Genomic DNA, 57,671 nt, shown 5'->3' with positions numbered 1-57,671 from the left:
TCTGATCGGCGTCGCGCTGGCAACGATCGGCGTCGATGCTGTGGGTGGCGACACGCGTTTCACGTTTAATACAAATAGTCTCGCACTGGGATTCGATCTCGTTCCGGTAACGTTGGGTCTTTACGGGCTGAGCGAGCTCTTTCATGTCGTCGCCTCCAACAAGGGATTTCCGCGTGCCGAAACCGTACGCTTGCGTGACATGATTCCAACGCGCGCCGAATGGTCGCGCGCATGGCCCGCCATCGTGCGCGGCTCGGGCATCGGATTCCTGATTGGTCTACTACCAGGACCGGGATCGCTGACCTCGACATTCGCGTCCTACGGAGTCGAGAAGGCGATCGCGCGAAAGCATCGAGATGAATTTGGCCAAGGAGCCATCGAGGGATTTGCCGGGCCTGAGGCCGCCAACAATGCCGTTGCGACTTCGGCTCTCGTGCCGGTGCTGAGCCTTGGCATTCCATTCACGCCCAACGTCGCATTAATGCTCGGAGCTTTGATCGTTCAGGGCATCCAGCCAGGACCTTTGCTGCTCTCGCAGCATCCGGACGTGGTGTGGGGACTGCTTGCTTCGATGTATATCGGAAATATCGCGCTGCTCGCATTGAACCTGCCGCTCGTGGGCATCTGGGTCCGCCTGCTACGGGTGCCGCAATATGCCCTGATCGGATTCATCTTCGCTATCAGCTTCATCGGCGTCTACACGATGCGTAGCAGCTACTGGGATCTTTGCGTTCTGGTCGGCTTCGGTGCAGTCGGCGCCGTCCTACGCCAGATCGGTTTCGATCTCGCTCCGCTGGTCCTTGGGATTGTCATCGGTCCGATTTTCGAGAAATCGATGCGCGAAACGCTGTTTCTCAGTGGGGGTGACCTGTCGATTTTCGTCACCCGACCGATCAGCGCCACGTTGTCCGTCCTCTGCGTCGTAGCGGTCGTCGGACCATCAATTGCAGCGATCATCAAGCGAAACGTCAGTCCCGCAAAGCCAGCATAACAAACAGTTCCGATCCATCACGGCTGTGGCTCACGCCGCATCCGTGCGGCGCTGCATGGAGGAAATTGGATGCAATATCCAGGCGAGAAACATTACCCGGAGGGCGTGCGGTGGAACGAGCCCATCAAGGCGTGCCTCGTGTCCGACCTGCTTGAAACGTCAGCACGAACGTTCGCAGATCGTCCTGCGATCGAATTTCGCGATCGGCAGATCACCTATTTCGAGCTGAATGCCAGAGTGGCCGAAGCCGCGACAGCGTATCTGCGCGATGGTCTCGCGCAGAACACCACGATCGGACTGTTTCTCGGAAATACGCCAGATCACCCGATTAATTTTTTCGGCGCGTTGAAGGCGGGTGCGCGTATCGTGCACCTCAGCCCGCTGGACGGCGAGATCACGTTGAAGCACAAACTGTCCGACAGTGGTGCGCGCGTCGTTGTCACCAGCAACCTGTCATCCATCCTCCCGCGGGCGCTCCAGTTTCTAGAGGCGGGTGTCATCGATCGCATCATCGTTTGCGAAGACGAAGCCTGGGGCGAGACGAAGAACACGCTGGCATCCTACGACCAGCGGGCGCAGATCGTTACCTACCGGGAGTTCGTTGCTGGAGCCCAGCAGCCTGCGCACTGGCCAGTCATCGAGCTCGATGACGTCGCACTGCTTCAATATACCGGAGGAACGACCGGCTTGCCCAAAGGCGCGATGCTCTCGCATCGCAATCTGACTGCTGCGGTGTCGATCCGGGAAGTCTGGACGCGATCCTTCCGGAGAAAGCGGAACGCCGCGGAGCGGGTGATCTGCGCCCTGCCTCTGTTTCACATCTATGCGTTGACTCTCATCCTCATGAAGCGGCTGCGTTACGGTGATCTCATCTCATTGCATCAGCGTTTCGATCTCGACGAGGTTATGCGCGATATCGAGGTCAAGCGCGCGACGGTATTTCCCGGCGTGCCGACCATGTGGATCGCCATCACCGGTCTGCGAGATCTGGACCGCCGCGATCTCTCGTCATTGGCCTATTGCAGTTCCGGCGGTGCGCCGCTTCCGGTGGAGGTCGCTGCGATCTTCGAGTGTAAGACCGGTATCCGCTTGCGTAGCGGTTGGGGCATGACGGAAACATGCTCGCCGGGCACGACGCATCCATCAAGCGGTCCGGACAGGCCGGGCTCGATCGGCCTGATGCTGCCGGGCATCGAAATCGACATCGTTGCGCATGACGATCCGTATCGCGTTCTGCCCGTCGGGGAGGTTGGCGAATTGCGTATCCGCGGACCAAACGTCACGAATGGCTACTGGAAGCGTGACGAGGATCGGTCCGAATGGTTCATCGGCGATCGCTTCCTGACCGGAGACATCGGCTACATGGACGCAGATGGCTGGTTCTATCTGGTCGATCGCAAGAAGGATCTCATCATCTCAGGCGGCTTCAATGTGTATCCGCAGCTGATTGAACAGGCGATCTACACCCATCCTGACGTCAAGGAAGTCCTGGTCATCGGCATTCCGGATGAATATCGCGGAGAAGCTGCCAAAGCCTACGTCACGCTACGGCCCGGAGCTGCGCGCTTCGGCATCGACGACCTGCGCGCCTTCCTAACCGGCAAAATCGGCAAGCACGAATTGCCAGCAGCAGTCGATTTCATCGACGAGCTGCCGCGCACCAATGTCGGCAAGCTGTCCCGGCAGGCGCTCCGCGATCAACTCTCGTCCCGTTCTGCTTAAAATGGAAGTTATCCTATGACTGATGCCGTTATCGTATCGACTGCGCGTACGCCGATTGGAAAGGCCTATCGCGGCGCGCTGAACAACACCGATGGTGCCACGCTGCTGGGCGAAGCGATCAAGGCGGCAGTGATGCGCGCCCAGGTCGATCCGGGCGACATCGAGGACGTGGTCATGGGCGCCGCCATGCAGCAGGGCACGACGGGCGGCAACATCGCCCGCAAGGCGTTGCTCCGCGCGGGCCTTCCAGTGTCCGTGTCGGGTACGACAGTCGATCGCCTGTGCGCATCGGGACTGCAGGCCATCGCCATCGCCGCACGCTCGGTGATCCATGACGGCGTGCAGATTGCGGTCGGCGGTGGCGGCCAGTCGATCAGCCTGGTGCAGAACGAACATGCCAACACATATCGCGCCGTCGATTCCGTATTGATGGAGATGAAGCCGGACATCTATATGCCGATGCTCGACACCGCCGAGGTGGTCGCCAGTCGCTATGCGATCTCGCGAGACCGCCAGGACGAGTATTCCTTCGACAGCCAGATGCGCACTGCGTCGGCCCAGGCCAGCGGAAAATTCGACGACGAGATCGTGCCACTGTCGACCACGATGTCGGTGGCGAACAAGGAGACGAAGGAAACTAGCCTGAAAGACGTCGCGTTCTCGCAGGACGAGGGACCGCGTCCGGATACGACGCAGGACGGGCTCGCCAAGCTGAAGCCGGTGCGCGAGGGCGGCAGCATCACGGCCGGCAATGCCAGCCAGTTGTCAGACGGCGCAAGCGCCATGGTGATCATGAGCGACCAGGAAGCGGCGCGGCGTGGTCTGAAGCCGCTCGGCATTTTCCGCGGCTTCGTGTCGGCAGGCTGCGAGCCGGACGAAATGGGTATCGGCCCCGTCTACGCCGTCCCGCGCCTCCTCGCGCGTCACGGCCTTGGCATCGATGATATCGACCTGTGGGAGCTCAACGAAGCCTTTGCGGTTCAGGTGCTCTACTGCCGAGACAAGCTCGGCATTGACCCTGCGAAACTGAACGTCAATGGCGGAGCCATTTCCATGGGGCATCCCTATGGGATGAGCGGCGCGCGCCTGGCGGGTCATCTCCTGATCGAAGGCCGCCGCCGCAAAGCCAAATACGGCGTCGCCACCATGTGCGTGGGCGGCGGCATGGGAACCGCCGGCTTGTTCGAGATCGTCCACTGATCCGAGCCCCTGTTAAAGCATTGCGCAGCGATGTGGGGCCGACTGGGCCGGACAGTGCTGCGCGCAAAACTAATATAGTCCTGATCGGAGAATTAAATTGAGCGAACTCGTCAAGCTCGCGGTGGTCGATCGTTGCGCGGTGATTACCATCGACGCGCCGCCGGTGAATGCGTTGAGCGCGGCCGTTCGCCGCGGCATCCTCGATAACGTCAAAGCCGCAGATGCGGACGCTGCGGTCGATGCCATTGTGATCGCCTGTGCCGGACGCACATTCGTCGCCGGCGCGGACATCACCGAATTCGGCAAGCCGCCGCAGCCGCCGGCCCTCAATGAGGTGATCGCCGGCAACGAGAGCTGCAGCAAGCCCGTGATTGCTGCGATCCATGGCACCGCGCTCGGCGGCGGCCTTGAACTCGCGCTCGGTTGTCATTTTCGCGTCGCCGTCAGCAGTGCCAAGCTCGGCCTTCCCGAGGTCAAGCTCGGTCTGCTGCCCGGCGCCGGTGGCACCCAGCGCCTGCCGCGCGCGGTCGGCCCGGAATTTGCCGTCAAGATGATCGTGACCGGCGAACCAATCGGCGCGGTCGAGGCGCTTGAGCACGGCCTGATCGACGATATTGTCGAGGACCCAGTGGATGGCGCAGTTGCCTTCGCGAAGAGCGTCGTTGCCGAACGGCGCCCGTTGCGGCTGCTGCGCAATGACGATTCAAGGCTCGCGGCCGCCCGGGCGGATCGTTCGCTTTTCACGGCCGCCGCAGCGGCAGCAACAAAGAAGGGGCGCGGCATGAATGCGCCGCTGGCATGCGCCGAGGCCGTGAGCTGGACCCTCGATACGCCATTCGACGAGGCGTTGAAGCAGGAGCGCGAGAGCTTCCTGAAGCTGGTCGCCGACGATCAGTCCAAGGCGCAGCGCCATGCCTTCTTTGCCGAGCGTGAAGCAATCAAGATTCAGGGCGTGCCGGATGGCGTGAAGCCGCGCCCGGTCGAGCGCGTCGCCATCATCGGCGCCGGCACCATGGGTGGCGGCATCGCCATGTCCTTCGCCAATGCCGGCATTCCGGTGACCCTGATCGAGACCGGGGAAGCGCAACTGACCCGCGGCCTCGACATGATACAGAAGACCTGGGAGGCCACGGCTGCCCGCGGCGGCATCGCGGCGGATGAGCCGGCCAAGCGGATGGCGCTGATCGACGGCAAGGTCGGTCTCGAACACGTCAAGGACGCCGATCTCGTCATCGAAGCCGTGTTCGAAACCATGGCGATTAAGAAAGAAGTATTTACCGCCATAGATGCCCATGCTCGACCCGGCGCGGTGCTCGCCACAAATACCTCCTATCTCGATATCAACGAGATCGCGGCCGTCACGAAGCGCCCGCAGGACGTGCTGGGTATGCACTTCTTCTCGCCAGCCAATATTATGAAGCTCTGCGAGGTCGTGCGCGCCGAGAAGACCGCGACCGATGCCCTCTTGACGGCAACAACGCTGGCCAAGCGCATGCGGAAGACACCGGTTGTCGTCGGCGTCTGCCACGGCTTCGTCGGCAACCGCATGCTGGCCGTTCGAGGCCTGCAAGGCGAAGCTCTGCTCAAGAGCGGCGCGCTTCCCGAACAGGTCGATCGCGTGCTCACGCGCTTCGGGCTGCCCATGGGACCGTTCGCCATGGGCGATCTCGCGGGTCTCGATATAGGCTGGCGCTCGCGCCAGGACCGCGGCGTCCGCTGGGATATCGCCGACGCCATCTGCGAAGCCGGTCGCCTCGGTCAGAAGACCTCAAAGGGTTATTACAAATACGAGCCAGGCTCGCGTGCGCCTATCTCCGATCCGGAGGTGGAAAAAATCATTGATGAGACGTGCAGGCGCTTCGGCCTGACGAGACGCGCGATCGGTGACCAGGAAATCATCGAGCGCATGATCTATCCGATGATCAACGAGGGCGCGCGCATCCTCGAGGAGAATATCGCGGCCCGCCCTGGCGACATCGATGTGATCTGGCTCTACGGTTACGGCTGGCCGATCCATCGCGGCGGTCCGATGTTCTATGCTGATCTCGTCGGTCTCAAGACGATCGTCGAACGTCTCGAGTTCTATGCGGAGACCCTGAACGAGCCTGCGTTGAAGCCAACCGCTCTGCTCGCGCGTCTGGCGCGAGAGGGCGCATCCTTTACATCGCTCAATGTAGCAAATTCGCGCGGCTGACGGATTTCCGCCGAGGAATTAAGACGCCATCACGTGCTCAGGCTGCTCGCGCTGCAAGTCGCGCGAGCAGCCTCGCAGCAGAGAACAATGCGCCGAACAATAACTGACGACGATCTGAGCAAACTTTGGTCACTCGTAGGCAAGCACTAAGCTTGTGCACGAGCAAATTTCAAATTAGCCTTCTGTGAAATGTCAATTGGCAGTAACTCGGGGATTTAAGAACATGAATAAGCTTCTCGCTGTTTTTCTCCTGACGGTTTCCACCAGCGGCGCATTTTCAAGCGCCGTAGCCGCCGAAAAGATCAACGTCCTGCTGCCGCAGCGCAACGCGAACGAGGCGATCGCGCCGTTCATCGCAGCGAAATATCTCGGTTACCTCGAAAAGGAGGGGCTGGAGGTCGACTATATCCTGGCCGCAGGATCTAACGAGGTCGCGATCCAGGTCGCCACGGGCAACGCTCCGATCGGTTGGGCCAGTCCGGCGCAGGCCGTGATCGCCATGCAGGAGGGCGCAGCGGCTCCCTTGGACCTGCGCTACTTCTCTAGCGTCGAATATCGCAACATCTGGTCTCTTTCGGTTCCGGCCGATAGCGCGATCCAGTCCGTTGCAGAACTCAGAGGCAAGCGCATCGGCGTGACGGCGCTCGGCAGCGCGGGCATGAACTACGGCAAGGCTTATCTTCGCGCTGCGGGGCTGAACCCGGACCGCGATGTCACCTTCATTCCGATCGGCGCGGGCGGGCAGGCGATCGCGGCTATGAAGCAGAAAGTGGTCGATGCGATCGTGTTCTGGGAGACTGCGAACGTCACGTTCGAACTCGCCGGCTGGCCGGTCAGGCAGCTGAAAATCGAGGACAAGCTCGCCAAGCTTCCGGACGTCTCGCTTCTGGCGACCAACGACACGATCAAGAAGAAGCCGAAACTCCTCGCCGGATTCGGCCGCGCGTTGTCAAAGGGCCTCGATTTCTGCCTGGCCAACCGGGTGGCTTGCGTCCTGATGACGTGGAAGGTCTATCCGGAAACCAAGCCTGCCGAAGGCAGCGCGGAGCAAAAGATGGAACGCGGGTTGAAGATGGCGTCCTCTTGGGATTTTTGGATAGATCCCGAGGTCGGCGATAAGCGCGGCGTTTTCATCGAAACGCGGTGGAAGGATCTAAGCGATTTCTTGCTGCAGGGCGGCCAGATTGCAAAGCCAATTCCGACGTCGCGCATGTTCACCAGCGAGCTGGTCGATCAAATCAATGATTACGATCGGGCAGAAATCGCAAAGCAAGCCAAGGCTTTCGATCTGAAAACGCTGCGGTAGCGCGCAGCAAATCCGATATCGCCGCCGCGCGAGCGCGCACAACCTTCATCAAACGAACGAGATACATGCATGCTGATGTCTCCCGCAAGAGAGGCCGATAGGCTGGCGCATCCGGACCGGACGCTTATCAGGGTCGAGAATATCGAGAAAAAATTCGCCACCCATTCGGGCGAGGTCGTGACCGCACTTGAAAGGGTTAATCTCGACATCAAGGAGAACGAGTTCGTTTCGGTCGTGGGACCGAGCGGATGCGGAAAGACGACGCTGCTGCGCACACTGGCCGGATTGACCTCGGTGACGTCGGGGGCCGTGAATTTCGATGGCGAGATTCTGCGTGGCCCGCGGTCCGACGTCGGCATCGTCTTTCAGCAGGCGCTATTGCTGCCGTGGAATACCGTGCTCGATAACGTACTGCTGTCGCCACACCTGAAGAAGGACCGATCAGAGGCGACCAGACGGCGCGCTGAGCGCTGGCTGGCTTTTATGGGACTTGCAGATTTCGCCAAGAAGTATCCGTTCGAGCTATCGGGAGGTATGCAGCAGCGCGTTGCGATTTGCCGTGCGCTGATGCGGGAGCCTAAAGTTCTTTTGATGGACGAACCGTTCGGCGCGCTCGACGCCATGACGCGTGAATCGCTGAATGTCGAATTGATGCGTGTGTGTTCCGAAGAGAAGAAAACCGTCCTGTTCATCACCCACAGTATTCCGGAGGCCGTCCTACTCGGTGACCGCGTGGTTGTTATGTCGCCCCGACCTGGCCGCATCTCGGATGTCATCGACGTCGATATCGAGCGGCCACGCAGCCTCAAGACGATGGCCGACAATCGCTTCGGTGAGATTTGTGATCGAATAAGGACAATTTTCGGTTCGGACGCGCCGACGGGGGCATCACTATGAACAACAAGTATGCGGATCCGCTAATTGCCCGAATTCAGATGATTGCTTTTGCCATTGTCCTCCTCGCGGTTTGGGAGGCGATCTGCCGGTTTGGCCACGTCTCTCCATTGGTGGTCCCGGCCCCCAGCGGTGTAGTCGTGAGACTTTACGCGTTGCTGAGCGAGGGGACGATGTGGCCGCATTTGATGGTCACATTGACGGAGATTCTAGTCGGTTTCGGTGTTGGAATCGCGTCCGGGCTTGTCGTCGGGGCGTTGGTGTCCATGGTGCCAGTGATTGAGAAATTCGTCTATCCGTATCTGGTTGCAATGCAGACCGTTCCAAAGGTCGCGATTGCGCCGCTTCTCGTCATTTGGTTCGGCTATGGATTGACCTCGAAGGTCGTCATTACGGCCCTGATCTGCTTCTTCCCGATCCTGGTGAGCGTAATCTCCGGTTTCAATTCCACAGATCGCGATCAACTTGACATGATGAAGGCCTATGGCGCGACCAAACTGCAAACCCTGATTCGCCTTCGCATCCCTTCCGCGCTGGTCCTGATCTTCGCAGGCCTCGAGATTGCGTCCGTGCTGGCGGTGATCGGCACGATCGTCGGCGAATTCGTGGGCGCGCAGGCTGGCCTCGGCTACTTGATCATGAGTTACAATTTCAATCTCGATATCACGGGCGTGTTCGCGATCCTGATTGTCCTGTCTGCGATCGGCATGGTTCTGCACAGCATCACGCGCTTCGCCGGGCGTCGGTATATTTTTTGGATCCGGCGCGAGCAGCCGGCGGTGATGCCGCACTAGATCGCGTTCGAGCCGTCAAATCCTACAGATCGCAGATGCGCTCCCGTGACAAAGGGGGTGTCAAAGCATGGTTGCGGGCCGTCGCCCGCCGAATTCGGAGTCGTTGGTGTTATGGATCTGAGCTTTACGGCCGAGGAAATCGCATTTCGTGACGAAGTCCGCACGTTCTTCGATGAGAATGTCGGTTCGGCGGTGCGCGCCAAACTGATGGCGACCCGGCATGTCAGCAAGGACGAGCTGGTCACCTGGCAGCGCGTGCTGAACAGGAAAGGCTGGGGCGTACCGCACTGGCCTGTCGAATATGGCGGCACCGGTTGGAGCGCGGTGAAGAAGTATATTTTCCTGGAGGAATTGCAGAAGTACCCCGCACCGTCACCGCTGCCATTTGGTGTCAACATGGTCGGTCCCGTCATCTACACATTCGGCAACGACGATCAAAAGAAGCACTATCTGCCGCGCATTGCCAATATGGACGACTGGTGGTGCCAGGGCTTTTCCGAGCCAGGCGCGGGCTCGGACCTTGCGTCGTTGAAAACCACCGCGAAGAAGAACGGCGACACCTGGATCGTCAATGGGCAAAAAACCTGGACGACCCTCGGTCAATATGCCGACTGGATCTTCTGCCTCTGCCGCACCGATCCCGCTGCCAAGAAACAGGCGGGCATCTCCTTCATTCTGATCGACATGAAGTCGAAGGGCATCACCTGCCGCCCGATCCAGATGATCGACGGCGGCGCCGAGATCAATGAAGTCTTCTTCGATGATGTCGTCGTTCCGGCCGAGAATCTCGTCGGTGAAGAGAATAAGGGCTGGGACTATGCCAAATTCCTGCTTGGCCACGAACGGGTCAATATCGCTCGTGTCGGCGTTTCCAAGGCGCGCATCCGCGGGATCAAGGAACTGGCATCTCGGACCATCGCTGGTGGACGGCCACTGATCGAGGATCCGCAGTTCCGCCAGAAGCTTGCCGCCACAGAGATCGAGCTGAAGGCACTCGAACTGACGCAGATGCGCGTCGTCGCCGCTGAAGGCAAGCACGGCAAGGGCAAGCCGGATCCGGCTTCCTCGATCCTCAAGATCAAGGGTTCGGAAATCCAGCAGACTCTGACCGAATTGCTGCTCGAAGTCGCAGGTCCCTTCGCGGCGCGATACGCACCGGAAGGCGAGGGGCAGAACGAAGAGGACGACTGGGCCTCGCCGATCGCGCCGACCTATTTCAACTACCGCAAAGTGTCGATCTATGGCGGCTCCAACGAGATCCAGCGCAACATCATCGCGAAAGCGGTGCTGGGGCTGTGATCTGACCACACGACGCCATCCCGGGGCGTGCGCGCACTTGCGCGAGCGAACTTGGAATCCCGACGTGGCCTGGCATCTCAGAGACTCTTATCTCGAGATTCCAGGTTCGCGACCGGCAAGGGTCGGACGCGCCCCGGAATGACCCGATGCTGCATTTCAAGGAAATGGAAAATGGATTTTGATCTCTCCGAGGAGCAGCGCCTCCTCAAGGACAGTGTCGACGGCCTGTTGAAGTCGTCCTACGATTTCGAGGCCCGCAAGAAATACCGCGCCGAAAAGGGCGGCTGGAGCCGTGACGTCTGGGGCAAGTTCGCCGAACAGGGCCTGCTAGGCCTGCCGTTCAGCGAGGATGACGGCGGCTTCGGCGCCGGCCCGATCGAAGCCATGATCGTGATGGAAGCGCTCGGCCGCAATCTCGTCATCGAGCCCTATCTCGACACGGTGGTCATCGGTGGTGGCTTCCTCCGTCGGGCATCATCTGAGCAGCGCGCCGCGCATCTGCCGGGCGTAATCGACGGTTCGAAGACGCTGGCCTTTGCGCAGCTCGAGAAGAATTCGCGCTACGACCTCGGCGACGTCACCACTTCGGCCCAGAAGAACGGTGCGGGCTACACATTGTCCGGCGAGAAATTCGTCGTCGGCCATGGCGATACGGCTGACACGCTGATCGTTACCGCGCGCACCGCCGGTGGCCAGCGCGATGCCAAGGGCGTCGGCGTGTTCCTGGTGCCGGCCAATGCCAAAGGCGTAGATATCCGCGGCTACGAGACCCAGGACGGCAGCCGCGCCGCCGACATCAAGCTCAACAATGTCGAGGTCGGCGCTGACGCTGCGGTCGGCAATGCCGAAGACGGCCTATCTGTTGTCAACCATGTGGTAGATGATGCCCGCATCGCGCTCTGCGCTGAGGCGGTCGGTGCGATGGAAGAGGCGCTGAAGATTTCGGTCGAATACCTCAAGGAGCGCAAGCAGTTCGGCGTGGCAATTGGCTCGTTCCAGGCTCTGCAGCACCGCGCCGCCGATATGTTCACCGCGCTGGAGACTGCGCGCAGCATGTCCTATCTGGCCTCCATGGCATCCAGTTTCACCGATTTAGACGAACGCACGAAGACGGTTGCTGCCGCCAAGGTGCAGATCGGCCGCTCGGGGCGCTTTGTCGGCCAGGGCGGCGTGCACCTCCATGGCGGCGTCGGCGTAACTATGGAGTATAAGATCGGCCACTACTTCAAACGGCTCACGATGATCGAGAGTCAATTCGGAGATGCCGATTTCCATCTAGCGCGGGTCGCCGCGATGGACGGGCGGATTGACTAGCATAGGATGGTGGCTTTCTCAGGACAGCGGCCTGTGAGCGCTGACCTTTAGTGGGATGTTAGAGCTGTTCGCCAATCAACGACTAAACATCAAAGATCGGCGCTATGCTTTGAGCGTATGCTTTGGTCCCTCACCTGAACCGTAGCAGTCATTCCAACGACCAAACCGTCGACATCTTCTCTCTTGATACGAATTCGGACCGGAATGCGCTGTGCCAGCCTGACCCATGAGAAAGTCGGATTGACGCTGGCAAGCATGCTTGCTCCCGAACTCCGGTCCCGGTCCTCGATCCCTCCAGCGGTGCTTTCGACTTGCCCGTGCAAAATCGCTCCGCCCATCAGTCTTACATCGACGACATCGCCGACATGGATGCGTGGCAATTTTGTTTCCTCAAAATAACCTTCGACCCGCACGGTATCGGTGTCAATCAGGGCCATGATGCCGCGCCCTGCGGCAAGGTAGGCGCCGGGTCGCAAATCGAAATTGGTCACACGTCCATTAGCGGGCGCGCGAATTTCCGAGCGATCGAGATTGAGCCGTGCGATATCGAGGTCAGCGACCGATTGGCTATAGGCTGCCTTGGCCTGCAGGTCCGCCGCGCGGATCGTCTCGCGCTGCTGCTGCGACACGACGCCTTCGCTTAGCTTTTCGTATCGTGTGCGATCGCTGGCAGCCCTCTCGGCCGCGGCTTCGCGGTTAGCCAAGGCGGCCTCCGCCTGTCGGACCGCGAGGCGGAATCGTTTGGGATCCAGCCGCAGCATGATGTCGCCCTTGCGGACAAGTTGATTGTCTCGGATCAGCACCTCTTCAACGAGACCAGAAACATCGGGCGCAACGGCGATGATGTCGGCGCGAACGCGGCCGTCTCGGGTCCAAGGGGCTGTCTCGTAGTGCTCCCACATGCCTATACCGATCGGTGTTGCGACGCTCACTGCCAGTGTGGTGATCAGAATTCGCGGAAGAATTGAACCCATTGTCGTCATGACGGCAGCCTTCCCAGAATGGCGTAGGAGATATTGATCAGGATTACGAAGATGGCGAAGTCGAACAGCGCGGGGTGCCACGCAAATTTCCGGATATCGATGACGGCGAATTTGCGGCTCGTCGCGGATGCCATGAAGCAGATGGCAAGCGCACAAACACAGGCCAAAGCGAAAGTCGGCACATATACGCCTGCGACGGAGAATTCCTCGTTCATCGAATGGCCTCTTCGGATGAGAAAGCACGGGCATGTGGAAACAACGTGCGACGCAGGCCCACCAGAGCGAGCTGCCGTCGTGTGGGGATCTTGTGTTTGCCGATCTCGGCGCATAGCGCGCTGTCGATCGCTGTCAGAAGGGCTTGAGCGTCGTCGGGTTTTAGCTCCGCTTTGCCACGCGCATGCCAGCGGAATGCGCGCGACAGCAGTGGCAGAAGCTTCGAGACATCGCCGCCGGTCTGGGCATCCCCGCGGATTGTGCATTGCTTCAAAGCGAGCAGATCAAGGCCGATCTGCAGCGCGGCCAGCGAGCGGCGCCCTTCCACCGCGATGTCGGTGCCGGAGGCGGCCAGGCGGGGGATGACCAGGCCAAAGCGATCGAGCATGATGCCGACCCATTGCGCGCGGATCATCGGCCGGCGTGCTGCGGCCAGCCTCGCCAGATCGGACCAACCCTGGCGCAGCAGGCGGTGCGCCGCGCGTGATGCCGATAACGAACGCAGCCAGCGTATCGCCATGAATGCTGCCAGCAGCCCGACAAGCGCGGCTGCATTGCCGTTGATGAATACACTGAAGTCTGCGCTGAATTTGTTTTGTAGATCGAGCGCGCTGATCAGGCCGAGGCCGAGCGCCAGCGCCTTGATGAAATGGCGGGGATTGGCCTGCAGATAGCCGATGACGAGAAAAGTCGGCGCCAGCGAGAATACCAGCATCGGGAAACCGGTGATTGCCGGGAAAATCACGAACAGGTAGATGGCGGCGAGCGGCAGGCATGCCAGCGTCCATAGCGCGTAGGAGATCAGGGTCGGCGCGGGGTCGTCGAGGCTGCTGTAAAGTGCGGCGGCGATCGCGGCGATCTGCGCGGCAACACCGCCTTCCGGCCATGCCGTTGCGATCCAGACCGCGCAGCAGCCGAGCACCGCGACGACGAGAGCGGCGACCGACAAAGCGGCGAGGCCGGGATCGCGATGCAGGTGCCGGCGCGCATGTCGATGCGGGAATTTGGCTTTGCTCTTCCGTGCTGAGTCCTGGGAGGGGCCGTGCAGCGCTGCGCATAGGCCATGGGCGGAGGCCAGCGCGTCGATCAAGATAGCCAATCTCGCGACCGTCCCAGCTTCGAGAAGGCGATCCCATTCGCTGCGATCGTAGCCGCTGGCTGCTTCGAACCGCTCGCATCTGCCGATCAATTCGTCCGCATCCCCCGGGGATCGATCCGGATTCTGCGTCCAGCCGGCAAGGTCTGCCAGCAGGCCGTTGAGCTTCGCCGAGCGCCGCTCGCCCAAGGCGGTGAGACCGTCCTCAACTGCAAGCAGCATCGGCAGGACCAATGCGAGCTGGTCCTGCACAGCGCCGATAGTGCGCTGGTCCGGCTTCCTCGCGGCGGTGTCATAGCGCAGATGCGTCGACAACATGTCGAGTTGGGTGATGTCGGCGGCCAGCTTCCAGCGACCGGTATCCATGTTGGCGGAACGCGCTGACAGCACATCGGTCGTCCGAGCGAAGGCGTCGGCGACTGCGGCGCCCAGTGTTTTCAGAACAGGGCTTGAGATATCGCTCGGGAATAGCAGCGTATGCACCAGCGTTGCGCAACTGATGCCGAGCAGGATTTCCTCAACCCGCGACAGCGCGGTATCGAACACCATGGCCGGCGCGCTCACGCTGGAAAAAGCGACGGTAGTGGCGGTGTAGCCAGCCAGCAGGAAGACATAGCTGCGCGGGCTGCGGTCCTGCAGGGAGATATAGAGGCATAGCCCGGCCCAAGCGGTGACCGCGACCGACAACAGGACCGGCTGATCGACTAGGACCGGTACCAGCGCCAGAGCGGCGCAGGCGCCTAGCAATGTCCCGAGAAACCGATAGACGGCGCGAGACCGGACTGCCCCGGCGAATGGCTGCGCGGTTAGATAGACGGTAAGCATCGCCCAATAGGGCCGCTGCAATCCGAGACGAAAGGCGAGATAGATCGCGAGCATCGCCGCGATGAACGAATTCGCCGAGAACAGTGCCCATTTGGGGTCGAGTTGGCCGGGTGATGCGGCGGCAAAAATCCGAGACAGAAGTGATTGCGGCATGGTCCTGATCGTCCGTGAGGCATCCGGACCATAGGTGTTGCTGTCTCGCAATGATTTCGATAGTCTACCAATTAATTGCGAAAACATGACAATGCGCGGCACGCTTCATCAGCATTACCGTCACTTCAATCCTGACAGTCTGGACCGTCCGATCGTAGCGGGGATGGTGGATACGCAGGAGAAAGAGGATGAGCTGCCCGTCCACACCCATCGCAAGGGACAGCTCGTCCTCGCGCAGCGTGGTGGGGTGACCTGTGAGGTGCCGAGCGGGCTATGGATGGTCCCGCCGCGCTGTGGTGTCTGGATCCCTGGCGGCATGCCGCACAGCAATCGGGTCACTGCCAATGCCAGCCTGCTCTTTCTCTATGTGGATATGGAAGCAGCAAACGTGCCGCAGGAATGCTGCACCCTGTCGATTACGCCGCTGCTGCATGAATTGATCTACCGCATGGCGACGTTGCCGCCGCTTTATAATCCGCAGGGGCCCACGGCACAGATCGCAATGGTGCTCCTGAACGAGCTGATCGCCATGCCGACCGAAAGGCTGCACCTTCCGATTACGCGCCATTCGAAACTGCGCTTTATTGCCGATTCCTTGATGGACAATCCGGCCGACCGCCGGACCGTGGCGGAATGGGCGGAAGCTGCGGCGCTCGGCGAGCGGACGCTGATGCGTCTCGTGGTTACCGAAACGGGCATGACCTTCAGTCGCTGGCGTCAGCAACTTCAGATCATCGTTGCCATCCAGAAACTGTCTGCCGGAGAAACGGTTCAGTCGGTTTCGGGCGCTTTGGGCTATGAGTCGGTGAGCGCTTTCATCACGATGTTCAAGAAGGCGCTCGGAAAGTCGCCCGCGCGCTATTTCTCTGAGCGCGAGGCCGATCAGACACTACACCTTCGGGTGGATCTGGCTGGTGATGGGCTGCCAGCCCCGCCGGATGCCCCGGGGCGTCTGACGTGATCATCGGGAGACACCGATGGCTGCAATCAGAGCGACTCGTTCCGGATGATCTCGATGCCGAAGCCCGACAATCCCCTGAAGTGATGGGTCGAGGATGTGAGATGACGGATGGATGTGATCCTCAGATCTCGCAGTATCTGGGCTCCCACGCCAATCTCGCGCCATTGCCTGTTGCGATCATCCTCAAGCGAGGAGCCTGGTGCCAACGGCGCCGGGGGGACGCCTGCGGCGCCGTCGCGCAGATAAACGAGGACACCGCTCCCATTGTCTTTGAAGTGCTTCAAAACGACGTTCATCTTCGCCTGTTCATTACCCGAAAACAGATCGCGCAAGATGTTCGGTTTGTAGAAGCGCGTGAGGACGTTGGTGCCGTCGCCCAGATCACCATAAACGTAAGCCACATGGTGGATGGGATCGAACGGAGAGCGATAGGAGTAGCCCTGCAGCGGGCCGATTGGGCTGTCCGCGGTTACGCTCGATACGCGTTCGATCAACGTCTCGCGGGCCTGCCTGAAGCGGATCAGATCAGCGATGGTGACATGTTTCAGTCCGTACCTTTCGGCGAATGCCGCGACCTGCGGCCCCTTCATGACCGAGCCATCGTCATTCATCAGCTCGCTGATCACGCCGATCGGTTCGAGTTTAACTAGTTTGCACAGATCGACGGCGGCTTCGGTGTGGCCTGATCGCAGCAGCACACCTCCCTCTTTCGCGATGAGTGGAAAGATGTGGCCGGGCCGGGAAAAATCGCTGGCGCCAGCGTTGGGATTCGCGAGCGCGCGGCAACATGACGCTCGCTCCTCGGCCGAGATGCCTGTCCCATTATCCGGCCGGTAGTCCACCGATACGGTGAAGGCAGTCGTATGCGCCGAGTCGTTGTTGACGACCATGGGGTCCAGGCGAAGACGCCTTGCGTGGTCGGCCGTAATTGGCGCGCAAACGATTCCCGATGTATGCCGGATGATGAATGCCATCTTTTCGGCCGTACACAGGGACGCGGCAACGACAAGGTCACCCTCACCCTCGCGATCATCATCGTCGGTGACGACGACGATCGAGCCTTCGGCGAAAGCGCGCAATGCCGTGTTGATTGATGCCACCATTGAAAGATCTCACCTGCGACGAAGTTAGAACGATAGCTCTGCGGTCATGCAGATGGATCCGCATATGACACCTGCGAGATAAGTGCGCGCCTCTTCAAGCATGCATCGAGACCTCAAAATGTTTGTCTCGATCGCTTTGTAGTCCTACCACGCTATAGCTGGGGAAACGGGCATCGATGCGACGGGCGCATCGGATCGCGATGAGCTCGCTGCATCATATCGAGGCTTTGTAGTTCGCTCCAAAGAGCGAGATGAGCTGCTGCACACCTTCACAGTAATCGGGTGATTGGTGTCGAGCGGAAGAACGGTCTTGTGGGAAATGCGTTTGAGCACGAGATTGGACCGAATGCTGGAAACACCGGGAATACGCGAAAGCTTGTTGACGATGAGATCCTCAAGATCTTCGATGTCGGACACCATGACGCGGAGCATGTAGTCGCTGTCGCCCGTCATTAGATAGCATTCCATGACCTGCGCAAGGCGATCGATTACCCGTGTAAACGTTTCAAGCGACGTCTGGACCTGCTTTTCGAGCTTGATCTGGATGAATGCGGTCACTCCGATGCCAAGCAACGCAGGATCGAGAACGGCGATTCGGCGGTCGATCACGCCAAGTTTTTCGAGCGTCTTGACGCGTGCGAGACACGGGGACGGTGAAAGATTGACGCGTGACGCGAGTTCGACATTGGTCAAGCTCGCGTTCTGCTGAAGTTCGTTCAGGATCTTGATGTCTATTCTGTCGAGAGAGGTCGTCATCATCGCGTGTCTCCCAAAACTAGCAGTTACGGATCCGGACTCGTCTCTCGCGTTATGGGACGGAGTGACAACCGAATGACAAATGCTAACCTCAGGCGCGCCGATGGAATTTCGACAAAACGCCGACTTGTATCGAAAAACCGTCAAATTTGTTTTTGTGCATTGCGATCAATTAGTTGAATGCTTAGTTCTCAGCCATTTTTTGCATATTCGATGCGCAGTGTAGTTGCTGGCTAGGCGTCGGATGCCTGCGCAAACCTCGAAGTGCCGGTGAGCGGTTAAGCTGATAATCCATCAGCTCTCAGGACCGTGCACGATCTGATACGGTAGAACTTCTCTGATATCAGGATCGATTGACAGTTTGCTTTTGAGAGGGGGACGGCACGCTGCGAGCAATTCACCCGCTCGCAGGTCCGGCATGAGATGCCGATCGGATCGTAGGCAGCCTTGTTGGTGCAGTCGGGCCCGTCCGCATAGATGAAGTTCTGTGCGTAGGAAATCTCGCATCCAAGGGCAATTGCATAGCGTGGACGCGGGGCTTCGAATCCTGCACGCGCTTTTGACAATTCCGCGGCTAGGCATAAGAAGCGGACGCCGTCCGACGTCTCGACGAGCTGTCTGATGATCTGGCTCGGTGTTTTGAAGGCCTAGTGAGCGTTCCAGAGCGGGCAGGCCGCGCCATAGCGCGCGAACTGCAATTTGGCGGCGCTATGGCGCTTGGTGATGTTGCCGGCACGGTCCACGCGCGCAAAGAACACGGGCACACCTTTATGGCCCGGGGCGCTTCAGTGTGGAAAGACGGCGGGCCACTTGCTCCAGGCTGGCGTCGAACCGGATGGCGATCGGTTCGAGATCATGTCGGACGGCCACGACCGCGGGCAGAAAGTGATCGCCTCGGCCCTCGCCGACATCGGCTTCGACGTCGATATGGGGCCGCTATTCGCCACCGCCGACGAAGCCGCGCGTCAGGCCGTCGAAAACGACGTGCATATCCTTGGCCTTTCCTCGCTCGCCGCCGCCCATCTGACGGCGATACCCGAACAGAAGGCTGCGCTGAAGAAGCAGGGCCGCGAGGACATCATGATCATCATCGGCGGCGTGGTGCCCCCGCAGGATTATGACGAGCTCTACAAGGCCGTCGCCGAGGCGATTTATCCACCCGGCACCGTGATCTCGGAAGCGGCGGAGGAACTGTTCCAAAAGCTCAATACGCGGATCGGATACTTTGCTGTCTCCTGATGTCTGCTGCGTTGAGGACAGCCGGATGCCACGCCGCCGGTTTGCAGACGAAGAAGGTTTGAAACATCGCACGGGGCAAGCGAAGGACCCAATTGTCCGGCATATCGCCGCAGCAGCATAAAATGCCGGTGAACGACATGCGATGTGCGCTGTTCAAGCATTAATGCTGGACGGCCAGGGTGACTATCCATCGACGATCGGTTGCAGCGGGCATCGATCAAATGGATTTCAAAAGTGAAACTCAAGCAAGTTTATCTCACAGCGGTCGACCCGGAGCGTCTGGCTTCGTTCTACGAAGGGCTGGGTCTGAAGGTGCGGTTTGCGGACCCGGGAAAGTGGATTCAGTTTGTGAGCGATCCCGCGGCTTTCTGTGTCGCCAGTTCAGCTGAATCGGTGTCGGATCAACTGCAAGATGCCGTTTTGGTGTTTGATGTCGACAATCTGGAAGCTGCAATAGAGAGCGCCGTAGCTGCCGGTGCTCAAGTTGAAGCAATTCGGGACATGGCCAGCCACGGTCGTGCAGTGAAGGTGCGCGACCCGAGCGGCAACGTTATCCAGTTCTACCAGGCGATCAAATAGATCGGACACCCATAGATAAGACGGCGGACACCAACGCCGATCACCATCGACGATATCGGGGCGCATCTTTCACATGAATCTGAGAGTATCATCTATGCAAGCGCCCGGAGCGTCCGCGTCCGAACCGGTATCGCTCGATCCCGCTGAATTCCGCATTGCCATGCGCAATGTACCGGGCGCAGTCTCGATCGTCACGACAGGCCGGATGCCTGACCGGCACGGTCTGACCCTGACAGCTGGCTGTTCTTTATCGACCGAGCCGCCGAGTGTGCTCATCTGCGTCAATCGATCTGCAGGGGCGCATGACACGATCAAAAGCAGTGGCTTATTCTGCTGGAATATCCTGAGCATCGAGCATCTCGGTTTGGCTCTGACCTTTTCGGGCCAAGACGGCAGCAAAGGCGATATCCGCTTCGCAGACGCCTTGTGGCGTGCTCTCAAAACCGGAGCGCCGAGTCTGATAGACGCGATCTGCAGCTTCGATTGCCGGGTTGTAAACGCGCACAGCTCGGGCAGCCACACAATCTTCACGGGCGAGGTCGTGGCTCAGACCACGAGAAAGGGCGGTGAGCCGCTCGTCTATGTGGATGGATCTTTCGCCGCACCGAAAGCGCTTCAGCAATAAGTCGAGCATCGACGCAATACCGATTGCGATACAGCCAGAATGGAGCAAATCGATATGCCTAGAAAGTTTAGTGTCCCCGTCCGGGCTAACCGTGAGCTTTCAGATCAGGCGTATCGCATGATGCGTCGGTCGTGCGAGGCGCGCTGTCATGAGCGAGGCGCTCTCTCTGCAACATGCTTCACCCATCTGCCAGCGGATGCGTGTTGATGCTGTCGCTCTGGCTCAATGTTCTCGCCGGCGGGGTGCTCATCGGCCTGGTTTACGGACTTGTTGCACTGGGCCTCACCATCATTTTCGGTGTCATGCGCGTCGTCAATTTCGCGCATGGAGAAATGGTGGTCTTTGGGGTCTATATTGGATACTGGACCGTTCGCATCTGGGACATCCCGATCATAGCAGCCGCTGCCATTGCCGCGGTGGTCATGTTCCTGTTTGGATATTTCCTGGAGGTTCTGGTCGTGAAGCGGTTCGTCAATCGACCGCACCACTACCAGTTCATCGTCTTCATCGGCCTGTCGCTTCTTTTCAGCGGCGTGCTTCTGGTCTCGTTTGGTCCTGATCCGCGGCCGACGGCTTCGCAGCTGTCGTTCCAGACCGTTGCGGTGGGGCCGCTCACGCTGGATTGGGCGCGGATTCAGGCGGCGGCTACAGCTGGCTTCCTCATCGCTGCTCTCAGCGCCTACCTGAAGTATTCTGCATTCGGCCGATCCCTTCGTGCCGCTGCGAATAATCGCTTGGGCGGGATGGTCGTCGGCTTGAATATCCCGCGCGTCTACGCCGTGACCTTCGGCATCGGCTCCGCTTGTGCCGGAGTCGCCGGTGCGCTGATCTCACCCTTGTTCGACGCGCAGCCCTATCTCGCTGTCGACTTTACACTTCTGGCCTTCGTGACGGTGATCGTCGGCGGTCTCGGCAGTTTCGGAGGCGCTCTTCTGGGCGGTCTTACGATCGGGGTGGCCGAAGCGATCGCGGCGTTGATGTTCACGCCGTCGATGAAGACGGCGCTCCCGTATGCACTCTTGATTATCATTTTGATTCTCCGTCCGAGAGGTTTCTTCGGTGCAAAAGAAGTTTGATCAGACCGGCGATCTGAAACGATGGGGTGCCGGCGTTCTGGTTTTCGTCATCCTTGCGATGGTGGGTTGCACGTCCAACGCTTATGTCATTTCGCTCCTGACGGTCGTCCTGCTGTTCACATTCATGGGACAATCCTGGAACCTCATGCTCGGGATCGGTGGCCAGCTATCCATCGGTCACGCGCTGTTTGTCGGAATTGGCGCGTATGCCGTGGCCATCCTGAACATCAAGTACGGAATCTCACCATGGGTCGGGTTGATCCTGGGGGCGGCCATCGCCGGTCTTGTCGGTGCCGTGCTCGCGTGGCTCAGCTTCCGGTTCGAGGTCCACGGCATTTACTTCGCGCTGCTCACGATCGCCGCCGCTGAATTCGCCCGGATCATGTTCGGCGGATGGGACTATGTGGGGGGAATGCAGGGAATGTTCTTTCAGGCGCCGACAGGTTCGATGGACATCGTCATGCTGCGGGGCGATGCGCGGTTCTATTACTTCGTTGCCCTCGCGCTCGCGGCCATTGGCGTCGCGGGAACCGAAATGATCTCGCGATCCTATCTGGGTTACGTCTGGCGCGCGATGAGGGACGATGACGATGCGGCGCGCGCGCTCGGGGTCCAGACCTTTCGCCACAAGATTTTGGTGATCTCGATATCGGCCGCAACGGCGGCGATCGGCGGTGGCGTGCTGGGCCTCGTGCAGGGCGCGATCTTTCCAGACTCGATCATGGGGATGGGAATTTCGGTTGATGTGCTCATCGGCCCCGTGGTGGGTGGATTGGGCACTGCTTTCGGTCCGCTGATCGGCTCGATGGCCTCCATACCGCTGCACCATGCCATGGGCGCTCTCGGGGACAGCCTCGGAATTCCGGGATTGAACAGCATCGCATATGGGGCCGTACTGATCCTAGTCGTATGGTTCCTGCCGGACGGCATCTGGCCGGCCATCGTCCGCCTTTATGGGGCGATCCAGTTCCCGGCGCGTGTTCGACTGTCACAACTGCGGAAGGTCGAAGAATGACCGCGTTGCTCGAAGTGAAGAACCTGACCAAGTCCTTCCAGGGACTGGTCGCCGTCAACGATGTCAATTTCTCGCTGGCGGCGAGCCGCATCACCGCCCTGATCGGCCCAAATGGCGCGGGCAAGACTACGTGCTTCAATCTCGTTGCAGGTGCATTGAGCCCCACCCGCGGACAGGTGCTGTTTGAGGGGTGTTCGATCGAGCGGACGCCGCCTGAAAAGGTCTGTCGCATGGGCATTGCGCGGACCTTCCAAATCGTGCGGCCGATGAGGGACATGTCGGTGCTGGAGAATGCGATGGTGGGGGCGTTCACTTGGACGACAAATGTCAAGGAGGCGCGATCCAAAGCCTATGAGTCCCTGGAAGGCGTCGGCCTTGCTGGCAAGGCGAATGCGCGCACCGATCAATTGACGCTGCCCGATCGCAAGATGTTGGAGATGGCCAAGGCGTTGTCGACGCGCCCCAAATTACTGCTCCTCGATGAAGTGATGGCGGGGCTACGGCCGACCGAGGCGGCCGGCGTGGTCGGCGTGTTGCAAAAGCTCGCGGAAGGCGGGCTGACGATCCTGCTGGTCGAGCATGTGATGCGGATCGTGATGGAGGTGGCCTCGACGGTCGTGGTGCTGCATCACGGCGCCAAGATTGCCGAAGGCAAGCCGTCGGACGTTGTCGCCGATCCGCGAGTGCTAGAAAGTTATCTAGGGGCAGGTTTCCATGCTTGACGATGCTCTTCTTGCCATCGATGACCTTTGTGTCGCTTATGATGGCTCCAATGCCCTGAACGGCGTGTCGCTCCGAATTCGCAAAGGCGAACTGATCTGCGTCGTCGGCGCGAATGGCGCTGGCAAGACGTCTCTCATCCGGTCGATTGCAGGCATTGTCCAGTCGTCGAGTGGCTCCGTCCGGATGAAAGGGGTCGATATCACGCGGCTGCCACCTTGGGAGATCTGCGAAATGGGCATCGCCCAAGTCGCCGAAGGCCGCCAGATATTCAGCGCCCTCTCCGTCGAGGACAATCTGCTCATCGGAGGCTCGCTCAAGCGGGCAAGAGACGATCAGATGGGCACGCTTGAATTCGTCTATCAGCTGTTCGAGCGGCTTCGTGAGCGCCGCCGCCAATTGGCCGGAACGCTGTCCGGGGGCGAACAACAGATGCTGGCGATCGGCCGAGCGATCATGTCGAAACCGGAAGTCGTGATGTTCGACGAGCCGTCGATCGGGTTGTCGCCCGCACTCACCGACGTGATGTTCGGAGTTGTCAAATCGCTGAACGACCAGGGCATCACGGTCCTCCTCGTCGAGCAGAATGTAGCGAAATCGCTGGCATTGAGCAGCCGCGGCTATGTCCTCGAGAACGGGTCCGTGGTGCTTCACGGATCGAGCGGTGAACTGCTTGAGAACCCAGATGTCCAGCGCGCTTATCTGGGATTGTAAGGCGCGACGAGCCGGCGAGCTGTGGGTGAAGAAGACAGACAAGTCTCGTCATTACACCCGTCGGTCCGCTGTCGGCGGCCTACCTGTCGTATCCTGCTGAGGTTCCCATCATGAGTACTGACAACTCCCTTTTGATAGAGCGCGATCATGACCTGGTCACGATCACGATGAACAGACCGCCGGCCAATGCTTTGAATTCGCAACTCATCGCCTTGTTGCTGAAAACTATCAAGCGGTTCGCAGAGGACGAGCATCCTCCTGGAATCGTGCTCACCGGGAGCGGAGTTCGCTTCTTCAGCGCCGGCGGTGACATCAAGGAAGTGGCAGGGATCGAGATCGCGAGGCCGCGCATCCGGCTCTTCCACGAACTGCTTGTGATGATGGAGAGATATCCGGGCCCGATCGTCTGCGCGGTCCGCGGCTACGCGGTCGGAGGGGCTTTGGAATTTCTTCTGCATGCGGACTACGTCGTCGTCGACGACGCGTGCAAGATTGGATTTCCCGAAATCAATCATGGTCTCCTGCCCGTGACAAAAGGTATGCGCCGGGCTGCCGAAAAACTCGGCGTGAGGGCGGCACAGGAGCTTCTGTATTGGGGCGATCTCGTTGACGCGACGCGAGCCAAGGCGATTGGCGCAGTCAATGAAGTCGTTCGGACCGAAGAGGTGGAGCCGCGTGCGACGAAGGTCTGTCGGACATTGCGGCAAAAGGACCGAAAGCTGTTCGATGCGATCAAGCGATCACTCAATCTTACGGCCCAAATGGATGATCGTGCGCTTGAGGACATGACCGTCGCTGACCTCGGTGCCTATGTCACGGCAGAAAGTTCGGCAGATGCACGGGCGCGGTTCCTTTCCAAGAGCAATAAGGGCTGAACCGATGGCACGTGGATATCCCAGTCAGATCCATCTGGAGCAAATGAGCTTCGAAGACGTCGCCGCGGCTCTGGCTGCGGGATGCACAGCGGTGGTGATCCCGCTGGGCGCCATCGAGCAACATGGGCCGCACCTGGCGCTGAGCATGGATGCAGATCATGCCGAAGCTTTGGCTGAGCGCGTCGCCCGGATCTGCGGCAGGACTCTGGTTACGCCGACGATCAAGACGGGCTGCTCCGCGCACCATCTGCCGTTCCCAGGTACCATATCTCTCCGCCCTGAAACGCTGGAGGCGATCTGCACCGACTACTGCACGAGTCTCGCCGGGCATGGCTTCAAACGGCTGCTGATGTTCTCCGGTCATATCGGCAACTTTCCGGTCATCAAAGCAATGCTCGCGCGCTTGCGCGCTTCAGTACCGTCCGATGTCGAGATCATTGCGTTCACGAACTCGACCCGGTGGATCGACACCTGGCGCCATGCGGTGAGAGATGCGGGCGGTGATTCCCTCGCCGTCGGCGGACATGCCGATATCGCCGAAACGTCGCTCATGATGGCGATCCGCCCGGAGAGCGTGAGACATGATCGGTTCGAAGTCGGACATCTCGGCGCTTTGACGGAGCAGCAGCTCGAATTGATGTGGAAGAATGGAATTCGATCGGTGTCCTGGAACGGCATTATCGGAAGCCCAATCGGCGCGAGCCGCGAAATTGGTGAGGCATGCCTTGCCGCGGTCGCAGATCTCCTGGTCGACACGTTCAAGGAGCAGGAAAGGTCGATCGGCTCCTGACGGCATAATATTTGGAAAGACTTGCGGTACACCACAGCATTCAAACGAAAATGTCGCTGCGCGTATGAAACTCTGTGCCATCTCGAAATCTAAAAGGATCTTGAAATGGCACTTACATTTGGGTTCTGGTCTGAGCAGGAAACCCAGGTCGGCCACAGCTACTCGCGCAGACTCCACGAACTGGTGGATGAGGTGCGTCTGGCAGAAAAGGTTGGCTTCGATTGCGTGGCGCTCTCGGAGCAGCATGTAGCTCTGGGCGGCATATCGAGCTCCGCTCCCGAGGTCGTATTCGGCTATCTCGCCGCGGTGACATCTCGGGTCAAGCTGCGCGCCGCGGTGACGCTGATGCCCCAGCGCATCAATCATGCCTTACGGTCGGCGGAACGTCTCGCGGTCACCGACATCCTGTCGCATGGTCGCATGGAATTCTACGGCGGCCGCGCCAACACAACGATCGCGATGCGGGCTTTCAACGTTGATCCGAACGAAACGCTGGCGCAGATGGAAGAGGGGCTGGCACTTCTCAAGAAGTCGATGCGCGAAGACATCTTCACCTTCGAAGGAAAGTATTATCAGATCCCGCCGCGTCAGCTGGTTCCGAAGCCGTTGCAGAAGCCGCACCCGGTCATCGGCATCGCCGCAACGAGCGAGCGTAGTCATGTCTGGGCGGGGTCTCAGGGCTTCGCCGTGATGAGCAGCAACATCTATCAGGGCTGGGAAGTTCAGCAGAAGCTGATCAACACCTACCGGTCCAACTGGAAGCGCGACGAGGATGGGCCGCTGCAACGCTCCCGCATCGGCATTCCCTTGTTCATCGGCATCGGCAAGACCGACGAGCAGGCCAAGGCGGACTATGCCGGTCCGCTCATGCATTACGCGAAGATCTCAACCGATGCCTATCCGCGTCTCGCCAAGATTGCCGATGACTACAAGTATATGAACGAGAGCGTACCATCTATGGAACGCGCGGCGAACGATTGGGACTATCTAGCCAACGAGTCGGCCACGACGGTCTGCGGCAGCCCCGATACCGTTATCCGTCAGCTCGAAAAATACGAGGCGATGGGTGCTGACGAAATCCTGCTGCACATGGACTCGGTGCCGCACGAAAAGATCATGGAAGCGATCGATATGGTCGGCCGCTATGTCATTCCGCACTTCAACGACCGCAACAATGTGGTGCGGCCTACCGAAGAAATTCTTGGAAAGATCCGCTTGATGCGGCCGCAAAACTGATCGAATGGAGAGATTGATGTCGCAGTACGATTACAAGTACCTGATCGTCGAAAAGCGCGCTACCGGCGTCGCAATCGTAACGATGAACCGCCCAGAGATACTCAATGCGATCAACTGGGACATGCATGAGGAGCTGGAAGACGTCTTCGTCAAGCTGGACCACGACAAGTCCGTCAATGCCATCGTTCTGACGGGCGCGGGACGCGGATTCTGCTCGGGTGGAGACCAGAAGTCGCTGGATAACGGCGTGCTTCCGTCGCCGACCCGCAGCGGACGCCACCTCATTCGCAACATGCTCGAAGTGGAAGTTCCGATCGTGGCCGCTGTCAACGGCGTCGCAGTTGGCCTCGGTGCCACGCTCGCGCTGTTCTGCGACGTGATCTATGCGAGCCCGACCGCGAGATTCGCCGATACCCATGTCAATGCCGGCGTGGTCGCGGGTGATGGCGGTGCCGTCATCTGGCCGCTCTTGATCGGGCCGGTGCGTGCGAAGCACTACCTGATGACCGGCGAATTCATCTCAGCCGAGAAGGCCGCGGCCATGGGTATGATCAACGAAGTGATTGCGGACAAGAATGTCCTCGACGCCGCGATCGAATATGCTGAACTGCTGGCCAGCGGTCCGAAAGAGTCAATCGTCTGGACGAAATACAGCGTCAACAAGATCATCAAGCAATATACCCATCTGCTGCTCGACACCTCGGCCGCATTGGAGATGTTGACCTTCGCGTCGCCCGAGCGGGCGGAGGCGGTTGCTGCGTTCGCGGCGAAACGCAAGCGTTTCGCGGAGCGATGAGATGGATCTCGCTGCGGTAACTTCCGGCGCTCAGCTGGCCGAATCGACTGTTGCGCAGCTGTTCGCTGCACGACTTGCGGAGCGTCCCGGCGAGATTGCCTATCATCAAAAACGTCACGGAGCATGGACCGGCGTGACATGGGGCGTCTATGCGCAGCGCGTAGTCAATCTGGCCAGCGCGCTGCAGCGCGCTGGATTGCAGCGTGGCGACCGGGTCGCGATCATGGGCGATTCGTCGCAGGAATGGTTGATCGCAGATATGGCGATCATGTGCGCCGGTGGCGTCATGGTCGGAGTCTACTTCACCTCGTCGCCTGAAGAAGTAGCTTATTGCTTCAGCGATTCCGGAGCAAAATTCGCATTTGTCGGCGGCGAGCAACAACTGCGTGTGGTGCTTGCTTCCGGCCAGGCCGAGCGGCTCGGCGGCATCATCGTGCTCGACCCCGAATGGAAGCGTAATCCGGCCGCCTCGGCAAAAGCTCTAGCCGATTTCGTAGGCGCGAAGAAAGTCGAACCCGCCACATATCTGCAGAAGGAGATCGCAGCGGCCAAGACGTCCGATCTCGTCAGCATCGGATATACGTCCGGGACGACCGGGAATCCGAAGGGTGCGATGCTGACGCATCTCTCCATTCTCGCTGGCGCCCATTGCGTCACCGTATTCGGGCCAAGCATGCGGAACGATGAGCATCGCGTGGTGGTGCATCTGCCGATGTCGCATACTGTGGCGCGCGGACAGGCAACGGTACTGCCGCTCGTTGCCAATGTCGTTCCTTATTTCGGGGAGACGACAGCGGACTTCGCTCAAACGATCAAAGAGGTAAAGCCGACCTATTACATGGCACCGCCGCGCTTCTATCAGCGATTCGCAACGCAGATCCTCAGCAAGGCGCACGCCGCCACCGAAGCCGGAGATCAGCGATACGCGCTTGCCATGTCTATTGCGCGCAAAGCGTTGGAGGATCGTCAAGGCGTTAACGCGCTCGATCCCTTCGTGTCCAGATTATTCGCGATCTGCCGTGAACAGGTCTTCCTGCCGCTGCTCGCGGAGGTCGGCTTTGACGAGCTGAAAGTCGCATTCACTTCGTCGGCGGCCATGCCGTCTGAACTGATGTCGCTTTGGCAGCTGTGGGGATTGCAGTTGAAGGAATGCTACGGACAGACCGAGCTGGTCGGTGCCAATCTCGTCCAGATGGCTGAATGGCCCAAGTCGGGGAATGTCGGAGTTCCGTTGCCCGACGCGGCCTGGGAAACCGCGGTGCTCGAAGACGGCGAGATGATCGTTCGAGGGCCGGGTCTTTTCATCGGCTATTGGAATAAGCCCGAAGAGACCAAGTCGGCGCTGCGCGACGGCTGGCTCTACACTGGCGACATCGTCGAGGTGTCGCCAGATGGGATCTTTAAACTGGTCGATCGGAAGAAGGAGATCATCAATACGTCGAACGGCAAATCGATCAGCCCGACCCAGATCGAAAATGAGATCAGGCACAGCCCGTTCATCTCCGAGGCGGCTGTCATCGGCGAGGGGCGAAAATATCTCACAGCATTGATCGAGGTGGATGCGACTGCGACCATGGACTGGGTGAAGTCGCGCGACATCAAGATCGAGAAATACTCGGACCTGGCGGCGTCCGAAATCGTGCACCGATTGATCGAAGCGGAAATCGGCAAAGCGAACGGAAGGCTGGCGCGGGCCGAGCAGATCAAGGCGTTCCGGATTCTGCCGGAGGAACTGTCGCCCGAAAACGGCGTGATGACGCCGACTCGTAAGAAACGCCGCAAGCAATTGCATGAGCGATACCAGTCCCTGATCAATTCTCTCTATGACGAAACCGAAGAAAGTCTGATCAGGGCGGAAATGGGTCTTTGACGTCAACGTGGGGGCAAGCGTGGACGCGTCGATGGACGCCCCCCAGGACCAAGCGGGCGTCGATATAAAGGTGTCGGGACCCGCGATTTTCAAGCGCAGTAAGCTATCGAGTCGAAGCAAATCTTTCTCATTCAGAAACAGGACATTCATATGACCAAGCGAGATGGGATCACACGGCGGACGATCGTAGGAAGCGGATTTGGCATTGCGACCGGCCTGATGTCCTGGCCGTCCGTCGCGGCGACACCGAAAGTGAAGATCGGGGCGATCATGCCCAGCAGCGGCGTGCTCGCCTTTCCAGGCCAGGCCTGTGTTCGGGGAATTGATCTCGGTGCGAAATTTGCGCGCGAAAAATACGGGCTCGACATCGAGATCGTTCATGCCGATACGCAGAGCCGTCCCGAGAATGGTCGAATCGCTGCGGAGAGCCTCATTCGGCAGGGCTGCACCGTGCTGATCGGCGCGTGGGATTCCGGTGCCACCATATCGGCACTCCAGGCATGCGAAGCCGCCAAGGTGCCGATGGTCGTTCACATCGCCAGCGCAACCCAGGTGACTTCACAGGGATTCACCCAGGTCTTCCGTTACTACCCGACCTCGCTCACCATCGTCCGGCAATCGTTGGTAGAGCTGAAATCCGTGCTCGGCACCTTGAAAGATCCGCCGACCAGTGCAGCCATCCTCCATCTCAACAACACGATGGGGCAATCGACGGCCGCGAGCATTGATCAGGCGTGGAAAGAGGTGAACGTTCCGCTCAAGATCGCGCAATATGTTGCCTATGACGAGAAGGCCAAAGACCTCTCTGTCGAAGTTGCCAAGGCCAAGGCATCGGGTGCCGATGCGTTGATCTCGGTCACACGCGTCAACGATGCGATCATGATCGCGCGCGAATGCATCAAGCAGGGCTGGGATCCCAAGATGGTGTTCTCGCCCAATTCCAACGGCGTGTCGGATAAGGCCTATCACGATGCGCTCGGAAAATATGGCAACGGTCCCATCCTGTCGGCGCTCTGGCTCAATCCGAAAGGGGCCGATTCCGAGAAAATCAAGAAAATGTTCGTCACGGACTATCCCAGTGACTGGTTCGATGCGAATGCGGGCTGCGCCTTCGAAGCCGTACAGATCGTGGGCGATGCCGTGAAGCGAGTGACGTCGTCGGAATCGGCGGCGATTCACAGCGCGCTCAAGGCAACCGACATGAAGCCGGTGCTGATGTATGGCGACAACACGAAGTTCGACGAGACTGGTCAGAACATCAACTGTTCGATGGTGATGCTGCAAGGACTGCAAGGCAGGCCACGTGTGGTGGCGCCGAAAGCCATCGCGGAAGCATCACTCGAATATCCGCTGATGCCGTACAGCAAGCGATAACTAACAGCGCCTCTGCACGCGGCCTCATAGAGATACCGTGAGGCCGGGCACGCCCGTGGTCAGCGAATGCGAGGCAGCCGGGGCTACGGCAAGGTCTCCGGATCAATGAGGCGCAGCCGCTCGGCAAGGAAACGCCGGGGGCTCTTTCCCATGGTTTTCTTGAACATCGTAATGAAGGCGCTGGGCGACTCATAGCCAAGATCCAAGGACACCGCCTGCACCGAACTGCCGGCCGTGAGGCGCTGCATCGCGACAAGGATGTGCAATCGCTGGCGCCAGCGCCCGAACGTCATTCCCGTTTCCTTGGCCACGAGGCGGGCGAATGTGCTTTCGCTCATCGCATATCGCGCGGCCAGCTCATCCATGGTGCTGCGATCGCCGGGATTCTGCAGCAAGGCTGCTGCGAGATGCTGAAGCCGGCTGTCAGCGGAGATCGGAAGGTACATTTCTTCCGTTGTCGACATCTGAACGAGTTCGTCGAGCAAGACCCGGCCGAGACGGCTGGTCGGCCCCTCCGGCGGATAGAGCGGCGGGAAAACGGAGAGGCGATGGATCAGTTCGCGTACCAGCGACGTGATCATGAGTGTGCAGCAGGTGCGCGGCAACATGCTGACTTGCGGATCGATGAACACCGTGTAGATGCGGCCGAAGTCGGCCACGCAGTTGCTGTGAAGAATGCCGGCGGGTATCCAGACGGCGCCTTGCGGGGGGACGATCCATAAGCCGCCAGGCGCCCTGCACATGACCGAGCCGTGCGATGCGACGACCAGTTGGCCCTTCTTGTGTGAATGCAGCGGAAGATCATCATTGTCCTCACTCGTTTCAATGCAAAACGAAGTGATCGGACGATCAAACTGATCCGGATCGACCGGATCATAATTGATCCGCAGATCGGGCAGATCCATGCGGGCAAAATCAGGATCATACTGGGGATCGGGCGCAATTCGCATTGTGTCAACTCGTCGACGCTGTCTGGTCCTGGGCGCGGCCTTGCCGCTCGACGATAGCCTTTTCGAGAGGTGAGGTCACCGAAAACTGTGAGGCGTGAATTCTGCGGAAAAATGTCGACGTTGCAATTCGGCGTAGTACTTGGTCAACAGCAGAGAATGCGGAATGAGGCATCCGGCGTCCGTATCCGGTCGAACGCGCTGCTTTGCTGCTGTCGAGCAGGCGGCTTGGACCGGTGAATGGCGAGACGTCGAAGACGCGCTCGTCTGGCGTTTCCTTGCGAGCCAACCCACCTTGAAGTCTGACGCATCTCAGATCTGGCTCGATCTAGCCAGAATGTCATATCCATTCCGCTGTCCATGCGTTGGCGGCACACATTGCTTGTCGCCCTGATCCATCGCGAAGACCTGAAACCGCTAGCTATGGAGAATGACCAGAAGTTGACGCCGAACATGGACGATAAATTTCCTATCTGCGCCACGAGATGTCTGTAAAATTCGCGATTGGCTACCGCCTTCGATCAGAGGGGCGTGCTTGCTCAGTCAGAGCTGCTCGCGTTACGCCGCACCGTCGTCGGGTATGTTCAGCAAACCTCCGCACGCTTTGCAGTGGGCCGCATCGCGGTCGTGGCGCTGAAGCCCGCAAGCCGGACATTTGAACCGCACCTTGCTTGGGTTGAACAGCACGCGTGCTAGATTCAGAAACAGCGTCACGCCGAAAATCATGATCGCCACGGTGATCAGGCGGCCTATGGTGCCCGGCAGTGTGATGTCGCCGAATCCGGTGGTGGTCAGCGCGGTGACCGTAAAATACAGCGCGTCCGCATAGTTGGCGATGTGCGGATTGGTATGGCGCTGGGTCTCGTAGACGACACCGGTCATCACAAAGATGAACACCGACAGATTGGCCAGCGCGGACAGCACCTCTTCGTGACGACGAAACAGCGCGCTGTCGCGGCGCAGATGTTCGAGCACACGAAACGTGCGTAGCATACGCAGCGTTCGCAGCACGCGCAGAAAACCGGCGGCTTCCCCGCTTGCGGATGCCAGTAGTGATCCGATCGCGGCGACATCGGTCCAAGTCGTCAGTCGCGTCAATTCGTGCAACGGGCGCCGGATTGCGACGAAGCGCGCAATGAACTCGATGAGGAAGATCGCGCCGAAAGTGAGGTCGAGCACGCGCGTGGTCTCACCGCGCGGCAAGAACGAGGTCGCGATGATGAACAGCAGAGAGACGAAGTCGAATGCCAACAGTCCATAAAGGAACCAGCGTGTCTGCGCGCTGTGCCCCTCGTAGAGTTGCCGTAGGCGAAGGCGAAACCGGCGAAATGGCGATGTCGGCGCGGGTATGTCGCCCGCTCGAGGAATGCTCATCGCGTCACTTTGAAATAGAAACGAGGCCACCTCAACCCGGCGAGCGGGCTATATCGTGGCGATGTCCCGATATGGCGTCATCCACTTGCGGCCAGTACCAGGCGCGCAGATCGTCGCCGCCACGGTGCGCGATGTGGACGCGGCGCGTGGCTTCGACGCCCATGGGCGGAAAGATCGGCGAGAAGTCGATGCCGGTGAGTCCGTCCCTCCACGAAATGCGCATTTCGCTTGTTGAACTGTCAGTCGTCAAGAAAGCCCGCACCCTGCGGATCCAGGAAACAGTCACCTCAGTCCCAAAACCAAACCGTAAAAGACGGCGCCGCTCCGATGCGATGGTCTGCGCGGCGCCGTCTTCCGTCCCCTGACAGCCGCCGGATGACATTTTGACTTTGCACAGACCGGGACATCTCAACTTTGCTGCAACATCCGGTCTCTGCGTAAGGCGGAGGGTGCCGCAACGTTGACTGATGGCATTCGACCTCAATCACACGGCCGGACCAGCCCGAGGATCATTTTGCCGAAGAATGCTCGTTTCAACAGCTTACTGACGGCGCTGTCGATCACACAATTCGGCCATTCGACTTATCGCTATAAAATCGCCGTCATCGACAAAGAGCTGGGGCTTTAAGAGGCGCTGCGACGAATGTTGCTTTGCATCTCGGCCTCGGTCTCCTGAAGCCAGAACGGCATGTCCATCGTGCGGTACAGTGCGGCCGCGCTGGTGAAATACTTCTGCGCGTGCGCGTGGGGGCCGCTACGCCGGTAAAGCTTGCCGAGGCCGAACGTGCAGTGGGCGACCAACGGACGCATGCCGCGCGTTTCGGCGAGTACCAACGCCCGGCGAAAATGAGTCTCGCCGCGCTCGGCATCGAACCGGTCGGGGTGGGTCGCAAGCTCGCCGAGAAGATGCAGCGCATGAGCCGCGAACCCGGCCTGGTGCGGCGAGGCTTCCAGTGCGCGGGTGCCGAGCCGCTGCGCGTCGTCGAGACGCCCCAGCAACAGCGCTGTCCGACCTAGCCACGGATAGAGCCATCCGAGATTCCCGACATATCCGGTCGCGACCTGACGCTCGACGAGTTGCTCACCTTCCTGAAGCCGGCTCAGTGCCTCGCTGGCGTCGCCAAGCTGCGCCATGTTCCAGGCGGAGAAGGCCACCGTCAGGGAAAGCAGGAGAGGGAGATTTCCCGCCCTGATCACCGCCATTGCACGCTCAAAACCTGGGCGCGCCTGTGCCCACTCGCCCCGCAGCAGGTGGACCGTCCCATCGGTAAGGTGAGCCCATCCGACGGCGTAGGCATCCAGCAGCGGTGCGACGAGCCGGATCGCTTCGGCTGCAGGCTCGGCCGCTTCGGCGAAGCGGCCTAGTTCCGCCAGGCTCATGATCAGGTAGCCACGGTCGTGAACCGATGGCGGAGCGGCGATTCCAAAATTCTCCAAGGCCCAACCGGTAGGCAGAGCGGAAAGATTGTCGGTGGTCAGGTCCACCACCCGGGCATGGTCGCCGCGGAAGAAGCGTACCTGTGAGAGAAAACTTGTGGCAAGGATGCGAAGCCTGAGGTCCCCGAGGCGCCCCGCGATCTCCAGCGCGCGAGCGCCGGACGCAAGCCCGTCGTCCAGCTCGCCGAGCCCGCCGTGCATACTTGTCATGACGGCGCAGACTCGGCCGCGCCGGCCGTCGTCGTTCATCCGCTCGGCGAGCATGCCCGCTTCACGCAGGCGTTCCAGCGCCCGCCCGACTTCGCCGAGCCGGACTAGCAACTGACGCAAGTCGAGTCGGATATCGAAGCCTTGCTCCAGCGTCGACCGACTCTCCGGCAGTGTCGCGAGAACCTCCAGCGCCCGTTCGAAGAATTCGACAGCTTCGCGGAGCGCCCATCGTACATGGGCAAGCCGACCCGCCTTGAGCCAAAAGTCGATCGCCTCACTAGCAAGCCCGGCCTCGGTGAAATGGTGGGCGACCACCTCGGGCAGGCGTTCTACGGTCGCCGCAAGCCGCTCGACCAGAACATTGGCGATATCCGCATGCAACTGTCGCCGCCGGCTCCTGAGCATCGTGACATAGGCGGCGTCCTGAACCAGCGCATGTTTGAACACGTAAGTCGCGTCCGGCGACGTTCCGCGTCGGAAGACGAGGCCGGACGCCATCAGCCGTTCCAGTCCCGCGTGGAGGTCCATCGGGGGCATGGCGGACACGGCGGCAATCAGCTCGTGGGAGAACTCCCGTCCGATCGCAGCGCCGATCTGCGCCACATGTTTGACCGTGCCAAGCCGGTCGAGGCGGGCGACCAATGAAGCTTGCAGCGTGGTCGGGATCGCGAGTGGCGGCAGCGGGCCATCGAGCACGTAGCGGTCCGTCGTCTCGCGTAACAATCTGCTATCGAGCAGCGTGCGCGTCAATTCCTCAATGAACAGTGGGACGCCATCCGTATGCGCAAGGATCTGATCGGTGACGACGTCAGGCAGCGGCTTGTCCTTGGTGACGGCACCAATGATGGCGGCGCTGTCATGACGTCCAAGGCGGCTCAAGAGCAGCATTGTAACATGGGGCTGGCCGCCCCAGGTCGGTTCGAGTTCCGGCCGAAACGTGACGGCCAGCAACACCGGCATGTTAGCGGCGCGCGCGACCAGTCGATCAAGCAGGTCGAGTGAAGTTGGATCGATCCAATGGACGTCCTCGAACACGACCAGGACGGGGCTTTGCGCTGCCAGGCCGTCGAGCTGGTCGAGCAGTGCCGCGAGTGTCATCTCTCGCTTCTGCTGCGGACTGACCGCCAATGCTGGGTAGCGTCCATCCGTCGGCAGCGTCAGCAACTCGGCAATCAGCGCCATGTCGCGCGGCAGATTTTTCGCCGTCGGCTTTAGCAGGGCCTCCAATTTCTCGAGCTTCGCGCTGGAGTCGCTGCTCGGCTCGAATCCCGCGGCCTGTTCCAGCTGCGCGATGAACGGGTGGAGCGCGCTCTGCGCGTGGTGGGGCGAGCAGAAATAGCGAATGCGGGTATGCGGCTCGCCATCGAGACTGCGCAGCAGGCTTTCGGCAATGCGCGATTTGCCGATACCGGGCTCGCCGGAGAGCAGCACGACCTGACCCTCGCCGAGCTTGGCCTGATCCCAGCGGCGCAACAGCCGTTCGATTTCTTCCCGCCGTCCAACGAGCGGGGTGAGCTTACCCGCGCGCCTGGCCTCGAACCGGCTGACGCCGGCCGTCTCGCCGCGCACCTGCCACGCTTCCACCGGTTGCGGCCGCCCCTTCACCTCGATGGGATCGCGTGCGCGGCAGTCGAACATCTGCCCCACCAGCCGCCGCGTGCTGGCGGCAATCAACGCTTCACCGGGCACTGCCGCGGCTTGCAGCCGCGTCGCGATGTCCGACGTCTCTCCGATCGCAACCCGCTGCTGCATAGTGCCGGCCCCCTGCCACTTGCCCACAACTACGAGCCCGGACGCGATGCCGGCACTGGCCTGAAGCGCGGTGCCGAAGGAGTTTTTTAAGGTGCCGACCGCATCTAGAAGGGCACGACCAGCGCGAACCGCTTGCTCGGCGTCATGCTCACGCGCAGCGGGATACCCGAAATAGACGAGTGCGCCGCTGCCTTCATAATGCGCGACGAATCCGTCGAACTGCGCCACTATTTCTGCAGTCATCCGGTGGAATGCCGTGATCAGGTCATGGACATCTTCCGCATCGAGCCGTTCGGAAAGCGAGCCGACCAATTTGCAGACAAGTATCGTCAACTGGCGTTGTTCGAGCTCATCGAGGTTCGCCGCAGTTGCCGCGTACCTAGAATCGCCGGCCGTGAGAAATGCTTCCGCGATGGCAGGCGCGGCATGCTGCGGCTCGGAGCCGTGCGTCTCTGGCGTGTCGGCCGCTCCCCCGCTCCGAATTTCTGAGGCGAGCGCCCGCGTTGCTGCATCCGGCTCGGTGCTGAGCTCGCGCTTCAACATCGAAACGATATCTAGATAATACGTCAGCGCTTCGGTTCTGCGGCCCTTGGCGGCGAGCGCCTGCATGGTTAAACGGTGGACATCTTCCCGCATGTTGTTGAGAGCGTGGGCGCGTTGGCCAGCCTGCAAGGCTTGGTCGATACGGCCGGCGGTCAACTCTTGCCCGCCGATGCCGACCAGTGCGTTCAAAGCCAGTTCCTGGAGCCGCTCGCGTTCGCCGGCTAGCCACTCGCTCCAGCTCTCTTCGCTGACACCGATAATGTCATCCACAAATGGACCCCGGTAGAGATTTGCCGCCGTATGCATCGCATCGTGGCTACCATCCCGGATCAGTGCCTCGAACCGACCGACATCGCACGACACCACGGTTGGGTTCAGCCACACGAACTCGCCATCACTTTTGATGGCGTCCGAGCCGATAACCGGACGAAGCTTGAAAAGCGCCTGGCGCAGGTTCTGCCGGGCTTGAGTGTCGAAGTGGGAGCCCCATAGGAGCGTCGAAAGCCGCTCGCGCGGCTGGGGCGCAGGCCCCGTACAGCCCAGATAACTCAGCAGTGCAGCGAGCTTTTTGTTCGGCAGGCTTATTACGCCATCGGGCCCGGTCAGGACGAAGCGGCCCAGAAGTGAAAGATTGATCCTTGGGCTAACTGCTTCCACTGCTCGGCTTCCAGCTTTTCTCCAAGCTGTAGCACTTTAAGTGTGCAACTTGCACGAATTCACCGCCGCGCGAGAAATAATAACGCTGAAATGACGGCCCACTAACGTCACAGACGTCCCGGACTGCCCTTATGCGCGCTCGTCACCGTCCGCGCGTCAGCTCTGTGGCGCTGCGTTCTCTCACTATTCGTAAGACCGGGTCAGCCGTCTTGCCGCTGCTCTTTCGAGGCGACTGACGGGACTTCGTGTCGAAAGCAAATGCGCTTGGCGTTTTGGAGTTAAGTTATGAAGTTCGAACTCGGTTCGCCGACGAAGTAAACGACGCAGCCAGCATTTGAAGATTCGCATCTTCGCCGCGCTTTTCTCCGACGCACCGCGCTGTGGCTATCATTGTCCATCGTGGTGATCGCGAGCGGCGTCCTTGTGGCCCCGGCCCTCGCTGACGGCGGTGCGGGCGGAAACAACGCGGCTGGTTCCGCATTTGGCGGTGAGGCGGGTTCGGATAACCTATCAGGCGGCTCGGGCGCGGCTGGAAACCCAGGTGCGGCGGATCCGATCGGAGGCCACGGAGGTGGCGGCGGCGGGTCCGGCGGGGACGCGCGAGCGCCGCTTAACGCTGGTGGCGCTGGCGGCGCTGGCAGTGGTGGTGCGGCGGGAGGAGCGGGTGCGACCCGGGCGGACGTTTCTGCGGGGGATGGCGCCGCCGGCGCAGCCCCCGGCGGCGGGGGTGGCGGCGGCGGGTTCAATGTCTATTACGGGTAATGCCAGTTTAAGGTCCGGCGGAGACTTCACGGCGAGTGCCGGAGGTAATGGCGGGGCTGGAAACGGCAGCGGAGGCGGAGGTGGGGGCGGAGCAGGCGCAGCCCAATTAGCGTTGACTGGCAGTGCCAGCAACGAAGTCAGCAGCGGCGATCAACGGATTGGCGGCGCGGGCGGTGCTGGTGGATCGAGCGCAACCGGGGTCGGTGGTTCAGGCGGTACAGGCGGGTTCGGTGCGCTTTTCGCAGCCGGCGGAACGGGGGATGTGCGGTTAGGAGCTCTACTGAGCGGCGGCGCTGGAGGTGCCGGCGGCGTGGGCGGCGCCGGCAATGGCGCTAATGGAGCGGGCGGCGCCGGGGTTGTCGGTCAGGACATCACGACGTTAACAATGGCACGATCCGGGGTGGACTAAATGGCGATGGCGTAACCCGTGCCGCTGCAATCCGTTTCACTGACGGCGACAACACCCTGACACTCGGCAATGCGACAGCTGCCATCATCGGAGATATCGACACCGGAGGCTTCTATCTTACGCTCGCACACCACGCGTTTTCCATTCGTCTGTAACGTGCGATCGCCGGGCGGCTGGTCGCTGCATCGGCTAGCTGGGAGCAATTCGCGGCTTTCTCACGGAAGGTGTCTGCAAGCTTCATTTCATCCTCCTCTAACCCGTCGTTCTTCGGGTCACAGCGTTCTTACTTGCCGCGCTCAATGTCGCGGGCCTGCTGTTCCAATTCGTCCGTCAGCTGGAGAATGTTGCGCTGGACCTCCGGGTCGGAAACCAAGCGCGCCATAGCACGATACTTTTCGACTTTCTCGCGCAGTTCCCTGACGGTACGCCTCGTATGCATTGCATTTCCCTCTGCGGAAACAATACGCTGAAGGGTACAAATAGTTCAGCTTCAAGGCGCTGCAACTAAGCCTGGCTTTGAGTTTTTGGGTTCGGTAGTTCGACTAGCGGCGGCTGCATCGGCGCCGCTGCAGCTCGCAGGGACGCATTTTGCACTTCGTCAGCCAGCTGAATAAGCTGATCATGGAGCCGGGCATACATTTCGCGTTTGGTAGGATCCGTTGCGAGATCCCGTACCAGACCCGCCTCTGCGGCATCTATCCGCAGCTTTTCGATCGAAGCCAAAAAATCTTTCATGAGACGCGTCGCTCCTTGCTGGATAAGGCGGGAGCGCTTTAGGCGGTCTCATCACCGATATATGCCACAGACCTGCGGTGATGATGGACGACAAACTACCGCGATGTCGGTTCCAATCGATTAGATCCAGTAGAGATGCAATTTGCTAGATCGCTGCCTTTCAGGGCGTCCAATCGGGACGCCACCCTTTTTGCATTAGGTCGATCAAGAAGCGAACGAAAAGGCCGGCATTCGCTTATCGTGTGGGTCCTCCAAGTTGTAGAATGAGAATGATGTTTCTTGCAGAAAGACAACGAGTTAATCGGCCGCGTGGAGTGTCAACCAATCCCTATTTGAAGGCGGCACTCGTCGGCACAGCGGGCCTGGTGGCTTCCGCTATTATCAATCGCTTCCTCGCAAAGAAGGCAGAGCGCGACAACCCACCAACTGGCAGGTTCATCAACGTCGACGGCGTCGGTCTGCACTATGTCGAGCGCGGCGTCGGACTGGCTGTCGTGCTGCTACACGGCAATGGCAGCATGATCCAGGACTTTGGGTCGAGTGGATTGATCGACGCGGTCGCCCGCGATCATCGGGTCGTAGTATTTGATCGACCAGGCTTTGGTCACACCAACAGGCCTCGAAACGCGGTGAAGTGGGGGCCGAACGAGCAGGCCGATCTGATTAAAATCGCTCTCGAACGCCTCGGCATTCAGAACGCAATTATTGTTGGCCATTCGTGGGGAGCCTCGGTCGCGGTTGCAATGGGATTACGCCATCCTGCGTCGGTACATGCGCTTGTGCTTGTGTCCGGCTATTATTACCCGAGCTTTCGTCCGGATTTTGCCGCGATGTCTGCGCCTGCTGTACCTGTCATCGGTAATCTGATGAGTGTGACCGTATCGCCGATAGTCAGTCGGTTAATGTGGCCAGCACTCGTCGCCAAGCTGTTCGGCCCGGCTGCAGTGCCAGCCAAATTTAGGCGGTTTCCGAAAGAGATGGCAGTTCGCCCTTCTCAAATCCACGCCGCGGCCGAAGAATCTGGTTTGCTCGTGCTCAATGCTGCCCGCTCTCAGGCTCATTATAAAGAGCTGTCAATGCCTGTAACCATTATCGCAGGCCAAAATGATCGTCTGATCGATCCAATCTCACAGTCTGGACGTTTACATGACGTTGTCGCGCAAAGCAGGTTTCACCCGATCCCGGAGACCGGGCACATGGTGCACCAGACGGCAACTCAATCCGTCGTCGATGCGATTGGTGAGGTCAGCACCCCAGCCTCTGCCGTCGACAAGTAAGGGCAACCTGACGGCGGGATCTGAAAGATCGGTTTAGGACTACGTCCCATATCAGCACCGTCACAGGAGGACGATAAGCGCTGCTAATGCAATCAAACCCGCTATACCCGCCATCATTAATATTAGAAAGAACTTTAACATGCAGAACAACAAGGCGATAACGACGAAGTTGCACGCGTAGTCGCCGATTTGCGAGCGGTGAATGTTTCCCCTGCAGGGCGAAGAACTGTTAGCTTAAATGGGCAACCACCCAGAGGGGAACCCCGTGCCTAAAGCTCCTGGAAAAGCGCACGCGATGGATTTCGAGCAGCTTCTTGAAGCAATCGCCGCAGCAGGCGTGACCTTGTGGACTTGGAATGTTGACTCCGATGAACTCACAATGGATGACGCAGCATTTGACCTTTGGGGCGTCCCAAGGAGCAACAGCGTAACTTTCGAAGATCTTTCAGCTCATATCCACCCTGCGGACCGAGACCGCGTCAGGGCGGCTTTTGCCGCCACACGGGGGATTGTTGGACCCTATGAAATCGATTTCCGTATCATCATAGAGGAAGAAATCAGGTGGATCTCCGCCCGGGGGAAGGGCGACGACGCAGGCATTAGAGATCGCGTAATGTCTGGAATTTTTATCGATGTCACCGGACGTAAGCAGGCCGAGGAGGGGCATGAACTACTCGCCGGAGAAATGAGTCACCGAGTTAAAAACCTGCTGGCGATTGCGTCGGGCCTGACGGCGATCACGTCACGGTCGACGACAACGAGCGTCGAAATGGCGAAAGAGTTGACCCAGCGGTTATCCGCCCTTGGACGAGCCCACGATCTTATCCGTCCAATTCCAGGGCATGAAGGCAAAGCAGCTTTGCTCGGCGACTTATTAACTGTGCTGTTAGCACCCTATGACGACCTCGGTGCATTCAGCGGACGAATTCGCGTGTCGGTACCACGTATGGGCGTCGGAGAAGCGTCCGCGACAACACTGGCCATGGTCGTGCATGAACTTGCTACCAATTCACTGAAGTACGGTGCGTTGTCTGCCCCGACGGGAACGCTTGACGTCGCATGTTCAAGCCCCGACAGCGAAGTCATCATCGTCTGGACGGAGCGTGGCGGACCTACTGTCTCCCCGCCAGTTGGGGCTGGCGGCTTTGGAAGCAAACTCGTTGCGCGAAGCATGACATCTCAGCTTGGTGGATCGATAGACCGTCAGTGGCAGGAAGAGGGAGTCGTTGTAACAATAAAAATGGATAGAGAGAGGCTCGCTACGTGACCAAGCGTGTAAGGCATATTGCGATTATCGTCAGCGTCGGTGTGCGTACCAATGACCGTACCCAATCGACCGGGTTTGACGAAGCCTATATGTGCATCCACAGAGCGTAAGACTCCGACCATTCCAAGGTGCTATTGAAGGGCGGCCGGTAACGATCGCCCTTTATGCTGCGGGCTGCTCGTCGCAGTAAAGGAACACAAAGCATTAGCGCCGTTCAGATTCAGTTCACTAGAGTTTCAATCCCGCATGTCTTTTGGAAGAAGCGAACGAGATCGCCTGCAATTTCCTGGAGCGGTCGGGAGGCCTGGAAGGTTTCGATTGCCGCGCTTACCATGCTTTTCTGTCGCGTCAAGCCAGAAAGTCGCGACGTTCGCCCGTGATGGCCATCTCACACTCGGCGTACACGTCACACAATTCGGTGATCTTCTTTAGTTCTGTCCGTCGTCGGGCTCTTGCTCTGCCCACCCGAACTGTTGCCTTCCTCTTCATCCTGCGCCTTTGAGCTGTGAGGTCCGGTGCACGCTCGATGTCCTCGGGGGCTCTTCGTTACGACCGTGAAGCTCGATCCCATGTCCGTTCTTCGGGGTCTTGGGCATGGTGTTTTCCTTCTTCAGTCTGCAGGCAGGAACGAGCAGAATTCCTAAGGCTATAAAGTCCGCGGAAACGACCCATAAGAATTGCACGTCGAAGACTATTGGCCATGATCAACTAGGACTCGGTTGCAACTCTGCGAGATTTTGGAGCGGTTTTGCTGGAGGCAGCTGAGGATCACAAGGTCGCCCTGATCGAAGACAGCAGCGCAGTATTTTTTCACGTCAGGTGCACAAGCTTGCCGCTCCTGTTCGGTTCCTCCCTGCTGCGCGAGAGCATGTCCGGAGAAGATAACAATTGTCGTCAGAGCCGCGGTAAATAATCTGAGCATGTTGGTCCTCTGGTTGCCGGTTCAAGCGATAGGATCGCAGGTTGTTCCCGACCAGAACCACATGCGGGAAGCAAGCCGGCATTTGTCTAGATAATCAGATCGCGAACGGAACAGGTTCATCTTCGGTCAGTTAGAACCGCCCTGTCACTGACTAGTGAGGAAGACAAAGAGCGCAGCCTATACGGCAGCTAACACTGAAATCGCCCGCTAAGCGGGCCATTTCTTCAAGTCGGTGAATCCGGCGCGCGTTCACGGCGGTTCATTGAGTCGGGAACTTCGCGAAGGCGGAAGTATTGCTCTTTGGCTCGCGGCCAACTTGGACAACGGCGCCAAACTCAACATGTCAGGAAATAGAATGATCCTCCCAACGGATACCATCGTTGCTGTTGCCGACGGTGAAAAGTTGAACCTTTTCCGCAATGTCGGCACCGAAACCGAAATGAGCTTGGTCGCTGCTCCCGGTGAGGAGGTCGAGCCGGTCAGCGGCAGTGGTGGACAGAATAGCAGCTCCGCCAACCCCGATCAGAGTCGGGCGGAAGAAGACGGTTTTGCATCTGGGATCATCGAAATGCTGAATGCTCAGGTGCTAACAAATAAGTTCAGCAATATCGTGATCATCGCCGCGCCGAAGACGCTTGGTGAGATGCGCAAACATTACCACAAAAAGCTCGATGAGGCTCTGGTCGGCGAAATCGCGAAGGACCTGACTGGTCACTCGATAGCGGATATCGAGAAGACGATACTTGCTGCGTAGCTTTTGATCCTCGACCGGCCACTTGGACCAGGCACCTTATCTGGCGAGTTCCAGGAATTGCGAAGGATGAGCCCGATCGACGGGGAACTCTCCGTTGCAATCCGCGTTCGCAATCCGCCGCCGGATACGGCAGTTATCGATAACAGGAGGATGCGATGGGTCTGTTCACTAAAGACATTAAGACCATGGAAGACATGTTTCTTCACGGCTTGCAGGACATCTATTACGCTGAAAAACAGATCACCAAGGCTGCCGCAAATGATCGAGCAGGCGACCAATTAGGATCTTGCCGCTGGTCTTAAGTCGCACCTTGAAGAGACCGTGAAGCAGGTAGGTCGTCTAGAACAGGTCTTCAAGAAGCTTGACAAGGAGCCAAGCGCTACGGATTGCCCAGCCATCGACGGTATCATCAAAGAAGCCAAGGAGACGGCGGGCGAGATCGACAACAAGGCGGTCCTGGACGCCGCCATCGTCGCGAACTCTCAAGCGGTCGAGCACTACGAGATCGCTCGCTACGGCACGCTTATCGCCTGGGCAGAGGAACTGGGTCACGACGACGTTGTGCGGCTGCTGACCACCAACCTTAACGAAGAAAAGGCGGCCAACACCAAACTGAATACCATCGCGCTTCGTAAGGGCGTCAACAAGAAGGCGGTGGCCTGAAGACGCCACCGATCGTCGGTCGCGACGCTGACACTGCAACATCCCGTGGCGCCAGATGGCGGGCACTTCGTCGTGAAGGGCCGCCTCTGGCGCTTGTCCTGCCCCGCCCGGGTGGTGAAGCAGTGATGGAATTTGCAGCCGCCAGCGCGATCGCTCGGGCGGCTTTTTGCATTTAGTGAACTGTTGGCCTTATGGATGGAGGTCCGCTAATCGGCGGCGTCCATCCTCTCGTGCAGTCTGACCGACGGCTCGGATACGTATCGGCGCTCCCGGCAACGGCATTCGCGACATCTTCGGCGGGGGACTGTCGTCCTCATCAAGTGAGCTGAGCGCTGCGAGAATATCGCCGATCCTGACCGTCCCATTGGAGCCGGGGATCTGGCGTAGCCATGGCTTCCCCTCGACAGTAAAAGCATCCGATGCCCACGCCGCAAGAACGCATCGCTTTTGCAGAGTGTCTAAAAAGGGATTCGCGAGAACTTCCCGGGGATGCGTGAAGGTGCTGGCGAGGAGGGAATTTGCGTGGATTTCATTCATCGACACGGCAGACGTCGTCATGTGGGCCTCCTGACTCCTTTCGTTTAAAGGCGATAATCGATGTAGATTTCTACAATCCTCGGTCAAGAGGGGAACCAAAAATTTTTGCGATGTTGCATCGCTTCTACCCGCCGAACTCGCTTTAACAGCCGCGGCCGTACAACACACCTGCGAAGGGGGGCCTCATATATTAGCCCGCATCGTTGTAAACTTCCCAAGCGTCCGGCGATTAGCGCGCAAAAGGACGTTCCATCATTTTACGAAGGCGGCAAGTTCGTCCGGGGTTCCCATCGGGAAAGCTTCTTTCAGGTAGTCCAGAAAAGCAGAAACACGAGCGCTCAGCAGCCGCCGCGAGGGATAAAGAGCCCACAGAGCGATGTCCGGTCCGCCTACGTCGCCCCAATGCACTAACGTGCCAGCAGCCAGATCATGACTTACGAGTGATATCGGAAGACGTGCTGCGCCAACGCCCGCGCGGACTGCGTCGCGCACCATCACAATCGATGAAAGACAGAGCACTGGATCGACCGTGATGCGCGATTTTCCTGTTGGTGTTGTTACGTCCCAGGATGTGATCTGGCCGCCTGCTCCACGCACAACGGCTGGGACAGGCAAGTCGGCAGGTCGAGCCAAACTTGAACTCGCAACGACTACCAGCCGATCGCGCAGAAAGGCTCGTCCGACGAGGCTTTCATCCGGATCTGGATCGATGCGGATGACCAGGTCGTAACCTTCTTCCACCATGTCGACGGGACGGTCTTCGGTCGTGATCTCCAGCCGCACCTCCGGATATTTGAGCGCGAACCCAGCGGCCAGCCTGCCCATGGCGATCTGTGAAAACAGCAGGGGGGCGCTGATCCGTAATTTGCCGCGCGGCTTGTCGCCGCCCGAAGCGATCGCGGCTACCGTCTCGTCGAGCTCGGTAAGCAGGGTCCCTGTCCGCTCGTAAAGTGATCGCCCCTCCTGAGTAAGCTTCAACTCTCGCCCGCCGCGCTCAAACAGGCGCAGGCCGAGGATGCTCTCCAGTTCCGCCACCCGCCGCGACAGCGTTGCCTTCGGGTGACCCGTCGCACGTGCAGCGCGGCCAAACCCGCCATGGCGGGCGACTAGGTTGAAATCGGCGAGGGCGAGTAGGTCCATCTGTTCCATCTATGAGACTGTCTGTCCAAATATACTGTCTATCGGACCATATGTGAACCACTCATATTCAGGGGGTGATCAACCAATAGGAGAATATCCCATGACCATCCTCGTAACTGGCGCTACCGGCAACATCGGCCGCAATGTCGTCGAACAGCTCGCAAAGCGTGGCGCCTCGGTGCGTGCCCTCGTTCGCGATCCCTCCAAGGCCAAATTTCCAGACGGTGTGGAGGTCGTCCAAGGCGACCTGCTCGACGTCGATTCCCTCCGGTCCGCCATGAAGGGCGTATCCACGCTGTTCCTACTGAACGGTGTCGTGGCCGACGAATATACCCAGGCGCTGATCGCGCTAAACGTGGCCCGCGAGGCCGGGATCGATAGGTTCGTCTACCTGTCCGTCATCCACAGCGACCGCTACGTGAACGTCCCGCACTTCGCAGGCAAGTTCGGTGTCGAGCGCATGATCGAACAGATGAAGCTCGGCGCCACCATCCTGCGCCCGGCCTACTACATGGACAACGAGATCACCATCAAGGACGTGGTCACCGGCTACGGCATCTACCCGATGCCGATCGGCGACAAGGGCCTCGCCATGATCGATGCACGCGACGTCGGTGAACTCGCCGCGATCGAACTGATCCGCCGTGAGCAATCGCCCACGTCCCTTCCGCTCGATTATATCAATGTGGTTGGGCCCGACACGCTCACCGGCGCATACGCAGCGGCGATCTGGTCGGATGTCCTCGGTCGCACGATCACCTTCCCCGGCAACGACACCGCCGGGTTCGAGCAGAACCTGCGCCAGTTCATGCCGAGCTGGATGGCCTTCGACATGCGCCTGATGGCCGAGCGGTTTCTGACCGAAGGCATGGTCCCGGGCACCGGCGACGTCGAGCGGCTGACCGTGCTGCTCGGCCGTCCGCTCCGCTCGTATCGCGACCACATCGCGCAGATCACGGCATAGCTCGCCGCGACGTCATCTAACAATCCAAGGAGAACTATCATGATCTATTCGACCGCCACCGTTCCGGTAAACCCGGAGGGGGAAACCAAACTCACTCGCGACCAGGCCTGGAAGGGTCTGGAGCTCAAGGCCCGCGACGCTCGCGAATTCTTGCCGCCCGGACTGTGCACGCGCTGCGACGTCGTCGAGGAGAGCGCGAACCACTTCGTGCGCGAGGCCACGATTGCCGGAGTAGACCTGCGGGAGATCATCGTGCTTGAGAAAGGAAGCAAGGTGACCTTTCTCCAGGCTACCGGTCCGCGCGAAGGTGCAATCATCAATGAGTTGTTCGTGGATGAGGCCGGAGCGCTCCAGCTCCGCTTCTACTGTTACACGGGCTTACGCGGGAAGAAGCCTCATGGCCCTGAGGAACAAGCCGAGCAGGCGCAGTTCGACAGCGAGGATAAGGGCTACAAAGCCGCCCTGTTATCGACACTAAAGCGCACCCGCGAGCTGCTCGCGGATGGGCGGCTCTGAGAGTTCACAAAATAAAGGGGGCTGTCTTAAGGGAGGCGCCCCCTTCGAGAAGGCACAGCCGCGCAAGTCAGATTCGCATAACACTCATTACGATAATAAGCCTACACAAAAGTTAGGCGAACGTTGTCTCTCAACTGGACTGCCTGTCACTCACTCAGGTGTGGCAAGCTCAACGCCACACCATTCGGCGATGAAAAGTGTCATCGCAGTAGTGATGCGCTTGAGAGACGCAATACTGACGCGCTCATCAAAGCCATGAATGTTTTGGGAGTAGGGGCCGTAGCATAGCGCGGGAATCTTGTCGTAGAGCGCATAAACCCTGGTATCGAGATAACCGGCAGTCATGAAGCTTTCGAGCTTCTTGCCAGTCGCCCCTAAATGAGCATCTGCGAGCACCTTTTCTGCCTCGGAGCCTGGCGGCAGTTCGTATCCTTCTGTGTGGAAGCCGTGGAAAGTGACTAATGGGGGAATGTTTGAAAGGAACGAGTCTTCCCGCGCGAATTTTGCAATTCGCTGCTCAATCTCAGCAGCTGCCTCCTTGGCACTGACGCCAGGATAGATCGAAACGCGGCAGCCGATTCGACACCATGCGGGAACGGACGACTCCCAGTCGCCGCCCTCAATTTTGCCGACGTTCAAATTAATAGGATGTTCTTCGTTTTCAAAGTTTGGACGCCCCGCTTTCCGAGCGTTCCATTCCGTTTCCAGTTTGCGGAGCTCACCAATGATGCGGTAAGCCGCGTCGATCGCATTGGCACCCGTGCCCATCTCGCGGACGTGGACGGGTAGACCCCGCACCTCCACCTGAAACCAAACAACACCTACGTTCGCTCGTACTAGCTTCTCGTCTTCTGGCTCTGGAATGAGAACGGCGTCGGCTTTGTAGCCGCGAAGATGCGTCATCAAAGCGCCGTTACCAGTCGATTCTTCCTCGACGACGGATTGAATATAGACGGTCGCAGCCGGCTGCAGCCCGATCCTGCGCAGCGCATCGAGAGCGTAAAGGTTCGCCGCGTGGCCCGCCTTCATGTCTGCGCCACCTCGGCCATAGAGCCAGTCGCCCTCAATCACCGGGTCGAAAGGTGGATGGGTCCACAAGCTCTCTGGTCCCGGCGGGACGACATCAACGTGGGCCTGCAAGATGAGGGACCGACCGGCTTCGTCGCGCGGGCGATGTGTTCCAACAACGATCGGGGCGCGTGAATGATCGTCTGAGAACGGGGAGCCGCCGGGATGCCGCCCGATGGCCTCACGGTCCATGTCGAAGCGCTCCATCGCGTATCCGCGATTACGCAACTCATTGAAAACGCGGTCCTGAATAACGAATTCGTCGCCGCGCACGGATTGCAGCCTGATGAGATCCTGCGTGTAGGCGATCTGCTCGGCAAATCCGTCTTCGACCGAAGCAATCAGTTTTTTGCGAAGCGTATCGTCGAGAACCATGGCTGCCATCCGGTGAGAGACAGCACATTTTGGTCCACGGCCCTTGTCTGTGTCAACACATGATGTAGAGTGTCACAACATGACACAAAACCCACTTGCCGGACGGCTGTCGGCAACGATCGCAGACAAGCCAGGCGTTCCCATCGTAAGAGCACTGGACCGGGGCATCGCGCTCCTCAAGGCCTTCCATATCGCACGACCTCGTCAAACCTTGACCGAACTGTCGGCAGCGGCCGATCTGGACAAAGGGACTGCGCGACGACTACTTCATACGCTTCAATGCAGCGGGTTGGTTGATCACGATCCCTCAAGCGGTCTGTATTCGCTCGGTGTTGGCGTGCTTGAGCTCGCATCCTCCGTGGAAAAGGGGAGGGAGCTGCGCGAGATTGCAGCGCCCTTACTGAGCGAGCTCAGCGAGACAACTGGAACCACTGCCTATCTCTGGGTTCATCATGAGGGCAGCGCCATCTGTGTCGAGCGCGTGCGAGCCTCAATTCCAAATGTCGATGCCGCCTGGTTCACTGTCGGATCAAGGGCGCCGCTTAACTGCGGGGCAGGGCCCCGCGCGTTGTTGGGCTTTATCTCACCGGAGGAGCGAGCCGTCGCCCTTTCGCTTGAGCTTGCGAAACGCACGCCGAAAAGCCAGACCAACATCAAAACCCTGAATGCCGAGGCCGTGCGAATTCAAAAGCAAGGCTGGGAGCTGGCCGTTGATGATTTCGTTGTAGGCCTGGCGGCATTGGGCGTGCCTGTCTTCGATCGCCAGGGACATCTAGCCGGAAGCATCAGCATCACGACATTGACTGCGCAGCTGGTCGAAGGTGCGAAGCCACGTCACCTTGACCTCATCAAGAAGGTCAGTGCTGAGATTGGCGCGAAGCTTTTTAGCCGCGACGCACGATGACCGACCGAGATAGCCCTTTAGTAAAGCTGAGTGAGGATCGAATGAACAGCGTTGAACTTGCACAAGCCTTGGTGCGATTTGATTCCCTCAACCCGCCCGGCAGAGAAAAGGATTGCGCAGGTTATATTGCCGATTTACTGCGGGATGCCGGCCTTGCCGTTACAGCTTACGAGTTCGCGCCGGGACGGCCGTCAATCCTCGCCAGGTTGTCTGGCACGGAGGCACTAAAGCCACTTGTCTTCACAGGCCACATTGATGTGGTGCCGCTTGGAGAAAAGCCGTGGTCGGCACCGCCGTTCGCGGCGGAGATTCGTGAGGGCAAGCTCATCGGGCGCGGCGCCAGCGATATGAAAGCTGGCGTCGCAGCCTTCATTGTTGCTGCGGTCGAAGCGACCAAGAAAGGCCGCTTGAAACGCGGCATCACGCTGGTCATCACCGCAGGTGAGGAGACGGGGTGCCAAGGAGCGTTCCACCTTGCACGCGAGGGTGCCCTTGGGGACGCAGAGCTATTGATCGTTGCGGAGCCGACGTCGAATCTTCCTATCATCGCGCATAAAGGCTCGGTCAGGCTGAGAATCACGGCCACAGGAAAGACAGCGCATTCTTCGATGCCTGAGCTGGGCGAAAACGCTGTGTATAAGGTTGCGAGCTGGGTCGGACTTATCGAAGCTCTGAAGTTTCCTGAGAACGAACACCCGTTGCTAGGGAGGACGACCGCCTCGGTCACCACGATCTTCGGCGGTCAAAACATCAACTCCGTTCCCGATTCGGCAGGCGTTACAGTCGATTTTCGCACAGTGCCCGGACATGACCATCAGGTGCTCATTGCAGACATCCAAGAGCGATTGGGAGCTGAAGCATCGATACAGCTGGTCACCGATTTCAAAGGGTTCGCGACTGCACCCGACGAGCCTGCGATTGAACCATTGATGGACATCCTGGCCGCTCGACTGGGCGCTCCCCCTGTGCCGGCCGGCGCTTCTTACTTCACCGATGCCTCTGCCTTGGTGCCGGGGTTTAACAATGTGCCAACCGTCGTCATCGGTCCCGGCGAAGCGGCGCAATGCCACCAAACCGATGAGTTCTGCTACGTCGAGCGAATTGATGAGGCATTCGACATCTACACTCAGCTTATAGACCGTATCTGCAGGTAACCTTTTGTGGGGAGGTAAGGGCCTCTCAAGCCGGCATCCCGCCTTGAGGCGCGCTGCGCTTCAAGAAAATCGGAATCGCATACATACATTATAGAATAAAAAACCTAGGCTAGCGACTAGCTGACCGTCGCCGGGTCCGTTCGATGCCATCGTTGATCTCGCCCCGGCACGCTTCAACAGCCAGTTCACGCAAGCGAAACTTGACCGGCCCCCGCTGTAAGAATTAGCGGATCGCTGCCCTAGTCAGTATTTGACGTCACCTTTCAGAGTGAGCGCAGAGACCCGTCCCGATGGGCGCAGATTATCAGACGAATGCCGGGGCGGTACCAGACGCACGATCTTGCGATGCCCAAATGCCATGTGGAAGTAATTGTCGTCGGGCAGGAATTCGTTGTCCGCGATTTCAATGAAGCGCGTCGTCGTGGCGGCTTGCAGGTCGAGAAAGAAACCGGCGGCGTCTTCACCAAGCACTGCGCCAATCTTCTGGTCAATCGCCGACGTCGGGGAGCAAAGAAAATGAAAGGCCTCTCGAGGTTGATCGGAGTCCTCGGCTGCGAACATTGCATGCACGGTGTCATGCGCCGCTGGCCCAAAGCGATAGCAGTGACCGGCGTCGAAGAACCGGTCGAGCATCTCGAACGCTCCGATTGAAAGCCCGGTATGCGGCGCGATGGTCACATTGCGCACCGCTTCGATCACCGGCGTCTTGCCGTCTCTCAGGCAACGCAAGGTCAGTTTGCCCGCGGCGGCCCGCGGCGTGTCATTGACGAGATGGAGGTAGAGCCCGTTGGTGCCTTCGTCAGTGATCGACAAGCGAAGTGGCAGCGAGGCGCGGCGCAGTGCGTAGAAGGCCGATTTCGGGCGGCCGTAGCAATCCAGCAGGCCCCAGCCTGCGCCGGGCTGTAGGTCGCGCCACAGCCATATCAGCGCGCCAGCGGTGGTGGAGGCCGGGCGGCGCCATTCGTCGATCGTCCGTTCGATGACTTCGGCTGTGATCGCGCGCGATAGCTGGCGCCAGCGCCCGGGTTCGCTGGAGCGCAGGCTGCGGCCGTCTTCGTTCCACAGCGCCAGAAGATAATGCTCGCGCACATCGTCGAAATCCCAAGACGCACCGCCATCTCGCGGGACGCCGGCGAGCCAGCGTTCCGGATTGCTGACAGGATCGAGCCGATGGTCAGCGAAGAGACGATCGTCCGGCAGGTTGGCGAAAGCGAGACACTCGGAGGCAAAGCGGACATTGGCGCGGCGCGCATCGTCGAGGGGCCGCAAATATGCGCCAACGCCGTAATAATGCGACGGGCCCGCTTCGGCTACGAAGGGCAGCACGCCGCCGGACGGCGACCCCGGCACATAGGCGACGTCACACCAGCCCGCCAAAACTTCGGGAATGACGGTTTCCGCCAGTGGTACGTCGCGCATCTGGCGCGGCAGGCCCATCATCGCAGCCTGCTGACCAACCTCACTGCCGCCTGATATCACGACCAATGATGGCGACGCACTCAAGCGGCTAACGACTGTCGTGATTTCGCTGCGGATGACTTCAGCAAAGGCCACATCCGACGGGTAATCAAAATTGGCCATCATGACGTCCTGCCAGACCATGATGCCGAGCCGGTCGCAGAGGCGGTGGAAACACGGGGTCTCATAGACCATGGTCCCGCTGAGACGGACCATGTTGAGGCCAGCATTTTGCACCAGGCCAAGGTCCCGCGCGTAGTCCGCCTCGGATGCCTGCAGGCTGACCACGTCGATCGGCGTCCAGCATGCGCCGCGGCAGAAAATGCGGACGCCGTTGACATGCAGGGTGAAGCCATTTCCGTCCGGCCCGCGGTCGACCGCGATCCGGCGAAATCCAACCTCGCCGACATCGATCCGGACGGCACCGATGTCGATGGTCACCGCATGGAGCGTCGGGCTACCATGGGTGTGAGGCCACCACAGCTCCACATCGGGGATCCGCAGTGTGCCCTGCCAACGCGCTGCACCGGCCGGCGGCGCGTCCGTATCGAGCGGCCTCAGCAGCGCCTCCGCCCCGGCGCAGTGCAGGACCGGCGTCACGCCTTTGGCCACTCCCGACAGATCGAGCGCGAGCGTCAGAACGCCTTCGGTGTCGTCGAGCCGGCTGCGCAGATCGAGATTGTCGGCGCGAACAATTCCCTCTTCGATCAGCAGCACAGACCGGTATGGGCCGGCCACATCGACGGGAGGGCACCATCCGGGCATGTGCCCGATCAGCGTGGTGCGCAGGAACCGCAGTCGTGGCTCCTCGATCATCATCGTCTTCCAGCGTGGCCGGGGGCCTTTCGTTCCTGCCAGCGCGCCGCGGAGGCTCCGGAAGGCGATATGCATCCAATGCTTACCGCCGAGCACAATCTCGGCCTCATACGGCTCGAACATCGAGCTCCCGGTCAGGATGAGTCTGCCATCGAGGAAAACCTCGGCGAATGTCGCGAGCCCCTCGAACCGCAGCTTGCGCTTGCCGTTTCCACTGATCTGGAGCCGGTACCAGACGTCCTTGTCATGCAGCGGCTGAGGGTCAATGAGGCTCCATTGCCCGAGCGCCCGCAGCGCGCCCGAGACCGTTCCAGGGACGATCGCGGGCAACCAGACGGCTTCACTCAACCCGCTGGGCTCTTGCCATGCCTGAGGGAGCGACAGCGCCAGTTCCCAGCCACGGTCGAGCGACTGAACCTTGCGTCCCGTCATGGCGCGGATGTCGGTCATGGCAATCAACAGGCCGATCAGGTCACAGAGAAATCATGCCGCGGCGCCGCGAACCGCGAAACCGTTCATGAGACTGTCGAGGGCGATATCGTAGTCGGTCGCGAGCTGGCGGATGGCATCCGCCACATCCGGAACCTTGCCGCGGGCTGAGGCACGGGCGAATTGAAACTGCATGATCTTGGTGCCGCCGGCGATCGCCTCCGCGGCCAGCCTGGCGCGCTCCAGCGCCGGGTCACCGTGCTCCTGCAACCACGCCAGATAGGTCGCGAGCAGTTCGAAATTCGCACCGGCCTGACGTAATGTACTGAAGGCGTAGGTGTGAAACCACTCAGGAGGCCGTTCAATCAGCCGGCCGATGTCGGCACCGATCACGTCGCCCCATGCAGTAAATGGATTCCGCGCCGGACGGCGACGCAGGTGCTGCGCCAGCAATGTGCGAGACATCTCGATCTGCCTATGGGCAGAAGACGCCGGACCGAACTTGATGAATTCGACGTAAGGGAAAAGCGGCAGGCCGTTGTCACGCACAGGCCGCAACAGCGCCTCGAAGTCTTCGCCTTCGAGACGGAAGTATCCGCCATTGTGAAAGTAATCGAGCCGGCGGTTGACCGAATCCAGGACGTTGACGCCGATGCTCGTTTTGCTGTGACTGTGACGATAGGTGATGCCGCGGGTATCCGGCAGGTAGTAAGAATCGACCTCGATCAGCGGCAGACGGCCCCGCGTCAACTGCACGCGCGCGTGATCTTCCAGCTGATCGAAGATCGCGAGCTCCAGAATCTCGATGCCGTACAACAGCGCGAGATCGGCGGCCGGGATCTTGAAAAAAGTGAACTGGTCGCCCTCGTAATCCTGGGCGACCGTGAAAGCCAGCGCGGCCCGGGGATCATGCCCGCGTCGGGCCAGTACTTCGATCAGCAGGTCGACGTAGCAGTTCGTCTCGGGCCAGTTGCGCGCGGGATCATGCAGCCCGTGACGCACATAGGTTGCGGGATCCAGTCCCTCGATGGCGCAGGCGGTTTGCAAGGCCTAGCCCCACAGCACGCGGCGGACATCCGCGGGCCACGCGTCGACCTTGGTGCCGTGGTGACGGAATAGCGCCAGCGCCGTCCGCTCCAGGCCGAAGCCGACGCAGGCCGAATGTGCGACTTCGCCGCCTGCGAAATGCATGCCCCACAGGCCGCCGAAATGGTTCTGATGATAGTTGAATGACAGACACGCGGTCGGATTTTCATCGCTGGCGACCGGGATCAGCAACTCAAATTTCAGACCTTGGTCGCGCTGGCTCGACGCCATGACGCGGCCAGTGCGCCCGAAGAAGGGATCGTTGGCCACATCGATAACGCAAGGCAGACCCAACGAAGCAATAAGCTTTTCGCCGCGCTCGAGCCAGGTGGCCCGGAAAGACGTCACTTCGTCGGCCGTGCCGATGCGGACGAATTCGCGCATCCGGAACAGCTGCATCCGCGCCGGATCCTTCGAGGGCTCATGGCGGAAGCAGTATGACTTGAGATCGAACAGCCGACCGCCTTCCGGCACCGGACCTTCCGCCGCGACAGTGGGATACAGCGGGTAGCAGGCAGCCGGCGTCAGCGCGACTTCCGTCGCATCCTGCATCTCGGTCCAGTCTTCGCCCCGCTCGATCATGCCGACGAACTTGGCATGGTCGGCGTTATCGCCCATGAAAGAGTGGACGCAGCCGGCCAATTGCGGAAAGCTCTTCAGGTAACCGGCTTTCACAAGATTCTTGCGCGGCATGCCCGGCGGAAAATGAATCCGCGTCGCCTGATCGCCGACCGCTATTTTCGTCACCGCGGCTTCGAACCCATCGATGACCTCTTCGAACACACCGGCGCGGCCATAGACGCCATCGACGCCGGTCCTGATCAGGATCGACTCGTCGAACAGGGCGTCGAGAAATGCTTCCGGACTTTGCACGGCTTTAACAGGCGCGTTCATCACCATCACTCCAGATCTGAGTCAAATCGGCTCGCGACCACGAGGCCAGCGGTGTTGGCGAGGATGCGATCGTTAGCCACCATCAGCGGCGCCGACAGCACATCCCTGAGATGGCGGCCGACCGAGAATGGACCGTCGTTGCGATAGCCGGCGATGCCCGTCACCATCAGCGCTTCACGTACGATGTTGACGGCCATAGTCGAAGCCATGACCTTGAGATTGTTCATTTCGATCGCGAAATTGATCGAGCTGAGATCGTCTTCATTGCGTTTCGCAGTCTCGAACCGCTCAATATGGGCGACGAGCGTGGACTTGAACGTCTGCAATTTGGCGGTGGCCTCGGCCAGTCGAGCAGCGCCTGGGAGCGGCCCCGCGAAATCGGACGGCACGCGCCGCGCCGTTGCTCGAACCGAGGCATGCGCGCGCGACAAAGCATCGGTCGCGATCCCGAACCAGACGCTCGCCCACAGAACATGCGCGGTGGCCAGCATGGATTGCACCGCGATCTCGTGGAACGGCTTCGGAAAGATCTGATCGGCTCCGGCTGTTGCCGTCAGCAGGAAACCCTCGGAGCAGGTGGCGCGCATGCCGAGCGTATTCCACTCAGCGGTGCGCTGAAGTTGGTAGTCGCTACGCCGCAGCGCGATCAGGACCTGATCGGACCCGATCGACGCCGGACCGCGCCGCGCGGTCGCCATGATGATATCGGCTTCCGCGGCATAGGACAGGACACTTGCCTGCTTTGTCAGCGAAACCCGATCACCCATCGTCTCGATCGCGCAATTCGATATCCGCAGATCGCCGCCGATACCAGCCTCCGTGGTCGACGACGCGATCAGTAGCTGCTTGACAGCTACATCGCGCATGAGGGCGCGATGATATTCGGTTTGCATCCCATGGGCGACCAGGCTCGATAGCTTGATCTGATGCATGGCGTAAATCATGCCGCTGGCGCCGCACGCGCCCGCGAGAATTGCGCAAAGATTGGCAATCTTGCGCAATTCCAATTCCTGGCCACCAAGGCTTCTAGGTACCATCAAGCCGAGCATCTTGTTACGACGAAGGGCTTCGAATGTCTGCGCCGGAAACGTCGCGGTTAGGTCCGCAAGAGCAGCATTTGGCGAAGCAACCTCGATGGCAACCCGCCGCATCGCGTCACGCCAGGACACGGCTTCGGGCACGTCAATGCCTTGCTTCACCGCGTTCGGGATCATGACCCTAGACTTTCTCAGAGACGAGCTGCTCGACAGCAGCAATCAACCCACCAAGCGTGGCGAATGTTTTGCGAGTCAGCAGGCTGTTGGGAAATTCGATATCGAATTCTTCCTCGATGGCCATCATCAGCTGAACCGAACCGAACGATGTCATGCCCGCATCGAACAGATTGTCCTGGTCGGATAAGCCATCGACCGGAACGGGAAGCAGGTTCAGCGATCCGACAATGGTGCGGACACGGTCACGCATGAAGTTTCTCCAACGCTACAAAAGGTCCATCGCTTCGCCAGGGACGCGAGCGGCTCATAGTGATATGGACGAGATATCAATCAAAGGTGGAGAGGATCGTAATAAGCCTCAAATGCAAAAGACCGTTCCGGCGTCAAGCTTAACGAAATGAAGATATAATCACGCAAAATGGACGATTTCGATAATCTGACGCCGACTACTGTGGTCGCGATTATTGGTCGGGTGGCTTCGAGCAACGGCGTCGATATTAGGATCAGCGGGTTCAGTCGATCGCGCGAGATAACCAGCCGCGATTAGCAAATAGTTAACTATCGGCGGTAACGTAACGCGCCGAGACGTTAATGATGGAACGCGATATCGAATGACACCTTCGTCGCCCCTGAGTTAAAGAAATTACCGTGTGCTAAGGCGGCTGCTTAGCAGCGACAATATCGATCTGTTGAC

The 57,671-nt window shown here is 59.6% G+C and carries 49 protein-coding genes and 3 pseudogenes (1 of these 52 cut by a window edge); 31 read left to right on the top strand and 21 right to left on the bottom strand.

Annotated elements, in window-relative coordinates:
* The 9 genes from AB8B20_RS13540 to pimD form a co-directional block, all read left to right on the top strand.
* Nucleotides 1-991 carry the 3' portion of a tripartite tricarboxylate transporter permease gene (locus AB8B20_RS13540; RefSeq protein WP_439072873.1) on the top strand. Its footprint begins 518 nt before the window's first position, so 991 of the gene's 1,509 nt are visible here — the last part of the coding sequence; its start codon lies off the left edge, out of view; it ends in the stop codon at nt 989-991.
* 69 nt (nt 992-1,060) lie between these two features.
* Nucleotides 1,061-2,713, top strand: coding sequence for a dicarboxylate--CoA ligase PimA (pimA, locus tag AB8B20_RS13535; RefSeq protein ID WP_439072872.1), 1,653 nt, complete (start codon nt 1,061-1,063; stop codon nt 2,711-2,713).
* Nucleotides 2,714-2,728: 15 nt separating this feature from the next.
* Nucleotides 2,729-3,913, top strand: a complete 1,185-nt coding sequence (locus AB8B20_RS13530; protein ID WP_089266137.1) for an acetyl-CoA C-acyltransferase — start codon at nt 2,729-2,731, stop codon at nt 3,911-3,913.
* A 97-nt stretch (nt 3,914-4,010) separates the two neighbouring features.
* Nucleotides 4,011-6,107, top strand: coding sequence for a 3-hydroxyacyl-CoA dehydrogenase NAD-binding domain-containing protein (locus AB8B20_RS13525; RefSeq protein WP_439072871.1), 2,097 nt, complete (start codon nt 4,011-4,013; stop codon nt 6,105-6,107).
* Between the two features lie 223 nt (nt 6,108-6,330).
* Nucleotides 6,331-7,413, top strand: a complete 1,083-nt coding sequence (locus AB8B20_RS13520; protein ID WP_089266139.1) for an ABC transporter substrate-binding protein — start codon at nt 6,331-6,333, stop codon at nt 7,411-7,413.
* Nucleotides 7,414-7,482: 69 nt separating this feature from the next.
* The gene (locus AB8B20_RS13515; protein WP_439072870.1) at nt 7,483-8,310 is read left to right on the top strand and encodes an ABC transporter ATP-binding protein; all 828 of its coding nucleotides are present in this window, start codon (nt 7,483-7,485) and stop codon (nt 8,308-8,310) included.
* A 194-nt stretch (nt 8,311-8,504) separates the two neighbouring features.
* A complete protein-coding gene (locus tag AB8B20_RS13510; protein ID WP_244558455.1) occupies nt 8,505-9,101 on the top strand; it encodes an ABC transporter permease in 597 nt (198 codons plus the stop codon).
* Between the two features lie 111 nt (nt 9,102-9,212).
* Nucleotides 9,213-10,400 (top strand): pimeloyl-CoA dehydrogenase large subunit, encoded by a 1,188-nt coding sequence (gene pimC / locus AB8B20_RS13505; RefSeq protein WP_089266142.1) that lies wholly within the window; start codon nt 9,213-9,215, stop codon nt 10,398-10,400.
* Nucleotides 10,401-10,571: 171 nt separating this feature from the next.
* On the top strand, nt 10,572-11,714 hold the full coding sequence (gene pimD, locus AB8B20_RS13500; RefSeq protein ID WP_089266143.1) for a pimeloyl-CoA dehydrogenase small subunit: 1,143 nt from the start codon (nt 10,572-10,574) through the stop codon (nt 11,712-11,714).
* Nucleotides 11,715-11,803: 89 nt separating this feature from the next.
* Here the strand turns inward: pimD and AB8B20_RS13495 are convergent, their stop codons facing one another.
* The 3 genes from AB8B20_RS13495 to AB8B20_RS13485 are packed head-to-tail and all read right to left on the bottom strand — an operon-like array spanning nt 11,804 to nt 14,984.
* A complete protein-coding gene (locus tag AB8B20_RS13495) occupies nt 11,804-12,697 on the bottom strand; it encodes an efflux RND transporter periplasmic adaptor subunit (protein ID WP_089266144.1) in 894 nt (297 codons plus the stop codon).
* Nucleotides 12,694-12,912: a DUF1656 domain-containing protein gene (locus tag AB8B20_RS13490; RefSeq protein WP_089266145.1), complete on the bottom strand. Its 219-nt coding sequence runs from the start codon at nt 12,910-12,912 to the stop codon at nt 12,694-12,696. The genes AB8B20_RS13495 and AB8B20_RS13490 overlap by 4 nt, the downstream gene beginning before the upstream one ends.
* Nucleotides 12,909-14,984 carry an FUSC family protein gene (locus tag AB8B20_RS13485; RefSeq protein ID WP_439072869.1) on the bottom strand — a complete coding sequence of 692 codons (2,076 nt, stop codon included), beginning with the start codon at nt 14,982-14,984 and terminating at the stop codon, nt 12,909-12,911. Before AB8B20_RS13485 ends, AB8B20_RS13490 begins: the two co-directional genes overlap by 4 nt.
* A gap of 91 nt (nt 14,985-15,075) precedes the next feature.
* Between AB8B20_RS13485 and AB8B20_RS13480 the strand changes: the two genes are divergently transcribed.
* Nucleotides 15,076-15,945, top strand: a complete 870-nt coding sequence (locus AB8B20_RS13480; protein WP_439072868.1) for an AraC family transcriptional regulator — start codon at nt 15,076-15,078, stop codon at nt 15,943-15,945.
* Between the two features lie 26 nt (nt 15,946-15,971).
* Here the strand turns inward: AB8B20_RS13480 and ribB are convergent, their stop codons facing one another.
* The 3 genes and pseudogenes from ribB to AB8B20_RS13465 all read right to left on the bottom strand — a co-directional run.
* On the bottom strand, nt 15,972-17,048 hold the full coding sequence (ribB, locus tag AB8B20_RS13475) for a 3,4-dihydroxy-2-butanone-4-phosphate synthase (protein WP_439072867.1): 1,077 nt from the start codon (nt 17,046-17,048) through the stop codon (nt 15,972-15,974).
* Nucleotides 17,049-17,192: 144 nt separating this feature from the next.
* A complete protein-coding gene (locus AB8B20_RS13470) occupies nt 17,193-17,741 on the bottom strand; it encodes an Lrp/AsnC family transcriptional regulator (protein ID WP_244558456.1) in 549 nt (182 codons plus the stop codon).
* 357 nt (nt 17,742-18,098) lie between these two features.
* Nucleotides 18,099-18,689: pseudogene (locus AB8B20_RS13465) on the bottom strand (helix-turn-helix domain-containing protein); the annotation flags it as partial.
* Between AB8B20_RS13465 and AB8B20_RS13460 the strand changes: the two are divergent.
* The 13 genes and pseudogenes from AB8B20_RS13460 to AB8B20_RS13400 form a co-directional block, all read left to right on the top strand.
* A pseudogene (locus tag AB8B20_RS13460) lies at nt 18,663-19,043 on the top strand (cobalamin-dependent protein); the annotation flags it as partial. The pseudogenes AB8B20_RS13465 and AB8B20_RS13460 overlap by 27 nt on opposite strands.
* A 234-nt stretch (nt 19,044-19,277) precedes the next feature.
* Entirely contained in the window at nt 19,278-19,622 is a 345-nt protein-coding gene (locus tag AB8B20_RS13455) for a VOC family protein (protein ID WP_439072866.1), read from the top strand.
* A 94-nt stretch (nt 19,623-19,716) separates the two neighbouring features.
* A complete protein-coding gene (locus tag AB8B20_RS13450; RefSeq protein WP_439072865.1) occupies nt 19,717-20,247 on the top strand; it encodes a flavin reductase family protein in 531 nt (176 codons plus the stop codon).
* Nucleotides 20,248-20,453: 206 nt separating this feature from the next.
* The gene (locus AB8B20_RS13445) at nt 20,454-21,323 is read left to right on the top strand and encodes a branched-chain amino acid ABC transporter permease (RefSeq protein WP_089266151.1); all 870 of its coding nucleotides are present in this window, start codon (nt 20,454-20,456) and stop codon (nt 21,321-21,323) included.
* Nucleotides 21,307-22,338 (top strand): branched-chain amino acid ABC transporter permease, encoded by a 1,032-nt coding sequence (locus AB8B20_RS13440; RefSeq protein WP_439072864.1) that lies wholly within the window; start codon nt 21,307-21,309, stop codon nt 22,336-22,338. The genes AB8B20_RS13445 and AB8B20_RS13440 overlap by 17 nt, the downstream gene beginning before the upstream one ends.
* The gene (locus AB8B20_RS13435) at nt 22,335-23,060 is read left to right on the top strand and encodes an ABC transporter ATP-binding protein (RefSeq protein WP_089266152.1); all 726 of its coding nucleotides are present in this window, start codon (nt 22,335-22,337) and stop codon (nt 23,058-23,060) included. The genes AB8B20_RS13440 and AB8B20_RS13435 overlap by 4 nt, the downstream gene beginning before the upstream one ends.
* Nucleotides 23,053-23,772: an ABC transporter ATP-binding protein gene (locus AB8B20_RS13430; protein WP_089266153.1), complete on the top strand. Its 720-nt coding sequence runs from the start codon at nt 23,053-23,055 to the stop codon at nt 23,770-23,772. Before AB8B20_RS13435 ends, AB8B20_RS13430 begins: the two co-directional genes overlap by 8 nt.
* 110 nt (nt 23,773-23,882) lie before the next feature.
* Nucleotides 23,883-24,647, top strand: a complete 765-nt coding sequence (locus tag AB8B20_RS13425; RefSeq protein WP_439072863.1) for an enoyl-CoA hydratase/isomerase family protein — start codon at nt 23,883-23,885, stop codon at nt 24,645-24,647.
* Between the two features lie 43 nt (nt 24,648-24,690).
* On the top strand, nt 24,691-25,437 hold the full coding sequence (locus AB8B20_RS13420; RefSeq protein WP_439072862.1) for a creatininase family protein: 747 nt from the start codon (nt 24,691-24,693) through the stop codon (nt 25,435-25,437).
* Nucleotides 25,438-25,542: 105 nt separating this feature from the next.
* Nucleotides 25,543-26,673, top strand: a complete 1,131-nt coding sequence (locus AB8B20_RS13415) for an LLM class flavin-dependent oxidoreductase (protein ID WP_439072861.1) — start codon at nt 25,543-25,545, stop codon at nt 26,671-26,673.
* A 16-nt stretch (nt 26,674-26,689) separates the two neighbouring features.
* Nucleotides 26,690-27,469, top strand: a complete 780-nt coding sequence (locus AB8B20_RS13410) for an enoyl-CoA hydratase/isomerase family protein (protein WP_439072860.1) — start codon at nt 26,690-26,692, stop codon at nt 27,467-27,469.
* Between the two features lies 1 nt (nt 27,470).
* Nucleotides 27,471-29,339, top strand: coding sequence for an AMP-dependent synthetase/ligase (locus AB8B20_RS13405; protein WP_439072859.1), 1,869 nt, complete (start codon nt 27,471-27,473; stop codon nt 29,337-29,339).
* A 150-nt stretch (nt 29,340-29,489) separates the two neighbouring features.
* A complete protein-coding gene (locus AB8B20_RS13400) occupies nt 29,490-30,713 on the top strand; it encodes an ABC transporter substrate-binding protein (protein WP_439072858.1) in 1,224 nt (407 codons plus the stop codon).
* An 83-nt stretch (nt 30,714-30,796) separates the two neighbouring features.
* On the opposite strand, the gene AB8B20_RS13395 is transcribed toward AB8B20_RS13400, so the two are convergent.
* The 6 genes from AB8B20_RS13395 to AB8B20_RS13370 form a co-directional block, all read right to left on the bottom strand.
* Nucleotides 30,797-31,663: a helix-turn-helix domain-containing protein gene (locus AB8B20_RS13395; protein WP_439072857.1), complete on the bottom strand. Its 867-nt coding sequence runs from the start codon at nt 31,661-31,663 to the stop codon at nt 30,797-30,799.
* Nucleotides 31,664-32,218: 555 nt separating this feature from the next.
* Complete coding sequence (locus AB8B20_RS13390) at nt 32,219-33,034, bottom strand: ion transporter (protein WP_439072856.1); 816 nt, start codon at nt 33,032-33,034, stop codon at nt 32,219-32,221.
* 31 nt (nt 33,035-33,065) lie between these two features.
* On the bottom strand, nt 33,066-33,416 hold the full coding sequence (locus tag AB8B20_RS13385; protein ID WP_439072855.1) for a hypothetical protein: 351 nt from the start codon (nt 33,414-33,416) through the stop codon (nt 33,066-33,068).
* Between the two features lie 242 nt (nt 33,417-33,658).
* Nucleotides 33,659-37,633, bottom strand: a complete 3,975-nt coding sequence (locus AB8B20_RS13380) for a BTAD domain-containing putative transcriptional regulator (RefSeq protein ID WP_439072854.1) — start codon at nt 37,631-37,633, stop codon at nt 33,659-33,661.
* 1,454 nt (nt 37,634-39,087) lie between these two features.
* Entirely contained in the window at nt 39,088-39,243 is a 156-nt protein-coding gene (locus tag AB8B20_RS13375) for a hypothetical protein (protein ID WP_184511684.1), read from the bottom strand.
* A 65-nt stretch (nt 39,244-39,308) separates the two neighbouring features.
* On the bottom strand, nt 39,309-39,539 hold the full coding sequence (locus AB8B20_RS13370) for a hypothetical protein (RefSeq protein ID WP_439072853.1): 231 nt from the start codon (nt 39,537-39,539) through the stop codon (nt 39,309-39,311).
* 269 nt (nt 39,540-39,808) lie between these two features.
* Here AB8B20_RS13370 and AB8B20_RS13365 point away from each other — a divergent pair, with 269 nt between their 5' ends.
* Both AB8B20_RS13365 and AB8B20_RS13360 read left to right on the top strand, forming a co-directional pair.
* Nucleotides 39,809-40,816, top strand: coding sequence for an alpha/beta fold hydrolase (locus AB8B20_RS13365; RefSeq protein WP_439072852.1), 1,008 nt, complete (start codon nt 39,809-39,811; stop codon nt 40,814-40,816).
* Between the two features lie 295 nt (nt 40,817-41,111).
* Nucleotides 41,112-42,083, top strand: coding sequence for a sensor histidine kinase (locus AB8B20_RS13360; protein WP_439072851.1), 972 nt, complete (start codon nt 41,112-41,114; stop codon nt 42,081-42,083).
* A 691-nt stretch (nt 42,084-42,774) separates the two neighbouring features.
* On the opposite strand, the gene AB8B20_RS13355 is transcribed toward AB8B20_RS13360, so the two are convergent.
* On the bottom strand, nt 42,775-43,005 hold the full coding sequence (locus AB8B20_RS13355) for a hypothetical protein (RefSeq protein ID WP_439072850.1): 231 nt from the start codon (nt 43,003-43,005) through the stop codon (nt 42,775-42,777).
* Between the two features lie 355 nt (nt 43,006-43,360).
* Here AB8B20_RS13355 and AB8B20_RS13350 point away from each other — a divergent pair, with 355 nt between their 5' ends.
* Nucleotides 43,361-43,759, top strand: a complete 399-nt coding sequence (locus tag AB8B20_RS13350; RefSeq protein WP_439072849.1) for a host attachment family protein — start codon at nt 43,361-43,363, stop codon at nt 43,757-43,759.
* Between the two features lie 155 nt (nt 43,760-43,914).
* Nucleotides 43,915-44,422, top strand: a pseudogene (locus AB8B20_RS13345) (YciE/YciF ferroxidase family protein).
* A gap of 189 nt (nt 44,423-44,611) precedes the next feature.
* On the opposite strand, the gene AB8B20_RS13340 reads toward AB8B20_RS13345, so the two are convergent.
* Both AB8B20_RS13340 and AB8B20_RS13335 read right to left on the bottom strand, forming a co-directional pair.
* Nucleotides 44,612-44,980, bottom strand: coding sequence for a hypothetical protein (locus AB8B20_RS13340; protein WP_439072848.1), 369 nt, complete (start codon nt 44,978-44,980; stop codon nt 44,612-44,614).
* Between the two features lie 231 nt (nt 44,981-45,211).
* Nucleotides 45,212-46,099 (bottom strand): LysR family transcriptional regulator, encoded by an 888-nt coding sequence (locus tag AB8B20_RS13335; RefSeq protein WP_439072847.1) that lies wholly within the window; start codon nt 46,097-46,099, stop codon nt 45,212-45,214.
* A gap of 100 nt (nt 46,100-46,199) precedes the next feature.
* On the opposite strand from AB8B20_RS13335, the gene AB8B20_RS13330 reads away from it, so the two are divergent.
* Nucleotides 46,200-47,063, top strand: a complete 864-nt coding sequence (locus AB8B20_RS13330) for an SDR family oxidoreductase (protein WP_439072846.1) — start codon at nt 46,200-46,202, stop codon at nt 47,061-47,063.
* A 39-nt stretch (nt 47,064-47,102) separates the two neighbouring features.
* Entirely contained in the window at nt 47,103-47,579 is a 477-nt protein-coding gene (locus AB8B20_RS13325) for an SRPBCC family protein (RefSeq protein WP_439072845.1), read from the top strand.
* Between the two features lie 150 nt (nt 47,580-47,729).
* Here AB8B20_RS13325 and AB8B20_RS13320 read toward each other — a convergent pair whose 3' ends face one another.
* The gene (locus tag AB8B20_RS13320; protein WP_184511675.1) at nt 47,730-49,022 is read right to left on the bottom strand and encodes an ArgE/DapE family deacylase; all 1,293 of its coding nucleotides are present in this window, start codon (nt 49,020-49,022) and stop codon (nt 47,730-47,732) included.
* A 79-nt stretch (nt 49,023-49,101) separates the two neighbouring features.
* Here AB8B20_RS13320 and AB8B20_RS13315 point away from each other — a divergent pair, with 79 nt between their 5' ends.
* Both AB8B20_RS13315 and AB8B20_RS13310 read left to right on the top strand, forming a co-directional pair.
* Complete coding sequence (locus tag AB8B20_RS13315; protein WP_439072844.1) at nt 49,102-49,926, top strand: IclR family transcriptional regulator; 825 nt, start codon at nt 49,102-49,104, stop codon at nt 49,924-49,926.
* 41 nt (nt 49,927-49,967) lie between these two features.
* Nucleotides 49,968-51,080, top strand: coding sequence for a M20 family metallopeptidase (locus AB8B20_RS13310; protein ID WP_439072843.1), 1,113 nt, complete (start codon nt 49,968-49,970; stop codon nt 51,078-51,080).
* A gap of 243 nt (nt 51,081-51,323) precedes the next feature.
* On the opposite strand, the gene AB8B20_RS13305 is transcribed toward AB8B20_RS13310, so the two are convergent.
* Genes AB8B20_RS13305 through AB8B20_RS13285 form a run of 5 tightly spaced genes read right to left on the bottom strand, consistent with a single transcriptional unit; the run spans nt 51,324 to nt 57,227 of the window.
* The gene (locus AB8B20_RS13305; RefSeq protein WP_439072842.1) at nt 51,324-53,804 is read right to left on the bottom strand and encodes a glycosyl hydrolase 2 galactose-binding domain-containing protein; all 2,481 of its coding nucleotides are present in this window, start codon (nt 53,802-53,804) and stop codon (nt 51,324-51,326) included.
* 33 nt (nt 53,805-53,837) lie between these two features.
* The gene (locus AB8B20_RS13300; protein WP_439072841.1) at nt 53,838-54,830 is read right to left on the bottom strand and encodes a DUF1839 family protein; all 993 of its coding nucleotides are present in this window, start codon (nt 54,828-54,830) and stop codon (nt 53,838-53,840) included.
* Nucleotides 54,831-54,833: 3 nt separating this feature from the next.
* Entirely contained in the window at nt 54,834-55,742 is a 909-nt protein-coding gene (locus AB8B20_RS13295; RefSeq protein WP_439073075.1) for an amino acid--[acyl-carrier-protein] ligase, read from the bottom strand.
* Nucleotides 55,743-55,768: 26 nt separating this feature from the next.
* The gene (locus AB8B20_RS13290; protein ID WP_439073074.1) at nt 55,769-56,950 is read right to left on the bottom strand and encodes an acyl-CoA dehydrogenase family protein; all 1,182 of its coding nucleotides are present in this window, start codon (nt 56,948-56,950) and stop codon (nt 55,769-55,771) included.
* 31 nt (nt 56,951-56,981) lie between these two features.
* Nucleotides 56,982-57,227 carry an acyl carrier protein gene (locus tag AB8B20_RS13285; RefSeq protein ID WP_184511818.1) on the bottom strand — a complete coding sequence of 82 codons (246 nt, stop codon included), beginning with the start codon at nt 57,225-57,227 and terminating at the stop codon, nt 56,982-56,984.
* Nucleotides 57,228-57,671 lie beyond the last annotated feature (444 nt).

Origin of the sequence: Tardiphaga sp. 866_E4_N1_4, assembly GCF_052076075.1 — a bacterium.
GTDB lineage: Bacteria > Pseudomonadota > Alphaproteobacteria > Rhizobiales > Xanthobacteraceae > Tardiphaga > Tardiphaga robiniae.
This window is presented reverse-complemented; position numbering and strand designations above follow the sequence as displayed.

Excerpts from the sequence above, each read along its gene's own strand:
- pimA (WP_439072872.1), top strand. The coding sequence starts at position 1,061 with ATGCAATATCCAGGCGAGAAACATTACCCGGAGGGCGTGCGGTGGAAC.
- AB8B20_RS13530 (WP_089266137.1), top strand. The coding sequence starts at position 2,729 with ATGACTGATGCCGTTATCGTATCGACTGCGCGTACGCCGATTGGAAAG.
- AB8B20_RS13520 (WP_089266139.1), top strand. The coding sequence starts at position 6,331 with ATGAATAAGCTTCTCGCTGTTTTTCTCCTGACGGTTTCCACCAGCGGC.
- AB8B20_RS13515 (WP_439072870.1), top strand. The coding sequence starts at position 7,483 with ATGCTGATGTCTCCCGCAAGAGAGGCCGATAGGCTGGCGCATCCGGAC.
- pimC (WP_089266142.1), top strand. The coding sequence starts at position 9,213 with ATGGATCTGAGCTTTACGGCCGAGGAAATCGCATTTCGTGACGAAGTC.
- pimD (WP_089266143.1), top strand. The coding sequence starts at position 10,572 with ATGGATTTTGATCTCTCCGAGGAGCAGCGCCTCCTCAAGGACAGTGTC.
- AB8B20_RS13495 (WP_089266144.1), bottom strand. The coding sequence starts at position 12,697 with ATGACGACAATGGGTTCAATTCTTCCGCGAATTCTGATCACCACACTG.
- AB8B20_RS13490 (WP_089266145.1), bottom strand. The coding sequence starts at position 12,912 with ATGAACGAGGAATTCTCCGTCGCAGGCGTATATGTGCCGACTTTCGCT.
- AB8B20_RS13485 (WP_439072869.1), bottom strand. The coding sequence starts at position 14,984 with ATGCCGCAATCACTTCTGTCTCGGATTTTTGCCGCCGCATCACCCGGC.
- AB8B20_RS13480 (WP_439072868.1), top strand. The coding sequence starts at position 15,076 with ATGCGCGGCACGCTTCATCAGCATTACCGTCACTTCAATCCTGACAGT.
- ribB (WP_439072867.1), bottom strand. The coding sequence starts at position 17,048 with ATGGTGGCATCAATCAACACGGCATTGCGCGCTTTCGCCGAAGGCTCG.
- AB8B20_RS13450 (WP_439072865.1), top strand. The coding sequence starts at position 19,717 with ATGCAAGCGCCCGGAGCGTCCGCGTCCGAACCGGTATCGCTCGATCCC.
- AB8B20_RS13445 (WP_089266151.1), top strand. The coding sequence starts at position 20,454 with ATGCTGTCGCTCTGGCTCAATGTTCTCGCCGGCGGGGTGCTCATCGGC.
- AB8B20_RS13435 (WP_089266152.1), top strand. The coding sequence starts at position 22,335 with ATGACCGCGTTGCTCGAAGTGAAGAACCTGACCAAGTCCTTCCAGGGA.
- AB8B20_RS13430 (WP_089266153.1), top strand. The coding sequence starts at position 23,053 with ATGCTTGACGATGCTCTTCTTGCCATCGATGACCTTTGTGTCGCTTAT.
- AB8B20_RS13425 (WP_439072863.1), top strand. The coding sequence starts at position 23,883 with ATGAGTACTGACAACTCCCTTTTGATAGAGCGCGATCATGACCTGGTC.
- AB8B20_RS13420 (WP_439072862.1), top strand. The coding sequence starts at position 24,691 with ATGAGCTTCGAAGACGTCGCCGCGGCTCTGGCTGCGGGATGCACAGCG.
- AB8B20_RS13415 (WP_439072861.1), top strand. The coding sequence starts at position 25,543 with ATGGCACTTACATTTGGGTTCTGGTCTGAGCAGGAAACCCAGGTCGGC.
- AB8B20_RS13410 (WP_439072860.1), top strand. The coding sequence starts at position 26,690 with ATGTCGCAGTACGATTACAAGTACCTGATCGTCGAAAAGCGCGCTACC.
- AB8B20_RS13405 (WP_439072859.1), top strand. The coding sequence starts at position 27,471 with ATGGATCTCGCTGCGGTAACTTCCGGCGCTCAGCTGGCCGAATCGACT.
- AB8B20_RS13400 (WP_439072858.1), top strand. The coding sequence starts at position 29,490 with ATGACCAAGCGAGATGGGATCACACGGCGGACGATCGTAGGAAGCGGA.
- AB8B20_RS13395 (WP_439072857.1), bottom strand. The coding sequence starts at position 31,663 with ATGCGAATTGCGCCCGATCCCCAGTATGATCCTGATTTTGCCCGCATG.
- AB8B20_RS13390 (WP_439072856.1), bottom strand. The coding sequence starts at position 33,034 with ATGAGCATTCCTCGAGCGGGCGACATACCCGCGCCGACATCGCCATTT.
- AB8B20_RS13385 (WP_439072855.1), bottom strand. The coding sequence starts at position 33,416 with ATGTCATCCGGCGGCTGTCAGGGGACGGAAGACGGCGCCGCGCAGACC.
- AB8B20_RS13375 (WP_184511684.1), bottom strand. The coding sequence starts at position 39,243 with ATGCATACGAGGCGTACCGTCAGGGAACTGCGCGAGAAAGTCGAAAAG.
- AB8B20_RS13370 (WP_439072853.1), bottom strand. The coding sequence starts at position 39,539 with ATGAAAGATTTTTTGGCTTCGATCGAAAAGCTGCGGATAGATGCCGCA.
- AB8B20_RS13365 (WP_439072852.1), top strand. The coding sequence starts at position 39,809 with ATGATGTTTCTTGCAGAAAGACAACGAGTTAATCGGCCGCGTGGAGTG.
- AB8B20_RS13360 (WP_439072851.1), top strand. The coding sequence starts at position 41,112 with ATGGATTTCGAGCAGCTTCTTGAAGCAATCGCCGCAGCAGGCGTGACC.
- AB8B20_RS13355 (WP_439072850.1), bottom strand. The coding sequence starts at position 43,005 with ATGCTCAGATTATTTACCGCGGCTCTGACGACAATTGTTATCTTCTCC.
- AB8B20_RS13350 (WP_439072849.1), top strand. The coding sequence starts at position 43,361 with ATGATCCTCCCAACGGATACCATCGTTGCTGTTGCCGACGGTGAAAAG.
- AB8B20_RS13340 (WP_439072848.1), bottom strand. The coding sequence starts at position 44,980 with ATGACGACGTCTGCCGTGTCGATGAATGAAATCCACGCAAATTCCCTC.
- AB8B20_RS13335 (WP_439072847.1), bottom strand. The coding sequence starts at position 46,099 with ATGGACCTACTCGCCCTCGCCGATTTCAACCTAGTCGCCCGCCATGGC.
- AB8B20_RS13330 (WP_439072846.1), top strand. The coding sequence starts at position 46,200 with ATGACCATCCTCGTAACTGGCGCTACCGGCAACATCGGCCGCAATGTC.
- AB8B20_RS13325 (WP_439072845.1), top strand. The coding sequence starts at position 47,103 with ATGATCTATTCGACCGCCACCGTTCCGGTAAACCCGGAGGGGGAAACC.
- AB8B20_RS13320 (WP_184511675.1), bottom strand. The coding sequence starts at position 49,022 with ATGGTTCTCGACGATACGCTTCGCAAAAAACTGATTGCTTCGGTCGAA.
- AB8B20_RS13315 (WP_439072844.1), top strand. The coding sequence starts at position 49,102 with ATGACACAAAACCCACTTGCCGGACGGCTGTCGGCAACGATCGCAGAC.
- AB8B20_RS13310 (WP_439072843.1), top strand. The coding sequence starts at position 49,968 with ATGAACAGCGTTGAACTTGCACAAGCCTTGGTGCGATTTGATTCCCTC.
- AB8B20_RS13305 (WP_439072842.1), bottom strand. The coding sequence starts at position 53,804 with ATGACCGACATCCGCGCCATGACGGGACGCAAGGTTCAGTCGCTCGAC.
- AB8B20_RS13285 (WP_184511818.1), bottom strand. The coding sequence starts at position 57,227 with ATGCGTGACCGTGTCCGCACCATTGTCGGATCGCTGAACCTGCTTCCC.